Origin of the sequence: Corynebacterium vitaeruminis, from assembly GCF_001054325.1 — a bacterium.
Classification (GTDB): Bacteria; Actinomycetota; Actinomycetes; order Mycobacteriales; family Mycobacteriaceae; genus Corynebacterium; species Corynebacterium vitaeruminis_A.
Genome location: NZ_JVVM01000017.1, coordinates 1 through 43,129 on the forward strand (window position 1 = coordinate 1; position 43,129 = coordinate 43,129).

40 protein-coding genes and 2 tRNA genes are annotated in these 43,129 nt (G+C 58.7%); 20 read left to right on the top strand and 22 right to left on the bottom strand.

The genetic code is table 11. The annotated features are described in order from the left end of the window. Nucleotides 1–948 precede the first annotated feature (948 nt). Entirely contained in the window at nt 949–1,476 is a 528-nt protein-coding gene (locus tag ADA16_RS10925; protein ID WP_342626529.1) for a replication initiation protein, read from the bottom strand. Between the two features lie 393 nt (nt 1,477–1,869). Between ADA16_RS10925 and ADA16_RS04020 the strand changes: the two genes are divergently transcribed. Continuing rightward, nucleotides 1,870–2,145 (top strand): hypothetical protein, encoded by a 276-nt coding sequence (locus ADA16_RS04020; RefSeq protein ID WP_048759400.1) that lies wholly within the window; start codon nt 1,870–1,872, stop codon nt 2,143–2,145. Between the two features lie 401 nt (nt 2,146–2,546). Then, nucleotides 2,547–2,948, top strand: coding sequence for a hypothetical protein (locus ADA16_RS04030; protein ID WP_048733056.1), 402 nt, complete (start codon nt 2,547–2,549; stop codon nt 2,946–2,948). Nucleotides 2,949–3,209: 261 nt separating this feature from the next. On the opposite strand, the gene ADA16_RS11330 is transcribed toward ADA16_RS04030, so the two are convergent. Further along, a complete protein-coding gene (locus ADA16_RS11330; protein WP_239659332.1) occupies nt 3,210–3,590 on the bottom strand; it encodes a primase C-terminal domain-containing protein in 381 nt (126 codons plus the stop codon). Between the two features lie 49 nt (nt 3,591–3,639). On the opposite strand from ADA16_RS11330, the gene ADA16_RS04035 reads away from it, so the two are divergent. Beyond that, entirely contained in the window at nt 3,640–4,374 is a 735-nt protein-coding gene (locus ADA16_RS04035) for a hypothetical protein (RefSeq protein ID WP_187271209.1), read from the top strand. 2 nt (nt 4,375–4,376) lie between these two features. On the opposite strand, the gene ADA16_RS04040 is transcribed toward ADA16_RS04035, so the two are convergent. The 7 genes from ADA16_RS04040 to ADA16_RS04070 form a co-directional block, all read right to left on the bottom strand. Next, the gene (locus tag ADA16_RS04040; protein ID WP_048759403.1) at nt 4,377–5,072 is read right to left on the bottom strand and encodes a VOC family protein; all 696 of its coding nucleotides are present in this window, start codon (nt 5,070–5,072) and stop codon (nt 4,377–4,379) included. Nucleotides 5,073–5,192: 120 nt separating this feature from the next. After that, the gene (locus tag ADA16_RS04045) at nt 5,193–5,768 is read right to left on the bottom strand and encodes an NADPH-dependent FMN reductase (protein WP_016421405.1); all 576 of its coding nucleotides are present in this window, start codon (nt 5,766–5,768) and stop codon (nt 5,193–5,195) included. Between the two features lie 42 nt (nt 5,769–5,810). After that, complete coding sequence (gene nrdF, locus ADA16_RS04050; protein ID WP_080969595.1) at nt 5,811–6,815, bottom strand: class 1b ribonucleoside-diphosphate reductase subunit beta; 1,005 nt, start codon at nt 6,813–6,815, stop codon at nt 5,811–5,813. Then, nucleotides 6,812–7,276, bottom strand: a complete 465-nt coding sequence (gene nrdI / locus ADA16_RS04055) for a class Ib ribonucleoside-diphosphate reductase assembly flavoprotein NrdI (RefSeq protein WP_048732089.1) — start codon at nt 7,274–7,276, stop codon at nt 6,812–6,814. The genes nrdF and nrdI overlap by 4 nt, the downstream gene beginning before the upstream one ends. Before the next feature lie 380 nt (nt 7,277–7,656). Continuing rightward, nucleotides 7,657–8,619, bottom strand: a complete 963-nt coding sequence (locus ADA16_RS04060) for a MaoC/PaaZ C-terminal domain-containing protein (protein ID WP_048759404.1) — start codon at nt 8,617–8,619, stop codon at nt 7,657–7,659. Between the two features lie 53 nt (nt 8,620–8,672). Continuing rightward, nucleotides 8,673–10,031, bottom strand: a complete 1,359-nt coding sequence (locus ADA16_RS04065; RefSeq protein ID WP_048759406.1) for a 3-oxoacyl-ACP reductase — start codon at nt 10,029–10,031, stop codon at nt 8,673–8,675. A 47-nt stretch (nt 10,032–10,078) separates the two neighbouring features. Further along, a complete protein-coding gene (locus ADA16_RS04070) occupies nt 10,079–11,401 on the bottom strand; it encodes an acetyl-CoA C-acetyltransferase (protein ID WP_048759408.1) in 1,323 nt (440 codons plus the stop codon). A gap of 296 nt (nt 11,402–11,697) precedes the next feature. Between ADA16_RS04070 and ADA16_RS04075 the strand changes: the two genes are divergently transcribed. The 5 genes from ADA16_RS04075 to ADA16_RS04095 all read left to right on the top strand — a co-directional run bounded on the left by ADA16_RS04075 (nt 11,698) and on the right by ADA16_RS04095 (nt 16,948). Next, nucleotides 11,698–12,591: a phosphoribosylaminoimidazolesuccinocarboxamide synthase gene (locus tag ADA16_RS04075; protein ID WP_016421399.1), complete on the top strand. Its 894-nt coding sequence runs from the start codon at nt 11,698–11,700 to the stop codon at nt 12,589–12,591. Between the two features lie 5 nt (nt 12,592–12,596). After that, a complete protein-coding gene (locus tag ADA16_RS04080) occupies nt 12,597–14,792 on the top strand; it encodes a S9 family peptidase (RefSeq protein ID WP_414629645.1) in 2,196 nt (731 codons plus the stop codon). A 4-nt stretch (nt 14,793–14,796) separates the two neighbouring features. Then, nucleotides 14,797–15,468, top strand: coding sequence for a 5,6-dimethylbenzimidazole synthase (gene bluB / locus ADA16_RS04085; RefSeq protein WP_048759410.1), 672 nt, complete (start codon nt 14,797–14,799; stop codon nt 15,466–15,468). Nucleotides 15,469–15,600: 132 nt separating this feature from the next. Continuing rightward, complete coding sequence (locus ADA16_RS04090) at nt 15,601–16,410, top strand: polysaccharide deacetylase family protein (protein WP_239659333.1); 810 nt, start codon at nt 15,601–15,603, stop codon at nt 16,408–16,410. Nucleotides 16,411–16,456: 46 nt separating this feature from the next. Beyond that, nucleotides 16,457–16,948: a glutathione peroxidase gene (locus tag ADA16_RS04095; RefSeq protein ID WP_048759412.1), complete on the top strand. Its 492-nt coding sequence runs from the start codon at nt 16,457–16,459 to the stop codon at nt 16,946–16,948. A gap of 21 nt (nt 16,949–16,969) precedes the next feature. Here the strand turns inward: ADA16_RS04095 and ADA16_RS04100 are convergent, their stop codons facing one another. After that, nucleotides 16,970–17,947, bottom strand: a complete 978-nt coding sequence (locus ADA16_RS04100) for a hypothetical protein (protein ID WP_048759414.1) — start codon at nt 17,945–17,947, stop codon at nt 16,970–16,972. 142 nt (nt 17,948–18,089) lie between these two features. On the opposite strand from ADA16_RS04100, the gene ADA16_RS04105 reads away from it, so the two are divergent. Then, complete coding sequence (locus tag ADA16_RS04105) at nt 18,090–18,797, top strand: hypothetical protein (RefSeq protein WP_048759478.1); 708 nt, start codon at nt 18,090–18,092, stop codon at nt 18,795–18,797. Here ADA16_RS04105 and ADA16_RS04110 read toward each other — a convergent pair. Next, on the bottom strand, nt 18,794–19,801 hold the full coding sequence (locus ADA16_RS04110) for an acyl-CoA thioesterase (protein WP_048759417.1): 1,008 nt from the start codon (nt 19,799–19,801) through the stop codon (nt 18,794–18,796). The genes ADA16_RS04105 and ADA16_RS04110 overlap by 4 nt on opposite strands. A 29-nt stretch (nt 19,802–19,830) precedes the next feature. Between ADA16_RS04110 and ADA16_RS04115 the strand changes: the two genes are divergently transcribed. The 3 genes from ADA16_RS04115 to purM all read left to right on the top strand — a co-directional run bounded on the left by ADA16_RS04115 (nt 19,831) and on the right by purM (nt 23,126). Next, a complete protein-coding gene (locus ADA16_RS04115; protein ID WP_048759420.1) occupies nt 19,831–20,271 on the top strand; it encodes a sterol carrier family protein in 441 nt (146 codons plus the stop codon). 50 nt (nt 20,272–20,321) lie between these two features. Then, on the top strand, nt 20,322–21,890 hold the full coding sequence (gene purF, locus ADA16_RS04120; RefSeq protein WP_048759424.1) for an amidophosphoribosyltransferase: 1,569 nt from the start codon (nt 20,322–20,324) through the stop codon (nt 21,888–21,890). Between the two features lie 171 nt (nt 21,891–22,061). Then, complete coding sequence (gene purM, locus ADA16_RS04125; protein WP_048759429.1) at nt 22,062–23,126, top strand: phosphoribosylformylglycinamidine cyclo-ligase; 1,065 nt, start codon at nt 22,062–22,064, stop codon at nt 23,124–23,126. A gap of 345 nt (nt 23,127–23,471) precedes the next feature. Here purM and ADA16_RS04130 read toward each other — a convergent pair whose 3' ends face one another. Continuing rightward, nucleotides 23,472–23,654: a DUF3073 domain-containing protein gene (locus ADA16_RS04130; protein ID WP_005511943.1), complete on the bottom strand. Its 183-nt coding sequence runs from the start codon at nt 23,652–23,654 to the stop codon at nt 23,472–23,474. Nucleotides 23,655–23,914: 260 nt separating this feature from the next. Further along, complete coding sequence (locus ADA16_RS04135) at nt 23,915–25,096, bottom strand: YgfZ/GcvT domain-containing protein (RefSeq protein ID WP_239659335.1); 1,182 nt, start codon at nt 25,094–25,096, stop codon at nt 23,915–23,917. A gap of 53 nt (nt 25,097–25,149) precedes the next feature. Here ADA16_RS04135 and ADA16_RS04140 point away from each other — a divergent pair, with 53 nt between their 5' ends. Then, entirely contained in the window at nt 25,150–26,037 is an 888-nt protein-coding gene (locus tag ADA16_RS04140) for an aminodeoxychorismate lyase (RefSeq protein ID WP_048759433.1), read from the top strand. A 34-nt stretch (nt 26,038–26,071) separates the two neighbouring features. Here ADA16_RS04140 and ADA16_RS04145 read toward each other — a convergent pair whose 3' ends face one another. Both ADA16_RS04145 and ADA16_RS04150 read right to left on the bottom strand, forming a co-directional pair. Continuing rightward, the gene (locus tag ADA16_RS04145; RefSeq protein WP_048759435.1) at nt 26,072–26,752 is read right to left on the bottom strand and encodes an FABP family protein; all 681 of its coding nucleotides are present in this window, start codon (nt 26,750–26,752) and stop codon (nt 26,072–26,074) included. A gap of 105 nt (nt 26,753–26,857) precedes the next feature. Further along, nucleotides 26,858–27,715: a DUF2993 domain-containing protein gene (locus ADA16_RS04150; RefSeq protein ID WP_048759436.1), complete on the bottom strand. Its 858-nt coding sequence runs from the start codon at nt 27,713–27,715 to the stop codon at nt 26,858–26,860. Between the two features lie 80 nt (nt 27,716–27,795). Here ADA16_RS04150 and mshD point away from each other — a divergent pair, with 80 nt between their 5' ends. From mshD to pstB, 5 genes are all read left to right on the top strand, one after another. Beyond that, nucleotides 27,796–28,704, top strand: a complete 909-nt coding sequence (gene mshD, locus ADA16_RS04155) for a mycothiol synthase (protein WP_048759437.1) — start codon at nt 27,796–27,798, stop codon at nt 28,702–28,704. 344 nt (nt 28,705–29,048) lie between these two features. Next, the gene (gene pstS / locus ADA16_RS04160; RefSeq protein WP_048759438.1) at nt 29,049–30,146 is read left to right on the top strand and encodes a phosphate ABC transporter substrate-binding protein PstS; all 1,098 of its coding nucleotides are present in this window, start codon (nt 29,049–29,051) and stop codon (nt 30,144–30,146) included. Between the two features lie 237 nt (nt 30,147–30,383). After that, a complete protein-coding gene (gene pstC, locus ADA16_RS04165; protein ID WP_048759439.1) occupies nt 30,384–31,427 on the top strand; it encodes a phosphate ABC transporter permease subunit PstC in 1,044 nt (347 codons plus the stop codon). A gap of 77 nt (nt 31,428–31,504) precedes the next feature. Then, entirely contained in the window at nt 31,505–32,398 is an 894-nt protein-coding gene (gene pstA / locus ADA16_RS04170; RefSeq protein ID WP_048759480.1) for a phosphate ABC transporter permease PstA, read from the top strand. Between the two features lie 48 nt (nt 32,399–32,446). Further along, on the top strand, nt 32,447–33,223 hold the full coding sequence (gene pstB, locus ADA16_RS04175; protein WP_048759447.1) for a phosphate ABC transporter ATP-binding protein PstB: 777 nt from the start codon (nt 32,447–32,449) through the stop codon (nt 33,221–33,223). 394 nt (nt 33,224–33,617) lie between these two features. Here pstB and phoU read toward each other — a convergent pair whose 3' ends face one another. The 6 genes from phoU to ADA16_RS04205 all read right to left on the bottom strand — a co-directional run bounded on the left by phoU (nt 33,618) and on the right by ADA16_RS04205 (nt 41,735). Next, nucleotides 33,618–34,346 carry a phosphate signaling complex protein PhoU gene (phoU, locus tag ADA16_RS04180; protein ID WP_048759450.1) on the bottom strand — a complete coding sequence of 243 codons (729 nt, stop codon included), beginning with the start codon at nt 34,344–34,346 and terminating at the stop codon, nt 33,618–33,620. Between the two features lie 110 nt (nt 34,347–34,456). After that, nucleotides 34,457–35,614, bottom strand: coding sequence for a tRNA dihydrouridine synthase DusB (gene dusB / locus ADA16_RS04185; protein WP_048759481.1), 1,158 nt, complete (start codon nt 35,612–35,614; stop codon nt 34,457–34,459). A 131-nt stretch (nt 35,615–35,745) separates the two neighbouring features. Beyond that, entirely contained in the window at nt 35,746–37,533 is a 1,788-nt protein-coding gene (gene cydC, locus ADA16_RS04190) for a thiol reductant ABC exporter subunit CydC (RefSeq protein ID WP_048759451.1), read from the bottom strand. Then, entirely contained in the window at nt 37,530–39,080 is a 1,551-nt protein-coding gene (locus ADA16_RS04195; RefSeq protein WP_082150648.1) for an ABC transporter ATP-binding protein/permease, read from the bottom strand. Before ADA16_RS04195 ends, cydC begins: the two co-directional genes overlap by 4 nt. 32 nt (nt 39,081–39,112) lie before the next feature. Further along, nucleotides 39,113–40,126, bottom strand: coding sequence for a cytochrome d ubiquinol oxidase subunit II (cydB, locus tag ADA16_RS04200; protein ID WP_048759453.1), 1,014 nt, complete (start codon nt 40,124–40,126; stop codon nt 39,113–39,115). A gap of 19 nt (nt 40,127–40,145) precedes the next feature. Further along, nucleotides 40,146–41,735, bottom strand: coding sequence for a cytochrome ubiquinol oxidase subunit I (locus ADA16_RS04205; RefSeq protein WP_048759455.1), 1,590 nt, complete (start codon nt 41,733–41,735; stop codon nt 40,146–40,148). A gap of 202 nt (nt 41,736–41,937) precedes the next feature. On the opposite strand from ADA16_RS04205, the gene ADA16_RS04210 reads away from it, so the two are divergent. Then, a tRNA-Lys gene (locus ADA16_RS04210) sits at nt 41,938–42,010 on the top strand. Between the two features lie 248 nt (nt 42,011–42,258). On the opposite strand, the gene ADA16_RS04215 is transcribed toward ADA16_RS04210, so the two are convergent. Beyond that, entirely contained in the window at nt 42,259–42,789 is a 531-nt protein-coding gene (locus tag ADA16_RS04215; protein ID WP_048759459.1) for an NUDIX hydrolase, read from the bottom strand. Nucleotides 42,790–42,989: 200 nt separating this feature from the next. Between ADA16_RS04215 and ADA16_RS04220 the strand changes: the two genes are divergently transcribed. Beyond that, a tRNA-Glu gene (locus ADA16_RS04220) sits at nt 42,990–43,065 on the top strand. Nucleotides 43,066–43,129: the final 64 nt, after the last annotated feature.

A 43,129-nucleotide genomic window follows, 5' to 3' on the forward strand; every position in this document is an offset into this window, starting at 1 on the left:
GGCCTGAAAGTGTCATAGACTCGCACAGTTTCACATTTGCAGCCCGTATTCACGTGTGGAGTCCGTAATTTTTGGTGTCTGCCCAGTCATTATCTTGAGAATCAGACACACTTTTTGTCTGTCGATCCAGAGGTGCTGGAAGAACGTGTGCGCTAGCTCGGAGTGCGCCACGAGTGGCGCTGCTTGTGTGAGCCCTAGAAAGCCACCGCACTTCTAATAAGTTTCCATTGCGCGGATGCTTTTGTCGGGTAACGTTCTTTTCACGCTGGAAGAAAAGGAACCGACCACATGATCAGAACAAGACAACTCTCGGCGGTCGTGCCCACTATTTCCATGTTGCTGGTGCTCGTAGGCTCTTTTGCGGGAATCAAAGCAGGGCGTGCACAGGCGCAATAGGCTGCGAGTACCTAGATGCCCAGGACTCCGATTCGCTGGCTGAGTCCATGAAGACGCTGGCGACCCGCACCGCACGCACCGCGAAGTCCAGCGCGCAAGAGATACAGGGCGGCGACGCTCCTACGAGCGCTCCCCAGGTGCCTGCCGACGTGGAAACGTTCTCGACCAAGCTGCGGGAAAAGACTCCTGAGTCCGAGCGCAGCATCAGTAATCAGGAAGGCGACGGTGCTGAGTACTTCTCCGTCCCGGTCGCTGAGGGAGAGCGGCTTGCAATTAGTGCGGCCACGGTGCCGGGAGCGTCGTCAGGCGCGACTTTGATGGACCTAGATGTCCGCAACTTCTCGCTCACTATGCATTTGGAGGACAGCAGTTGCTTCCTTGCCAATGATTTCGGCAATGGCATCATCGACTCCAATGGCCCCCTTTTCGCATCGATAACAACCAAGCAGTCCGGAGGAGCGGAGGGGGACTGTAAGTCGGGCAATATGGTGTTCTCCGTGGCCCGAAAAGGAGGCCCCTTCGAAGGTCAGGACATTCCTGCAGAAGTGACCATCAAGCGTTTCGCCAACGAAAACCTGACTGATGTGCCGGAGGCGTTCCCGTCCGACAAGGAGAGGTGGTTGGTGACCCAGTGGCTTGTCCAGCAGGTGTGCTCGGGGTTTTGGTCATCAGCCCGGAGTAGGCGGTGTCGCCGTCGACGCTGCGGCGTAGTCCTTCGGTGACTGCGGCAGCGTAGGCCAGTGGTGCGCGGTGGGCGTACTCGGTGCGTGCGAATGGGGCTTCTAGCGCCCATACGGCGTGTGCGTGGCCGTTGGTGGGGTTTTCGACGACTGCGTTGGATCGCCACTGTTCGCGATCCCACATGGCGCGGATGAGTGCGTCGTCGTGGTCGATGTCGACGACAAGCAGGTTGGAAATCGCATCGGGGTTGGCTTCGATGAATCGTTTCCCGAGTGCTTTTTGCCTGCTGGTGCGGTAGATTCCGTCGCGCAGATTATCCGACGCTAGCGGCCATAGTGGCAGCCATAGCTGCTCGAATTTGCCGTCTGGCCGGTCGGTGGGAGCTGTCATGGTGCTCATCCTTGCACAGGGGTGTTTTGTGCTCGGGGGATTTCTCCCCAGCGTGTTCAAAGTACGTCGCGAACCAAGTCAGATATTTCCGGGGTTCCAGGGGGGATCCCCTGGAGAGCTTTTCTCACTGCACGAGCGAAGCGAGTTCCTCCCCCTGGGCGCCCCGAGAGGCCCCCAACGCGCACTACGCACCCCGACTTCATCGACCACTAAACCGGCCCCTCGGCAAGGCGGTCCCACCACCGCGGCAGTCCCTAAAAAGTCGCAGATGCTCATCTGCAAGAGGTGTGTCGACCCTGGCGGGTCACTTTCGTTACTTGGCAGGGTCGGGACTGGGTGCGTGTGTGGCGCGGGCGGCGTGCAGGATGGGGCTATTGACCGGTTTTTGGGAGGTTTGGGCGTGTGAGTGGTTCGTACATCGGGCGGTTGCGTGAAATTGGCTCAGAAATCGCCTCAGACGCGACGCTGAGCGCGTCACAGCGCGAGTTGGCACTCCAAGGCGTGGAGGATGCTTTGAACGCTCTACGGGGCGCTGATCGCGATCAAGGCTCGGTGCAGTCGCATCCTCGTCGTGTGCTTGGGGCTGAGGCTGTCGCTGACAGCGCGGGAGTTGTTTTTGGTGTGCGCCCGCGCAGGAAGCGCGGTGCGCCGCGGCCAGAGCGCAAGCGCGACGGTTAAGCCGTTGGCTCGCGCGATGTCGCCGGCGAGGTAACACATGGAACGAAGCGCCGGATTCTTTCGATGAAAGCGGAACGTAGGTTGAGCGCTAGATTGCTCGGCAGTGCTTGAGCTTGAATCCTTTTCCTTTCATCCTCCCCAGTTTATTATTTGCATCTCGCTGAGCGGCGCCCCTGTCCTTGCCTTTGCCAAAGATGTATTGCCCAGTTGCTTCATTCCGAATATTTACGACAGCGCACTTCAGCGTGACGCCTTTTCCTCGTGGGGGCTTTTTCTTCGCTAGGAAGACTTCCGATGCTGGCTTCGGTGCATACGCACTAGCACTCGGCGCAACAGAGAACGCTGCCCCCGTTAAAGCTAGGCTTACTATCCCGACTACTAATGAACGGAGTGACTTTCGCATGACCAATCCTTCTTCCTTGTCAAATGGTGAGCTGCAAGGCTTTTACGAAGACCTTTACGTTTATTGCTCTGAAAAAGACTCTTACCAGGTTGCCGAGCGTTTCAAGAAGGAACTCAAAGTTTCTTTTCCCGAAATTGACGATCTTCCTGATTTCACAGTTGATGAGTGCGATGAAGACGAGTATCAGCTTGCTGAAGAATTAGACCCTGGTAGTAATCAGGAAAATTTTCGTCCGTACATGATTACTCAGCATTTCTTCCTGGAAGTCTTAAACCTAAGTGACAAGATAATTGACCCTATTAGTGATGCTGTTTTCGAAGCCGTTCAACGAGCTACAGAAGATGTCCCATACTTCAGTTTCATGGGTTTTCTCAAGGAGAATCACTCTGATGATGAGTAGAAGAACGTAGCATCTGGCTTTACTCTGATACGTAGCGGTGGACTGTTCCCACGGAGTACCCAGTTTGTTTTGCTATCGCCCTGATGCTTAGCCCACGAGCACGTAACTCTCGGACGCGGCGACGCTTCTCGTTAGCGCGTGCGAGGTAGTCTTCGCGCGATTCACTAGTCCATCGTTGAGCGGTTCTAACAGACGCGCCCATTTTCTCGGCAAGAGCGCGAGCTGTTTTTCCGTTACGCGGATAGCGAGCATAAACCTCACTTATAGGGCACTTCTCCAGTTCTCTTGAGTAGCTTTACGCCTAACCGCTCCGCTTTTGCGGCCTCGTGCGCTTTGGATGGTGCTGAAGGTTGCTTCGTAGACGGCGGGGCCGTCTGCCCACATGCGGGATTTGGTGGTGATCCATCGGTGGATGGAGCGGGCGATTTGGTCGACTTCGCGTGTAGACAGTGGTTCGCTGAAGAGTTGTTGGTTCATGGCTTGTGCGGTGGTTTGGATTGCGCGGCCGAGTCCGTCGGGGTTGCCGAAGTGGTGGCGGATTTCGCGGTATGCCCAGGTGCGTGCTGATTCGAATAGGGCGCAGTTGCGCCCTAGTCCGACGGGGTTTTTGCGGCGGGTGCGCTTCCACGATGGTGGCGGCATGAAGCCGGTTTCGGTTAGCCAGAAGTTCAGCTCGTCGAGTGTGTAGAGCTTGAACCCTCCGCCCGCGACACCGGAAGCAGATCAGGCTAAGAAGGTCACCCCAGGTTCGTGGTTCGATGACGCCACGGAACTTACTGTCGACAACATCAGCAGCGTCACGGCCGACATTGTTCCTGGTGAGACGCACGTGTACAAGATCAAGTCCGAGTATGGGCAGCAGCTCCGCGGCGCCGTCAAACTCATTGACGCCCCAGAAGCGGACAAGCTTGCACAGATCTCCGGCCTGGATATCAAGACGCTGAATTCGGCACGCCAACTCGCCGGTAGCGAGGAAACCCGTCCTGTAAATGAACACCAGATCGGCGAAGAGACAACATTTGGTAACTCGGCCCGGATTAACTACCGCAATCGGATCGGCGAAGATAGTGAAAAGTCGGGCGATTACGAGGCTGAAAGAGCGTGGCTGGATGGTGACCAGTACATCGTTGTCTTCTTCAACAACAGTTGGGGCGCCGGTAAATCCCACGATGTCGCGGATGTTCAAAATGTCCCGGTGACTTATCAGCTAACCACGGAGTTGGTCGGCGAGAAGATTCCGGGCCCAGCTTTTGAACAGGTCGCGCACAAGTCGCCAAGTAGCGAAACCCCGACTAGTAGCCAGCAGAATCCGAAGACCACCGAAGAAAACGAGGATGACGGCTCCTCGAAGATGATGTGGTTCTCTATGGGGGCGGTGCTTCTGGTCTTGGTCGTCGGCGCGACAATCGCGTTGACCCGTAAGTAACTCTAGAGCGTCCAGTACACGCCGAATCGGTCAGGCTTGACGACGGCTTCCGTGCCCTCGGCAACCTCAGCGCCTGTAAGGCCAAGCGCTTGGCAGGCGCTTTCGATCTCTTCGGCAGAATCGCTGGAGAGACGCATCGCCACACCGTCGCCGAAGGTGAAATTGTGCATGCCCGGCGAGTCGAGCGTCATGAAATTCTCTGACCCGAAAAGTTGGTTGTATACCTCGGTGGCGGCGGCAGCCTGTGGTTCCTCGCCTGTCCACATGAAGTAGGGAATAACGGCGGGATTCGCTGTCTTTGCGGCAGCGTCCGTGCTTGCAGCCCCGCTGGTTAAGGAATTAATCATCAGTTGCCAGTTGACCCCATTGCCGTCTACCAACCAGCCAAAGAGCGGCGAGAAATCGTAGCTGGTCAGGGGCATGAGTGCAGCACCACCGCTGATGGTTTCATCACCCGCCATCAGATGCTCCCACAGTCTGCGCAGCTGGTTTTCCTGACCAGGGGCAAATCGCACCAAAAAAGACACAGCGGGGGTTAATCGGCGGTTCCCGTCCTCAATGAGCTCGAAGTCCATCCCACCGATGGTGAGCGTGGTGGAGTTGGGCTTGATGTTGGAGTGAAAACCTTCGGCGTAAAACCGCGCAGCGGCGCGAGGGTCGTCGTTAAGCGCGATCACGGCCGAAATAGAAACAGTCATGAAAATGAGCCTAACGACGAGCGCTTAACCGCGCAGAGAACGCAGCGTTTGATCCTAGTCAGTGAAGAATCCTCATACGGTGATATCCCCAGTAACGCTGCGCTGATTAGGGGATTTCAGTTAGTGGCGTGGGCTCTGCTCGCGAACTAGGTCTGCAAATCTGTTGATGTAGTCGCGAACAAAGTCCTCAGTGCTTGACGACGTGAATTCTCCTTGTTCGTCAATGAGTGTTGGCGATTGTCCCAGGAAGACCTCTGGCTGACCGAGCATCGGCATGTCGAAGTACGACAGCGCGAGTCGCAAGTTCTTCTGAGAGCTATAACCTCCCATACGGCCGACGGAGTGGCTGATAATTCCCGCGGGCAGGTTCTTCCATGCCACATCACCGTTGGGCTTAGATCCGATGTCAACGGCATTCTTCAGAGCTGCAGGAATTGTGCGGTTGTTTTCTGGGGTGACAAATAGGATGCCATCGCTGGCTTTAATGGTTTCCCGGAAACTGGTGTATTCCGCGGGAGTCGCAATATCGGACACTGCGGGGTCGTCGTAGTCGAAGTTGTAGAGAGGGAGGTCACGAATCTCGACGATGTCGACTTTGAAGTCATCGGGGAAGTACGTGGCTGCCTTGAGTGCAATCTTTCGTGCATAGGAGGCTCGACGCAAGCTTCCTACCAGGATAGAAATCTGTGCAGTCATGCGAATGTTCCTTTCTTAGGATGTATGGGGAAAGACGCGGGTTTAGAAATCCCAGTCTTCGTCTGCGGTGTCTTCGGCTTTTCCGATGACATATGCGGAGCCGGAACCGGAGAAAAAGTCGTGGTTTTCATCTGATCCCGGGGTGAGGGCGGCGAGAATCTCGGGTTTGAAAGCGGTCTCATCATGGTTAAACCGCTGCGGATATCCCAAGTTCATAAGCGCTTTGTTGGCGTTGTATCGAATGAAGTTGGCAACGTCGTCGTAAAGCCCGAGTGGCTCGTATAGAGCTTCGGAGTACCTCAGTTCGAGCTGGTATAGCTCGTCGAGAAGCTCGAAGACGAAAGCCTTCATCTGCGTTTGCGTGGTGGCGTCGTAGGTTTCTACGCCGCGCTGGAATTTGTAGCCGGAGTAATAGCCGTGCACAGCTTTGTCACGCAGGATCAGGCGCACCATGTCGGCGGTGTTGGTCAGGATGCCTCGTGATGCGAAGTGCAGCGGGAGGTAGAAACCGGCGTAAAGCGAGAAAGACGAAAGAAGCGTTGCTGCCGCCTTTCGCTTGAGTGGAACGGCACCGTAATAGTGTTTGAGCACAGCTTTTGAACGTGCCTGCAGGATGTCATTGCCGACTGCCCATTGGTAGGCAGCGTCGATGTCAGGGGTATTGGACAGCGTTGAAAAAACTGAAGAATAGGACTTTGCATGCACTGCTTGCATGAAAGCGATGTTGGTATAGACCGCCTCTTCATGTTCAGTGCGGGCATCTTGAATTTGGGAAATCTCTCCGACAGACGCCTGCACTGTGTCGAGCATGGTCAGTCCTGTGAAGACCTTCATAGTCAGCTCGCGTTCTAGATCGGTGAGACGCCGCCAGTCTGCAAGATCATTGGACAGCGGAACTTTCTCAGGCAGCCAAAAATTTGCTGTTAGGCGATTCCACACTTCGAGATCTTTGTCATCTTGCACTCGGTTCCAGTTGATTGGCCGAAGGCGTGCAGATGGGTCCTTCCGAAAAGACGGTGGCGTAGTTGAATAGCTGTAGATGTTCAAGAAGTAGCGCTCCTCCAGAATTTTTCCAGGCCCTCTCGGACGTTCTCCACATCGTGGTCTGTCCCCAGTAGCTCGTAGTGGTATAGCTCCGGGACCTGGCATTTTGCAGAAATGATGGCTCCGGCTATGCAATAGTCGGTGCCGAAATTCGTGTTTCCCGAGGTGATGACACCGCGGATGAAACTCCTATTGGTTTCGTCGTTGAGAAAAGCGATGACTTGCTTGGGTACTGCGCGGCGACGACATCCGCCGCCATAAGTCGGTGTAATCAGGACAAATGGTCTGCAGACGCGAATCATTCCGTCTTTTCGCGGATGTAACGGGATGCGTGCTGCGGGTTGAGCAAGCTTTTGGACGAACCGGTGAGTGTTTTCAGAGGCACTGGAGAAGTACACGATTCTGGGTGACTCCTCCAGTGGGAGTTCCGTGAAAGTCAGCGGCGTCTTCGAGGATGAAGACACTCAATTACCTCCTGTGTTCAATGGGTTGAACAATAACATAGAGGAGTGAACGTGGTGTCAACAAGGTGCTGCTTACGTAAGACTGAACGTGCTTAGTAATGCAATTGAGAAGTAAAGCCGCGGCTCTGTATTAACGGCAGAAAAATCCAGCAGTTGATTTTCAAGGCGAGAAAGATAGCGGGGCTGGCAGCGGGGGTGTCTCCCCAACGAGGGGAGGGAGATTCCAGAGGCCTCTCAGCGGAGCCAAACAGGGCAAACAAAAAGGCCGCGCTTTGGAATGAACCAGTCAACGAGATGACTGGGTTTCCAAAGTGCGGCCTTTTCTACAGCGCTTAGCATCAATGCGTTATGGAATAACTACAGATGCATAGCGAAATCCACTACTTCAGTGGGCGAACACTTCCGGTGAAGTGCGGACGCTTCTTCTTGCGGTCCCATGCGACGATGTTGACTGCGCGGCCAATGTTGGAGCTGCCATCAGTCAGGTCGTGTGCGGCACCCGCGCCGTCACCGGTGTGGGTGAGGGCGACATTGATCGTGGTCGGCAGAACGACTGGTGCCCCGAAGGAAATCTGGAACTCGTATGGCTGACCCGGCAGAACCTGCGCCTCAGCCAGCGCGCGGGAGGCGGTGTACATGCCGTGTGCAATTGCTGCCGGCATACCCAGGGCCTTGGCGGAGACAGAGGTGATGTGAATCGGATTCCAGTCGCCAGAAACTTTGGCCCACTGGCGGCCAGTGTTGCCAGCTAGCTTCCACTGAGCAGTGGGGAAGGGAACCTTAAACTGCTCGCGCTTGATGGTCTCGGCGCCGGACTTGATGGCCTCGCGCTGTGCCTGGACCTCTTCGAAGCCCTCGGCATCCTTCAGGCGAACGCCCTTGGCCAGGTACACCGACTGCTCCTCGACCAAGGTAGCGCCGGATGTGGACGACGTAACGGTCGACTCCAGAACAACCTCAGTGCCCGAGCGGTGAGCGCGGAACGCGGCAACCTTCACCGAGATATCAACCTTGCCACCGAGTGTGACAGGCGAGATTTCGCGGTAGGTGTTCTCGGTGTGGACCAGGCCCATCATCGGCAGCGGGAAGTCATCCGCAGCCATCAGTTCCATCTGAATGGGCATAATCAGGGCGTGGATGTGGCCGAAGAAAGCCTGCTCAGACTTCGGGGCGCCAACGACGTCGCGGAAGTCTTGGTCGCGGTCAGCGTCGACAGTGACACCCTTGACCACGAGTTCATTGACCTTGATCTCGGTGGAGTTCGGGCGCTTCTTCGCCGAACCGGCAGCTGCCTTGGCGTAGAGCGGAACCAGATTGGGAATGGCATCCAGGGTCTTAGCCATAAGTTTTCCTCTTTCCTCCTTATCGGGAGCCTATGCGGAAGTCGCGACTTCGCTTAGGCGCCGACGATGTTCTGACCACAGACGCGCAGGACGTGGCCGTTGACGCCAAGAGCGCGGTCGGAGACCAGGAAGGCGATTGCCTGGGCGACGTCGCCCGGCTGGCCACCCTGCTGCAGCGAGTTCACGCGGCGAGCAACCTGGCGGTTGACGAACGGAATAGCAGCGGTCATGTCGGTCTCGATGAAGCCCGGAGCAACAGCGTTGATGTTGCCGCCGCGCTTAGCGAACTCCTCAGCGTAAGCCTCGACCATTGCGATAACACCGGCCTTGGAGGTGGCGTAGTTGGTCTGACCGCGGTTACCTGCGATACCGGAGGTAGATGCCATGGTGGCAATACGCGGAGCCTTCTCGAAGGCCTTATGGTTCAGCAGCTGCTCGTTCATCTTCAGCTGGGCCTCGATGTTGACGGCGATGACGGAGCCCCACTTGGCGTCGTCCATGTTGGCGAACATCTTGTCGCGGGTGATACCTGCGTTGTGGATGACGATGTCCAGGCGACCGTAGCGGGCCACAGCGGCATCGGCGATGGCGTTGCCGGCGTCGTCAGCGGTGATGTCCTGCTGTAGAGCCAGGCCACCGAGCTCGTTGGCAACCTTGGACAGAGCCTCGCCAGCCTGCGGGACGTCGATGACGATGACCTCTGCACCGTCAGCCTTGAGCTGGCGAGCGATAGCGGCACCGATACCGCGGGCGGAACCGGTGACAGCGGCAACCTTGCCAGCGAGCGGCTTGTCCCAGTCGGCCGGAATCTCACCGGCGTCAGAGGAGACGCGGAGGAACTGGCCGTCGACGAAGGCCGAGCGGCCGGAGAGGAAGAACTGCAGGGAGGAAATCACGGATGGAGCGGTGACCGAGACACCCGGGGCGACGAGGATGCCGTTAGCGGTGGAACCGCCGCGAACCTCGTGGCCGAGGGAGCGAATCAGGCCCTCAATACCACCGGCGACAGCATTTTCAGCAATCTCAGCCGGAGTTGCGTTGTGGTGAGCATCCTTGGCGCGGGAGATGGTGACAATGCGACCACCCTTGTCCAGCTTGCGCATGTGCTTTGCAGCAGCGAGCACCGGGCCTTGCAGTTCTGCTGGCCGCTTAGCCTCGGTGACGACGATGACGATGGCGCCAACCTTGTCGTCAGCGGCGTTGTCGCGACGAACCTGCAGGCCCCACTCAGTCAGCTGAGCTGCAACTGCGTCTGCATCTGCACCCTCGCCGGTGACGAGCACCTTGTCGTTGTTCAGCAGCGGGCCGCCCGGCTTGTGGCGGCGCAGGAACGGTGGCTGCGGCAGGCCAGCGGCCTTAGCCAGTCCAGTGAGCGGACCACCGTTGACGAGTTCCTGGTACTTATCGGTCATGGAAAATTCTCCTTGAAAGTAAAAGTGTCTTTATCGGTGGTGCGCTATTAGACGCGAGCCTCGAGAACTGCGACAACACCCTGGCCGCCTGCAGCACAAACAGAGATCAGGCCGCGAGTGGTCTTGCCGGTCTCGTCTGCCTTCTCGCGCAGCATCTTGGCGAGAGCTGCCACAATGCGACCGCCGGTAGCGGCGAACGGGTGGCCGGCTGCCAGAGAAGAGCCCTTGACGTTGAGCTTCTCGCGCGGAATGGAGCCCAGCGGGCCTTCCAGTCCGAGCTTGGTGCGGCAGAACTCCTCGTCCTCCCATGCCTTCATGGTGGACAGGACGGTGCCGGCGAAAGCCTCGTGGATCTCGAAGAAGTCGAAGTCGTCGAAGGTCCAGCCGTTGCGGGCCAGCAGGCGCGGGGTGGCGTAAGCCGGAGCCATCAGTAGACCCTCGTCGCCGTGGACAAAGTCAACTGCGGCTGCCTCGGAATCGACGACGTCGGCAAGCACCGGCAGACCGCGCTCAGCGGCCCACTCCGGGGTGGAGACGAGGACGGCGGAGGCGCCGTCGGTAAGCGGAGTGGAGTTACCGGCGGTCATGGTCGGCTCTGCTTCGAGGCCACGGCCGAAGACTGGCTTGAGCTTGGCCAGCTTCTCCGGGGTGGAGTCCGGGCGCATGTTGGTGTCACGGGAAACACCCTTGTACGGGGTGACGAGGTCAGTGAAGAAGCCCTCGTCGTAAGCGTTTGCCATGTTTTGGTGGGAAGCGGCGGCGAGCTCATCCTGCTCAGCTCGGGTAACGCCCCACTTGGCGGTGGTGATGGCCTGGTGCTCACCCATGGACAGGCCAGTGCGGGGCTCGCCGGTCGACGGAGTGTCCGGAGCCAGGTCGGACGGACGGGCCTTCAGGAAGGCCTTTGCCATGTCCAGAGTGGACTTCTGGCGGCTGGCCTCCAGCAGGATCTTGCGCAGACGGTCGTTGACAGCAATCGGAGCGTCGGAGGTGGTGTCCACACCGCCGGCGATAGCGGAGTCAATCTGGCCCAGCTTAATCATGTTGGAGACAGAGTTGAGGGCCTCCATGCCGGTGGCACATGCCATCTGGATGTCGAAGGCCGGGGTGTCCGGAGCCAGCGCGGAGCCGAGGACACACTCACGGGTGAGGTTAAAGTCACGGGAGTGCTTCAGCACGGCGCCGGCGGAGACTGCACCGAGGCGTTCGCCGCCGATGCCGAAGCGGGCGACGAGGCCGTCGATTGCAGCGGTCAGCATGTCCTGGTTCGACTCATTAGCGTATTCCTTATTAGAACGAGCGAACGGAATGCGGTTACCGCCGACGACGACTGCGCGGCGCAGAGAGTTATTGTTGGCCTGAGCTGCCATGTGATTGTTCCCTTCAAAATCCTTGAAGTGTGACGTGAATTACTAAATTTAGACAATACTGGTATCGGTGTTTTCTGTCACGTTTTTAGAAATATTTTTGCCCAGTCATCTACCGAGTGGGGGAGGGTAGGGGTAAACGCTGTCATTTATCTGTGAAAAGTTCGGCAGACAGCACTCCGAAATCGCAAAATTTTTCCCGCTTGACGACGGTAATTGCGTCAATCCCCACTAGTTGGGGTGGCGGCCGGAGGTATCAATAGAGTGCAAAGGCGTATAGGGGTTTAGACTTTATCGCCATGCGACCTGAACTTTCCTCGTATAACCATCTTTCCGCGGGCAAGGTCCGGGAAATCTACGAGATTGACCCTGAGACTCTACTGCTTGTGGTCAGTGACCGTATTTCTGCCTTCGACCACATTCTGGAGACCCCGATTCCTGACAAGGGTCGAGTGCTCACCGCGATGAGCGTGTTCTTCTTCGACGAGATTGACTTTCCGAACCATATGGCTGGCCCGGCTGACGATGAGCGCATTCCGGAAGAGTGCCTCGGCCGTGCGCTGGTGTGCAAGAAGCTGGACATGCTGCCGTTCGAGTGTGTTGCACGTGGCTACCTGACCGGCTCGGGTCTCGTCGAGTACAAGGAAAACGGCACTGTCTGTGGCATTGAGCTGCCTGAAGGGCTCGTCGAGGGCTCCAAGCTGCCAGAGCCAATCTTCACCCCGGCCACCAAGGCGGAGCTGGGCGAGCACGACGAAAATGTCTCCTTCGACGCCGTTGTGGAGTCCCTGGGCCAGAAGCGTGCCGAAGAATTGCGCGATGCCACCCTGCGTATCTACACCCAGGCGGCTGAACTTGCTGCAGAGCGCGGCATCATCCTGGCTGACACCAAGTTCGAGTTCGGCCTCGACTCCGACGGCAACCTGGTGCTGGCCGACGAGGTTCTCACCCCGGACTCCTCCCGCTACTGGCCAGCCGACTCCTACCAGGAGGGTTCGGTTAACCCGAGCTTCGACAAGCAGTACGTCCGAAACTGGCTGACCTGCTCCAAGTCCGGCTGGAAGAAGGACGAGGGCACTCCGCCGCCGGCGCTGCCGGGTAGTGTTGTGGAAGCAACTCGCGAGCGGTACGTCGAGGCCTACGAACGACTGTCGGGCCGCCGCTTCTCGGACTGGATTGGAGAACCTGCGTGAGCGAAGTGACCTTGGACTCGGCATCCGTCGGCAAGCCTGCAAAAAAGGATTTGCCCGCACCCCGTGCACAGCGGAAGCCGGTGACTCGGTCCTTCCACGGAAGGGACTTCACCGATAACTTCGAGTGGCTCCGCGATAAGGAAAACCCCGAGGTTATCGAATACCTAGAGGCTGAAAATGCCTACACCGAGGCCTTTACCTCCGACCTCGATGGCACCGCAGACACGATTTTTAAGGAAATCAAGTCGCGCGTGCAGGAGACCGACATGTCGGTCCCAACTCGCCTGAATGGCTGGTGGTACTACTCGCGTACCCAGGAGGGCAAGTCCTACGGGATGAGCTGTCGTGTGCGCGCGGAGGCCGGTGACGGTCTTGATGCATGGATTCCGCCGACCATCGCCGACGACGCCCCGGCACCAGGAGAACAGGTCATCCTGGATGCCAACGAGCTTGCCGAAGGGCATGATTTCTTCGCCCTTGGTGCAGCAAGCATCTCCGCGGACGGCAATCTGCTGGCTTACTCCACCGACGTCACAGGCGACGAGCGCTACACGCTGCGCGTAAAGGATTTGCACACGGGCGAACTGCTTGACGACGAAATTGCGGGCATTTCCGCAGGTGCTACCTGGGTCGGCTCGGAGTGGATTTTCTATCAGAAGGTCGACGAAGCGTGGCGTCCGGACTCCGTCTGGCGTCACCGCGTGGGCACCTCCACGGAGGACGATGTCTGTGTCTTCCATGAGCCCGATGAAGCCTACTGGGTCGGGGTCGGCACGGTACGCAGCGAAAAGTACCTGATTATTGAGGCCTCCTCGAAGATCACCTCCGAGGTTTGGTACCTGGAAGTCAGCGACCCGACCGGAGAGTTCACCTGTGTGCGCCCGCGTGAGACTGGTGTTGAGTACGACGTCGACCACGCGGTCGTTGGCGGCCAGGATATGTGGCTGATTACGCACAATATGACCGGCTCGAACTTTGCACTGGCCATGGTGCCGGTAGGGTCTTTTGACAGCCTTACCGATTTGACCGAGCTGGTTCCTCACCGCGATGACGTCCGCGTTGAGGGCGTCGACTGCTTCGCTGGGCACATTGCGTTTGGCTACCGTCGCGGCGGTATTGGTCGCGTGGCCCTGGCAGTGTTAGCACAGGATGAGGCTGATGCTGCTGCGCCAGTGCCAGCGTCCGCTGTGAACTTCGTCGAGCTCGAGTTCGACGAAGAGCTCTACTCCGCAGGTACCACCGGCAACGCTGAGTGGGATACTCCGGTGTTGCGCTACGCTTACGGCTCCTTCACCACGCCGTCACAGCTCTGGCAGATTGATATTGACTCTGGCAAGCGGGTTTTGCTCAAGGAACAGAAGATTCGCGGAGAGTTTAATCGCGGTGATTACGTCGCTAAGCGTGAATGGGTGAGTGCGAGCGACGGCGCCCAGATTCCGGTGTCAATTATCCACCGCGCTGACCTCGACTTGGACGCGCCGAACCCGACGCTGCTCTATGGCTACGGTTCCTATGAATCGTCGATGGATCCGGGCTTTTCCATCGCACGCCTTTCGTTGTTGGATCGCGGCATGATTTTTGTTACCGCGCATGTTCGCGGTGGCGGTGAGATGGGTCGCGGCTGGTGGGAGAACGGTCGCGCAACCACGAAGAAGAACACATTCACTGACTTTGTCGCTGTTGCCGACTACCTGCTGGATTCCGGCTGGACCACGCGCGAGCAGCTGGTGGCGCTCGGCGGTTCGGCAGGAGGCATGCTGATGGGCGTGGTCGCGAACATCGCCGGTGATAGGTTCGCAGGCATCCAGGCAGTGGTGCCGTTCGTCGATTGCCTGACATCCATGCTCATGCCGGAGCTGCCGTTGACCGTGGTGGAGTGGGATGAGTGGGGCGATCCGTACCACAATCCGGAGGTCTATGATTACATGGCTTCCTACGCGCCGTACGAGAACATCTCGGCCGATGCGAAGTACCCAAAGATTCTCGCGGTTACCAGCCTAAATGACGCCCGCGTGCTCTATGTGGAACCGGCAAAGTGGATTGCCAAGCTGCGCGAGGTTGTCGGTGGCGAGCCGGGTCAGTTCTTGCTCAAGACGGAGATGTCCGCTGGCCACGGTGGTGTTTCCGGACGCTATGAGCGTTGGCGTCAGACTGCCTTCGAGTACGCCTGGATTGTCCACATCGCTGGTGCGGTGAAGTAACGGCATGGATATTCGCACGCTGCTGTCCGCGCAAGGCATCGACACCGATTCGCTTTCCGACGATCAGTTGGCCGTCTACCACACCCTTTTTCGGCGGCGGGATGTTCGCCGCGAATTCGCCGGAGAAGTGGTGGACAAGGCGCGGTTGATGCGCGTGCTGGCGGCCGCTCATACCGCACCTTCGGTGGGGCTGTCCCAACCATGGGACTTTCACATCGTCCAGGATCCGGATCGCCTGCAGCAGTTCGCCGACCACGTTGCCGGACGCCGCGCTGAATTTGCAGCCAAGCTGGAAGGGGAGCGGCGCGAGACCTTCAATCCAATTCAGATTGAAGGAATTGTGGACTCAGGCACAGGCATCGTCGTCACCTATGACCCGACCCGCGGCGGCAAGAACATTCTCGGGCGCGACACAGTCGATGACACGGGTCTTATGTCAGTCGCTCTGGCTATTCAGAATCTGTGGCTGGCTGCCACAGCAGAGGGGCTCGGTGTCGGTTGGGTCAGCTTCTACCACGAGGACTTCCTAGCCGACTTTGTCGGCGTGGAGGCTCCAGTGCGGCCGGTAGCCTGGTTGTGCATTGGGCCGGTTACGCACCTGGCTGCGGAGCGGGATCTGGAGAAGTTCGGCTGGCGCAAGGGGCTGGTGCTCGATGAGGTTGTGCACTGGGGATAAGCCGTGCAGCAGACGCACAATTACGCTCACGCTGTTCCCTATATGCCCCTTACCTGAAAGGCTTTTGAGTATTCGCCTAGCTTTGTTCTCGGTGTTACCAAGAATTTACATACACCTGTTTTTGTTGAATCCATGGCAGGCAGTGGGGTGCAGGAACAGATTCGGACGACTGACCAGGTTGTCCGCCCGGCGGGCAAAGAGCTCGTAGCTGTTGACGGCGGTGTGGTTGGTTCGCCACTTTTGGTGTCGGTATCGGGATTGCGTGATGGCACGTTGCTCGATGTCGCTCGTTTCGTGGCAGCGATGGAGCAGCGCGGTATTACACCGTCTTTGCTGGTAGCTCCTCATGCTGGCAAGAACTGGTCTCTTCGGGAAGCTCCGGCGGTGCTGGATTGGCTCCGCCGTCGTAGTGATGACGGCATCGAGATTGTTCTCGCTGGGTTCGACCAGTCAGTTCGAGGCCGGGGCGCGGAATTTGCGTCGTTAAGCGAGCACGAAGCGCGTTTGCGTCTGACCGCGGCGACGCGCCAGATGCGTGCGATGGGTTTTGAGACGGATGTGTTTGCGCCGCCGAAGTGGACCATGTCGCCAGAGACCATGAACGTGCTCCCAGAGCTGGGCTTCCGTGTTGCAGCGGATCGAAATGGTGTCCGTGACCTGGCTACCGGCGCGGTCGATCCGACTCGCGTGCTGGCCATCGGTGAGGGGTTCGGCGGCGCGGGCTGGTGGCGCCGTGCAGTGCGTTCCTCGGTGCAGCGCTCGCTGGAGAAGGGGCGTGCGGTGCGCATCTCGGTCAATGCTTCGAAGCTGCGCGAGCACAAGCTGCGTCAGGACGTCGTTGACATCATCGATCAGGCTGTCGATGGGGGCGCGCAGCCGGTCAACCACTCTGCGGTGCCACTGGGGCGCGATCTCTTTGAAGGGATGGAGCAGGTCGGTTAACTGCTGCCACTGACGGTTATCGCGGGACTGCCCTAGTGTGGGGTTTATGAGCAATCTCTTTGACATCCCAGTAACGACCATCGACGGCAATGAAGCAACGATGAACGACTGGGCAGGCCACGTCCTGCTTATCGTCAACACTGCCTCTGAGTGCGGTTTCACGGATCAGTACGACGATTTACAAGGTCTTTTTGACGAATTCGCTCCCCGCGGGTTCTTTGTCCTCGGCTTCCCCTGTAACCAGTTCGGTGGGCAAGAACCCGGCAGCGCAGAGGAAATCAAGCAGTTCTGCCAACGCGAATTCGGCGTCACGTTCCCGCTTTTCCAAAAGACGGAGGTCAACGGCGACAACGCTCACCCACTGTACAAGCTGCTGAAGGAAACCCCGGACGCCGACGGTGAGGCCGGGGACGTTAAGTGGAACTTTGAGAAGTTTGTCGTCTCGCCCGAAGGCGAGGTCATCGGCCGTTTTCGCTCTAAGGTTTCGCCTGACGACGACTCGCTGCACAACCTCATCGAGGAAAATCTGCCTATTTAGCGGCTTCCAGCGGCGAGCTGACTATTTAGTGGCCTCCAGTGGTGCGTGTTCGAAGTAGCCCGTGGCACCGTAACCCACGATTCCACCTCGGTTGCGCAGCGTCATGCTGGCTAGACCGACCTTGCCGAGCTCATCGCCACCGATGGTGACCCAATCACCTTTAACTGCGACAACCATGTTGGCGTGCATCCCAAGGCCTGCGGGGTAGCGGTAGAAGATGATGTCACCCACCTGGGGAGAGAAGTCCGTGTCGGTGACGAAAGCATCATGCGCTTTGTAGGCATCCATGAGCTGTTCGACATCCGTGACCAGCCAAGGATTCGCGGTGGAGGTGGTCTTGTCGGTGCCATTGGTATCGGCGGTGCGGTTGGTAGTCGAATCCTCAGGCACGTCAAAGACAGGAACACCCGCGGATGCGAGCAGGAATGACAAGAATGGAGCAGTCCAGGACCCGGAGCAGTCGACCGTGTTACCGAATGCGTCGAGGTTTGGATCTCGGTTCGAGGTCTGGTTTGCAGCCGTACTCGCAGAACCCGGCCTGGTGGCAGCAGCGGCAGCAACGGCATCTTCATCAGCGGTTGGGTCAGCGTTAGAATCCGGGTGGTCGCCAACCTTGGGAATCACGCTGCGGATGTCGTCTTCGGTAGCTCCGCAAGCCAGACCGAAGTAGACATCGGGGGAGGGCTGCTCATCATACTGGTAGCGGGCTACGTCCTTCAGCGCCTGCTGATAATAGGGTCGGTCGGCCTCGGTGCTGGGGAACGTGCCACCTCGCCAGGCCAGAACATTAATGGGGCCGAAGAGAGTAAACCACCCGGCGAAGAGAAAAATAGCTGTCAGCACCAAGATAGAAGCAGGCGGGATAGCAGCACGAACACGTTGTAGGGTGCTCGGTGAGGTTGCGGTCTCCTGTCCGTCGTTAAGCGGTGCTGAGGAAGATTCAGCCCCTGCTTCGTGAGGAGGTTGCGCAGGCTCTGGCGCGGGTGAGTCGGTGGTCATATCTTCATAGGATAGTAGGAGGCCTCGAGCGCGTCCTTGGCGAGTACGGATGGAGTGATACTTACGCCACCGAGAGCGACTCGGCCCGAAGGCAAGCCAGTACTTACCGATGGTGAACTCACCGGCGGTTAGACTGTGGTGCATGACTTCACCCGACATGCGTAACGAGGCCGAGCGTGACCCCCGTGAGGATCTACCGAGCTTCCTGCGTGAGCCGGACAAGATAGACAAGATTCTCTATGCATCGCTGATGCTGATTGCAGTGTATGGCTTTGCAATCATTCCGTTTCGCGCGGTTTTGCTGCTCAAGTACACGTTTTTGCACACGTGGCTGACAGGCTCGAATCTGTCGGTGCTGATTCTGGCGTCGGAAAACGAAGACCGGCCGCTCTTCCTCTTCGCTGTCGTGGTGATTGCGGCGCTGTCGACCATCAAGTTCATGCCGTTCTTCTACTGGATGGGCAAGAAGTGGGGGCCGGAATTCATCACGATGAGCTTTGGCGGCCACCCACCGCGATGGTTTAAGAAGATGGAGAACTTCATCTATGAGCGCATCGGGCTGAGCGTGCTGGCATCCTTTGTGCCGTTCTCGCCGATTCCGGCCACGATTGTGGTGGCTATTGGCGGTATCGCGAAGGTGCGCGGCTGGGTAGTGGGTGTGTACCTCTTCCTCTGCGCCGCAATGCTTAAGTGTTTCTACCTGTACTTGGGCCTGAAGTTTGGCCCAAGCATCCAGGGCTCCCTGCAGACTATTGACAGGTACGTCACCTACATCACCTTCGCACTAATCGGCTGGATGTTCCTGTCCATTTGGTGGAAGAACAAGAAGTCGGGTGGCCAGGCAGCTTAGTCCTCTTCACGCTCAATCAGCGGCAGCGGGCTGTACTTGTCGCGCAGCGCCTTCAGCGACAGATCGTGAGCGTATAGACGCTTGTCCTCATCCGTGGTCGGCTGGAAGTGCGGTACCGGCTGCGGGTTGAAGTCGTCGTCAATTGCGACATACGTCATGGTCGAATGCAGCGCCTTGCGCAGTCCGCCAACACCCTTGCGCGGCTCACAGCAGTAGACCTGCACCGACAGGTGCATCGAGGTCGTACCGGTGCGCAGGATGCGCGCACGCACCTCAACTAGATCACCAATGTGAATCGGATTGTAGAAGCGAATGCCACCGGCGTACACGGAAATAGTCTGGCGTCCCGCCCAGTTCGTGGTAACTGCCGTGGCGGCCTCATCAATCCACTCCATGGCGGTACCACCGTGGACGTTGCCGCCCCAGTTGACATCGGTTGGCTTCGCCAGGAAACGGGTGGTCAGCTCGGGTGCAGAGGAGTCTGCGGAATAGGTCTGTGCGCGCATGCTGGCTTCGATGTCCCGGCGGAGCTCGAAACGAGAAAGAGCGGCCTTTTCAACGCGCTCTTCTTCCTCTGTCTGCGGAACCCACTTAGGAACCGGAGTCGACTTACCGTTTTCATCCATGGCCACGAAAATCACCAGGCAGTCAGCTGCGCGGGTGAACTTGCCCTCGCGTGGATCCGCCGAGAGCACCTCGTTGACAATGTGCATAGAGCTGCGACCGGTATGCGCAATCTTAGAGCGCACCTCCACGATGTGGCCGCTCGGAATTGGGCGAGTGAAGTGAATGTGACCGAAGTACGCAGTCACACAGTAACGTCCCGACCAGCCGGTCGCGCAGGCGTAAGCGGCCTTGTCAATCCACTGCAGCACGCGGCCACCATGGACAGAATTGGTGCCGGCCATGATGACGTCGGTCGGCGAGGCCATAAAACGGAGCACTAGAGAAGGCGATGCCGGGGCATGCACCTGTTCAGCTTTATCAGTCGACTGCGTATTCATATATGGAAGCATAACTCTAGGATGAGGTTATGGTAGCCAAAATCTCGCCTTTCGACGTTCGCAGTGCCCTTTCCTCCGCCGCACCCTGGGCGGCGCAGCGGCTTCTCGACCGCGGACTGCTCTGCGACCAGAGGGCAGCCTCCTTCATCGAGCAGGATGGGGCGCGGGGGCCGTCGTTAAGCCGTGCGAGCCTGGCCAAAGCGGTGAGACTGTCGGTGCGGATGCTCGCCCAAGAGGCGCCGGGGCATAGCGTCGAGGTGCGCGTGCCGCCATTCGTCGCAGTTCAGTGCATCGAGGGGCCCCGACACACACGCGGTACGCCGCCCAATGTCGTGGAGATGTCGCCGGAGATTTGGCTGGGACTCGCCTGCGGAATGATCACGTTGGAGCAGGTGCAGACGCACATCGATTTGTCGGGCACGCGTGCGGCAGAGATTGGTGCGCACTTGCCGGTGGCGCGCATTTCTTAAAACCCGTGGGGGGATGCTGAATTGGTACACAGGCGGGTGGGGCTATTAGTGTGAATGACGTGGCCGATACCAACATTTCAGGTGCACCAAAGACAAAACTTTTGCCGATTTCGCCTTACGACGATCTGGGGGAGACATCCCCGCGCGAAGAATGTGGCGTCTTTGGCGTTTGGGCACCTGGCGAAGACGTGTCCAAACTCACCTACTATGGCTTGTTTGCCCTGCAGCATCGCGGCCAAGAGGCCGCCGGTATCGCAGTCGGCGATGGCGATCAAATTCTCGTATTCAAGGACCTGGGGCTTGTTTCCCAGGTTTTTGATGAGCAGACGCTCGATGCCCTGAAGGGGCACGTAGCCGTGGGACACACGCGCTACACCACCGCTGGCGCTCCTGCATGGGAGAATGCGCAGCCCATGTTCCAGATGGCTTCCGACGGTACGGATATCGCCCTGGGGCATAACGGCAACCTGACCAACCACCTCACTTTGTTCCACGAGGCGGTGGATAAGGGGCTGATGCGCGATCAGGGAGAGCTGCCTAGCGACTCCGCAATTATGACCGCACTGCTTGCCGACGAAACCGGCAAGGTTGATCACCCAGAAGACCACGGCTGTAGCACGAACGTGGAAGCGGCTGCGCTGACGCTCCTGCCGCGCCTGAAGGGGGCCTTCTGCCTTACTTTCACCGATGGCGAAACGCTGTACGCTGCGCGTGACCCACACGGTGTGCGTCCGTTGTGCTTGGGCCGCCTGTCCGGTGGCTGGGTAGTTGCGTCTGAGACCTGTGCGCTGGATATCGTCGGCGCATCATTCGTCCGCGAGATCGAGCCGGGCGAGATGGTGGCCATTGATGCCTCCGGTGTCCGTTCGCAGCGTTTCGCCGAAACTACCCACGCAGGATGCATTTTCGAGTACGTCTACCTGGCGCGCCCGGACTCCAACATTCGTGGTCGCTCTGTCAACGCCGTGCGCCTTGAGCTAGGTCGCCAGTTGGCGCGTGAGTTCCCGGCTGACGGTGACTTAGTAATGCCGGTGCCGGAATCCGGAACCCCGGCGGCGGTTGGCTATGCCCAGGAATCGGGCATTCCGTTTGGCCAGGGTCTGACCAAGAACGGGTACGTGGGGCGTACCTTTATTCAGCCTTCGCAGACGATTCGTCAGCTCGGCATCCGCCTGAAGCTGAATCCGTTGAAGGAAGTTATAGCCGGCAAGCGCTTGGTCGTGGTCGATGATTCCATCGTCCGCGGCAACACCCAGCGTGCGCTAATCCGCATGCTGCGTGAGGCCGGTGCGAAGGAAGTACACGTGCGCATTGCCGCACCGCCGGTGAAGTGGCCGTGTTTCTACGGCATCGACTTTGCCTCCCCGGGGGAGCTGTTGGCCAACGGTGTGGATGAAAACGACATCGTTGCCGGTATCGCAACTGCAATCGGTGCCGACAGTCTGGGCTTTGTCTCTATCGATGGCATGGTTGCCGCTTCCGAGCAGGCAAAGAGCGAAGTGTGCTGTGCCTGCTTCGATGGCAGATACCCGCTGGGTTTGCCGGAGGGCAATCCGAATGCGGCTGCTGTGGAAAGAATGCAAGCAGCGCAGGCTGCTAAGGCCGCAACGAGCAATTAGTCTCGAAACCTCCTTAGAATGAACTACGAGAACTGAACTGAGAACGAAGCGTAGCGGTTGCTGTGGGTTGCAGACTGCATACCGCAGCCGTTGCTTTGTTCCTGGTCCGCCAATACTCCCGGATACGGCCGTGATGCCGCCGGGGGAGAAAGTTTAAAGCGAGAGCCTCTAATGACCGAGAACGTTTCTGGTGCTTCCTACGCTGCCGCCGGTGTCGACATCGAAGCCGGCGACCGCGCCGTTGAACTATTCGCCCCGATTGCAAAGAAGGCCACTCGCCCAGAGGTCCGTGGTGGACTCGGCGGTTTTGCAGGCCTGTTTGCGCTGGGAAACTACGAAAAGCCGCTGCTAGCCGCGTCCTCTGATGGTGTGGGTACTAAGTTGGCTGTGGCACAGGCCGTCGGCAAGCATGACACCATCGGCTTGGACCTAGTTGCCATGGTCGTCGATGACTTGGTTGTGTGCGGTGCAGAGCCGCTGTTCCTACAGGACTACATTGCCATCGGCAAGGTCGTGCCGGAGCACGTCGCCGAAATTGTTTCCGGCATCGCCGAGGGCTGCGTCCAGGCTGGCTGCGCCCTCCTCGGTGGTGAGACCGCAGAGCACCCGGGTGTGATGGATCCGGACGAGTACGATGTCTCTGCCACCGGCGTTGGTGTCGTAGAAGAGGACAAGCTGCTTGGTCCGGACCGTGTGCGTGAGGGCGATGTCATCATTGCCATGGAGTCCTCTGGGCTTCACTCCAACGGCTATTCGCTGGCGCGCCACGTTCTCCTGGAAAAGGCTGGCTTGGAGCTCGACGGCTACGTCGAGGACTTCGGCCGCACCCTCGGTGAAGAGCTGCTGGAGCCGACCAAGATTTATGCCAAGGATTGCCTGGCCCTCATGAACGAGGCCGAGGTCCGCACCTTCTGCCACGTCACCGGTGGTGGACTGGCGGGCAACATGGCTCGCATCATGCCGGAGGGCCTGACCGCTGAGATGAGTCGTGCAACCTGGACCCCGGGTCCGATTTTCAAGACCATTGCTGAGCTCGGCAACGTCTCCCGTGAGGAGATGGAGAAGACCTTCAACATGGGCGTTGGCATGGTTGCGATTGTCTCCGCAGAGGACCGCGACCGTGCACTGGCTCTGTTGACTGCTCGCCACATCAACGCTTGGGAGTTGGGTACCGTCCGCAAGAGCGAAGAGGGCGAGGACCGCGCTGTCCTGCGCGGCAGCCACCCACGCTTCTAGGTGTTTGCCTGTAGTCGGTCGGGCCTGGGGTTGGTCGGGACTGGATTTGGACTACAAAACTGACAACCCAGAAATAACGTGGGGCTGCAAATGTGAAACTGTGTGAGTTTATGACACTTTCCGGCCATTTTTCGGGTCATTTTTGTCATAAACGCAGTCAGTAACTCGCATTGGTCCGCCTGGCCCCACCGCCGCCGCACATAAACCACACATAAATGCGGTCACTAAGCCTCCACCTCTGGCCAGCTAAGCAAAAACAAGCACCCACCAACAGAATCGTTGGCGGGTGCTTGTTTTATTGAAATAGAAACGCTTTGCGGAAAATACGACAGCAGTTAGCTTACGCTAGCTGTCGCGACCAGCGCCTGAGGCCCATTCCTCCCAGTCAGAGTAATAGTCGTCTCGATCGGACTCGTTCGACTTGCCGACGAGTTCCCGCTGCAGACGTTCCAAGTCCATTTCTGGTGAATCGTACTTGAGCTGACGGGCAACCTTCGCCTGCTTTGCTTTCGCACGGCCGCGACCCATGGCCTGACCCCCTTGTGTAATCCGTGGGACGGCACGGGGATACGGCCGACCCACTTATGTCTTATTGCGTTAATTCCTGTAAGACACCATAGCTGATTTTTAGACCAAGGGGTTACGCGGGGAGGCCCATGGTGGGTTGTGTCCTCGCGTTCTGATGGCTCAATATATGCTTCGACCTGGGGAAATAGCCTTTCTGAAAAAGAATGGAAAAAGTTATTTTTTCACCACTCTGTCTGGTGGCTTTACCTATTTTCCGTTACCTATTTCCCGCGGAGGCGGTTGATGGCCACGCGGCCCGGCGGCAGCTGTTCGACACGGTCGATGGAGGAGGGGTCGACGGACACGGCGCAGTCGCCCACAACAAGTCCGTCACGCTCCTGGGCTGAGCGCTTCAGCAGAGCCAAAGCGATCGGGCCGTAGTCGGCATGCTGCACGACGGTGCCCACACGTCCTACTGCGCGCTTGCCCATCATCACCGAATCACCGGTTTCCGGCAGGGTAGCTGAGCCATCGAGCTGTAGCATCACCAAAACTCGTGGGGAACGACCAACATTATGGACGCGCGATACCGTTTCTTGGCCGCGGTAGCAACCCTTTTCCAGATGCACGGCAGCGGTGTCGAATTCAGAGGCAATCCAACGTGGAGCCTCGTGAGGAATCATCTTCTCATCTATGTCGAGCCCCAACTCTGGGCGCAGGGAAACTACCCGCTCGGCTTCCCAGCCCATCAGCCCCACTGGAGCAGCGCCGGCAGTGACCAGTGCGTCCCAGGCTCCGACCAAATCCTGTCGGCGCACGAGCACATCCACACGCCCGCCTCGTGGCCACGGCAGGTGCCGGACGTAGGAATGTCCCACTGTCGTGGCCATACCTACCTGCGGAAATGCGAGGCCGGCGGCTACCAGGACCTCAGGGGCTTTCGGCCCCATGACGGAAATTACCGCTCGCTCTACCTCTGCAATTTCCACCTTGGACCAGAACACCATCATGTTCAGGTACTTCAGCAGGGAGTCGAAGCCGGCAGGGGGCACGTCGATAAGCACGGACTCATCCAGAATAGTTAGCGTCATGTGGTGGAGAACGTGACCGTTAGCATCCAGGTTCAGTGCTTCAGTGACCGTGCCGGGGGCGGCATCATCGACCTTCTGGGAAAAAAGTGTGTTGAGGTAGGTCAGGCGATCCTCGCCAGTAATCTCAATAACGCGGTAGTAAGAGCGATCTACTACTCCGCAGTCCTCCTGCAGGTGACGTTGCTCTACCAGCGGTTGGCCGTAGTGCCATGCCACGCTGGCTTGCCCTGTGGTTTGCTCAGAGTTTGTCTCTGAGGTTCCCCCGGAGGCTTTCTCTGGGACGTTCTCCAAAGTTTCCGTCCGCCGAGCCGATTCGAGAGCAGCGGCGCCAGCCACGTGAGACATCAAAGGACTTACATACTCAACACTCACTCCCTTATGTTAACCAGAAATCCTTGAAATTAGCATGGATTAAGCTTGGAGGTATGACGGATTCGCTTTCTTCTCTAGTGCTTATCGACGTCTTCGCAGACGGTGGTCCGGTTGCTGTCGAAGCAGGACAGCCGTTCCTCTATGCGGATGATCTCGGGGCTATTCGCGGTGACGGGGTTTTTGAAACTCTACTGGTCAGAGGTGGTCGTACCTGTAATACAGACCGGCATGAGAAGCGGTTCGCATCCTCGGCACTGATGCTCGATTTGCCCACCCCGGACCTGGATCAGTGGCGGGCGGCGACCGATGTTGCGTTGCGGGAGCTGCGTGCTAGGTCAATTGAGGGGGATGCAACGTTGCGGTGGGTTTACTCGCGTGGTCGTGAGTCCACCGGAAAACCGACTGGCTACGTTTTGGCAAGCTCTGCCGAGAAGGTGGCGGAGAACCGCCTGAAGCCGGTGTCGGTCATGCTTGCAGAGCGCGGTTTCTCGCTCGACCTTGGCTCCCGTGCGCCGTGGGCTCTTATTGGTGCGAAGACCCTTTCCTACGCGGCGAATATGGCCGCTTTGCGCTATGCCAAGTCCAAGGGTTTTGACGATGTTATCTTCACCTCCGCAGAGGGTAACCTCTTGGAAGGGCCGACATCGACCATCATTGTTCAGCGTGGCAAGGAATTGCTGACTCCCAACCCCGGTGAAGGAGTGCTGCCGGGCACGACTCAGGCGGCGCTATTTGAAACAGCGGCCAATTGCGGGTGGAAAGTCACACCGACGATCCTGGTGCCAGGGGATTTATTCACCGCCGATGCGGTATGGCTGGTGTCGTCGGTGCGTATCGCGGTCGTGGTTAAGTCCATCGACGGCGAGCCCATCCGCCAGCCGGACGCAGCCGCGGAAAAGGAGTTCCGCGATCTGTGCGACGAGGCGCTGGCGACGCAATAGGGTTACACAGCGCCCGTCGTAAAGCGGGGAGAACCTAGCCGGCGTAGCGCTTGAGCTGCGCGGACATGCGGGGGACGAACTCGTCATCCCGCAGGCGCTCGTCCACCCACCCGAGATCGTTGTTCGGCATCAGGCCATAGAGGCGCTTGCCCGGGCCGAGCGATGCCGGACCGGTTGCGGTGACCATTGTGGAGGCCGCTTGCAGTTCCCATGCGCGCTCGGAGACTGGTTTGCCGTAGTAAATCTCGGTGACGCCGGTGGAGTGGACGCAGATGAACTCAATCTCGTCTTCGTCGTTGATCCGCCAGAATCCGGTTTCGCGCTGGTCAGGTCCGGTTGGCTTGCCGTCTTCATCCAGCTTCCAGATGCGCGACTCATACTTTAGGTAGTTCTCGCCATCGTGGCTGAAAATGAGCTGCTGGCCGAAGTTGTACTCGCCGTCGACGACAGTGTTCGCCTGCCCCTCACCGCGCCACACGCCGACGAGTGGCAGAAGTGCCAGCAGGCCGTCGTGGATGTTCGGGCCGAAGCGCAGATTTGCGGTCTCGTCGGGGATAGGGAGCCCCTCAAGCTCAGTGATGTTGCGCGTAGCGGTGCTCTTGGCCTGCTCAGCTGCGCGGTTGATGGCCTCGTTGCCGTCGAGGCGAGGTGCTGCCGCAGCCGCAGGCTCCTGTGCAGCGGCATCTGTCTGGTTGCTGCCATTGTTCTCGGTCATGCCCCATACTCTACCGCTGACTCTCGGGCGGCCATGTAAGGGCTGTTCGCGAACGGCGCTAATGCTGCAGCAACGATGCTTTCACGGCGATGCTTGACGACGGCCCTAGCGACGCACTCGACAGTTCTTCTCCGGTAGCTGCTCCACAGAATGAGCCGCTGCCTCCGCGTCTTGCCTAGACGTCGGTGGCATGAAGTTTGTCGCCGACACGGTGCACAGAATCTGTTCGCCCTCGATGGCGACAGAACCGCCAGACACGTATACACGAGTCGCTGGCATGCCCATCGGTATATCTGAATCCCGCAGTGTCAGGGCGAAGGTGTCCATAATGTGCTGCGTATCAGCCTTAGACAGCTCAGGTTTGCTGTGACTCTTGGCATCTGTCGGGGAAGAAGGTGCGGAGATAATCTCCAGCGGTGTGATGATTACGTCGCGACGGACAATGCGCAACTTGGCAGCAACCTGAGCCTTCGCCTGCCATCCAGGTGGTGTGGCTTCGAAGAGGGCCTCGGTCTCCCAGCCTCCGGTGGGGGAGGAGTCTTTCAAGCTCTGGATGCTCAAGTCTGTCAGCCCCAGCTTATTGCCCAGAGAGACCCCGTCGAGCGAGAGCTTGGTGAAGTACTGCTTCGTCGGGGACTCCGGAAAATCGCCGCTGAGTACAGCCGATGTTGGAATCTTGACGTTGGACGCACCGTACTCCAGAGACACCAGGCCGAAGTCGGGCACCTCTACGTCGCGGATGCGCGAAGTTACAGAGCTCCACTTACCCGTAATAAACGACGACAAGTACGCCTTGCCGCCAATGGCGACATATGGAGTCATCTCCAGCTGCGCAGTCTCTTGAATATGCTCGGAGAGTCTGTACTCCGCGTGGCTGGCGAAACCCATGTCGGTGGCAATCACCAGTGCGGCAACGGCGAGGATTGAGCCACCGATTTTCTTCTGTCGTCGGGAAATGGACACACTCTATTAGTACCCCATTGCTTTTGGCGCAGACGACATCGGCAAGTGTTGAATCCGCTGCTGTGTATAGGGTGGGGCGTATGAACGTAACCGAACTGCTTGACGTAGACGCTACCGCCGCCAGCACGCTGCTGCAGCGCGCCCACTCTGTTGACGGCGTGGAGGCGTTCGGCGAGGCTTTCGTCCGAGGGCTTGACGACGACTCCTTCGGGCATCGACACTTTGCGATTGTTGACAACGACCGTTACTTGGGCCTGGCAGCAGTTGCTCCGGATGCCATGGAAATGGTCGTTGACCCGGAATTTCGCAGGCGAGGAGTGGGAGCGAAGTTGCTTGCGCACATTGATGCCGAGGTGGGCGAGCGTCTGCCCATGTGGGCTCACGGTGATGTCGCCGGTGCCAGCCGCTTGGCAGAGCTGACGGGACGAAAGGTCGTCCGCGAGCTGTTGCAGATGGCCATTTCGGGTTCGGCGTTGGAGAAGGTCGCGGGGGACGTCGATAAGCGTGATGATGTTGAAGCACTGACCCTGACTGGGGCACGGGCAAAGTGGGGTGCGGCAGCGGTGGATCGGGCGTGGTTGGCCGTGAATAATGAGGCGTTTGACTGGCACCCGGAGCAGGGCGGATGGTCGCAGCCGCAACTCGATCGCGCAAGGGATACGCAGTGGTTCGATCCGGAGGGCGTGTTCTTTGCTGCGGATGTGGCCGGAGTGAGCGACAGTGCAGAGGAAATTTGCGGTTTCCACTGGACGAAGTGGCACGCCGAGGAGTCGGTACCGACAGGTGAGGTGTATGTGATTGGGCTGAGTTCGAAGGCGCGCGGGCGTGGTATCGGGCGATGGTTGACCAATGTTGGTCTTTCCCATCTCCGGAATCGGGGAGCGGAGAAGGTAATTCTCTACGTTGAAGGCGACAATGCACCGGCAGTGCGTACGTATCGTGCGGTCGGTTTTGAGGTAGCGCGCCGCGATGTGATGTACGGCGCGTAAGGGGGCATTTTTTGGGGGGATTGAAAAGCGTTGGGCAAGCGAGGCAATCGGGAGGGGCTTAGGCTGGTCTCAGGTTTTCGACAGTTTTTAGATGTCGGTCGCTCGTTGGTCCGGGCTTGAAAGGGGCACGCTTAGCCTAAATTCAGAATTCCATGGGCATGTTTCAGGGTTTCTTACAGGGGAAATGAGAAAAATTAAAGAATTACTTGCGTCGTTCACCAATTGTTAATGTCCCGAACAGGTTCCGGTTACTATCACCGGATAACTTCGGCTCAGTGGACCGGAGTGTGGCGGTTCCACGAGAACTGTTTCACTCAAACGTGTTAACTCCCGGAGGATTTACTGTGCTGAAGAAGAACCGTGCGGCATCCGTAATTGGCCTGGCCGCTGTTGCAAGCCTTACCTTGGCAGCTTGCTCTGAAGAGGGCGGAGAAGGCGCTTCTAACGTTGAGGGTCTGGCTGACGTCACCGGTGAGCTGCAGGGTGAGGGTGCTACCTCGCAGCAGCGCGCTATGGACCTGTTTGCCACCAAGTTCGAAGAGACTGGTTCGACCCTGTCATACAACGCATCTGGCTCGGGTTCCGGCCAGACTCAGTTCATCGCTGGCACTGTCGCTTTCGCTGGCTCCGACTCTCCGCTGAAGGAGAAGGACGGCAAGGACCAGATCGCGGAGGCTAAGAAGCGCTGCGAGGGCAACGAAGCGTGGCACCTGCCGATGGTTATCGGTCCGGTCGCAGTTGCTTACAACCTCGAGGGCGTCGATGTCGCTCTGACCCCGGCTCTGGTTGCCGAGATCTTCGACGGCAAGATCACCAAGTGGAATGACCCGAAGATTGCTGAGGCCAACGAAGGCGTCGATCTTCCGGAGAAGGACATCAAGGTTGTCTACCGCTCTGAGGAGTCCGGTACTACTGATAACTTCATGAAGTTCCTGAGCGCTGCTGCCCCGGAGCAGTGGAAGCACGAGGCTTCCAAGTCCTTCCCGACCGCTACGGGCCAGGGTGCCAACGGCTCGGCTGGTGTTGTTAACGAGGTCTCCAACATCGACGGTGCTATCACCTACGTCGAGGCTGGCTTCGCTGAGGACAAGAATCTGGGTATTGCCAAGATGGACTTTGGCCACGGCCCGGTTGAGCTGAACAACGACACCGTTGGTAAGGCTCTGGATTCCGTCACGTTCGAGACTGAGGGTCACAACATGGTTGTTGACACCGATGCTCTGTTCGCAATGGATGAAGAGGGCGCTTACCCGCTGGTTCTGACCACCTACGAGATTGTCTGCTCCGCTGGTTACGACGAGCAGACTCGTGACCTAGTTAAGAACTTCCTGAAGATTGTTCTGGAAGAGGGTCAGGGTCCGGAGCTCGAAGAGTTGGGCTACATCCCGGTTCAGGGTGAGTTCAAGGACAAGCTGTCCGCAGCTGTTGACGCTATCAAGTAATCCGTTGCGTGCAACGCGGGTGATTGCAGAGCAAGCTCTGTTGTTGCCTCAGTTGGCGCGAGGATAACTTCAGCCGGCCACGCAGGTTTGAGCTGTAGGCCGAAAAATCTGATGTAGACCGGTTGGCTATATAAATCGACACCTCAGTTGATTATGTACCGCTTGTAAAGGGTACTGAGGCCAATCGGTCTTCATGTGCGTTGAAGCACAAATCACTTCTACTTAGGAAATGAGATCATGAGTTCCTCGACTCCCATTGACGGGAAGCAGGAGGCTGTAGACAGCAGTCTGTTGCAGTCCTCAGCACCGCAGGTGGATTCCTCCGGCGACGAGAGCTCGGAAGAACAAGCCATTCAGACCGGCGTTGTTCGACCTGGTGACCGAATCTTCAAGATTTTGGCTGTGGGGTCTTCAGCATTGGTGACTGCTTCCATTATCGCAATTGCAGTGTTCCTGCTTTTGCGTGCAGTTCCGGCGCTTTCCCGTAACGAAGCGAACTTCTTCACCTACACCGAACGATGGGACCTGGCGGACACCTCCGCCATGTACTTCGGTATTCCGAACATGTTCCTGGTGACCGTCGCGGTTTCCATCCTGGCGCTGGTTCTGGCTATGCCGGTTGCGCTGGGTATCGCCATCTTCCTGACCGCTTATGCCCCAAAGAAGCTGGTCAAGCCGCTGGGTTACCTCGTGGACCTGCTGGCTGCAGTGCCGTCGATTGTTTACGGCCTGTGGGGCTTTATGGCCCTCGGTCCGGCCCTGGCCGGTCTTTACGGCTGGCTGGCTAATACATTGGGCTTCATCCCGATCTTTGCCGTGTACCCGAACTCGCCGGCTTTCGAAACCGGTCGAAATCTCTTTACCGGTGGCATTGTGCTGGCAATTATGATTCTGCCGGTTATCGCCGCTACCACCCGTGAGGTCTTCGTTCAGACCCCACGTGGACACATTGAGGCATCGCTGGCTCTCGGCGCTACCCGCTGGGAGATGGTCAAGCTGGCCATTCTCCCGTTCGGACGCTCCGGTTTTATCTCCGGCTCGATGCTGGGTCTGGGTCGTGCGCTCGGTGAGACTATGGCCCTGTACCTCGTGATCTCCCCGTCCTCGGCATTCCGCGGTTCGCTTTTCGACGGTGGTACCACCTTCGCGACTGCAATTGCTAACGCGGCACCGGAGTTCAATGACAACCTCAAGGCCGGCGCTTACATGTCCGCAGGTTTGGTGCTGTTCCTTTTGACCTTCGTGGTCAACTCCGCAGCTCGACTGATTGCGAAGAAGTAGCAAGGTCGTAGGAAAAGAAACGAGAAGTAACAATGACTAGTTCAACTACTGATTCTTCACCTCACGGCCCCGCCGATATGGTTCCCACCTCCGAGTCGGCATTCACTGAAATCAAGGGTTCCCGCAAGGTGACGGACAACGTTTCCACCGTCTTGATTTACCTCTGCATGGCTCTTGCCTTAATTCCACTGGTGTGGGTTCTGTTCGAGCTTGTCGTTCGAGGAACTCCATCGCTGCTGAGCGGTGAGTGGTGGTCCGCCTCCCAGCGCGGTGTCACCGTTGGTGCGGATGCTGGTGGTGTTGCTCACGCAATCGTAGGTACCTTGATCCAGGCCCTGGTCACGACCATCATGACCGTGCCGTTCGGTATCTTCGTCGCAATCTACTTGGTCGAATACGCAGGAAACTCCCGCCTGGGTAAGATCACCACCTTCATGGTCGACATTCTCTCCGGTGTGCCGTCGATTGTCGCTTCGCTGTTCATCTACTCGATGTGGGTGGTCATGTTCGGCATGAGCCGTTCGGGCTTCGCGGTGTCGCTGGCTTTGGTTCTGCTGATGCTGCCAATCGTCGTCCGCAACACGGAGGAAATGCTGCGCATCGTTCCTCACGAGCTGCGTGAGGCCTCCTACGCGCTGGGTGTTCCAAAGTGGAAGACCATTTTGAAGATTGTGCTTCCGACCGCGCTGTCGGGCATTGTCACCGGTGTCATGCTGGCCGTGGCCCGCGTGATGGGTGAGTCCGCGCCGATGCTGATCCTGGTTGCAACCTCGCGAATCATTACCTACAACCCGTTTGGCCAGTCGCAGTCCTCGCTACCACTGTTCATGCTGGACATGTACAAGGCCGGTAATACCGGTGCGGCATTCGACAAGATGTGGGGCGCAGCGCTCACGCTGGTTCTCATCATTGCCCTCATCAATATCCTGGCGCGCTTCGTATCCGCCAAGTTCTCTGTCAAGAGCAGTTAATTCTGGGCGCCTAACGTCCGCTATTTCAAGGAAGGTTTTTGAAAGACCATGGCTAAGCGCCTAGACCTTAACGATGTCAACATCTACTACGGTGACTTTCACGCCGTGCAGGAAGTCAACCTGCATGTCCCACCGCGTTCCGTCACCGCATTCATCGGCCCGTCCGGTTGTGGTAAGTCCACCGTGCTCCGTTCGCTGAACCGTATGCACGAGGTCATCCCAGGTGCCTACGTCACCGGTGAGGTGCTTCTCGACGGGGAAAACATCTATGGCCCGAAGATTGATCCGGTCTCTGTTCGTAACACCATCGGTATGGTGTTCCAGCGTCCGAACCCGTTCCCGACCATGTCCATCGAGGACAATGTCGTGGCTGGTCTGAAGCTGTCTGGTGTTAAGAACAAGGCTCATCTCCAGGAGGTGGCCGAGAAGTCCCTGCGTGGTGCCAACCTCTGGGATGAGGTCAAGGACCGCCTGGACAAGCCGGGCGGTGGCCTCTCCGGTGGTCAGCAGCAGCGTCTCTGCATCGCTCGCGCTATTGCAGTCGAGCCAGAAGTTCTGCTGATGGACGAGCCGTGTTCCGCGCTGGACCCGATTTCCACCCTGGCTATCGAGGACCTGATTCACGAGCTGAAGGAAGAATTCACCATCGTCATTGTGACCCACAACATGCAGCAGGCTGCTCGTGTGTCCGATCAGACCGCTTTCTTCTCCCTCGAGGCAACCGGTAAGCCGGGTCGCCTGGTCGAGGTTGGTCCGACCAAGAAGATCTTCGAGAACCCGGATAAGAAGGAAACCGAGGACTACATCTCCGGTCGTTTCGGCTAAATCGTGGCTTCGGTTAAAGAAAGGTGCGAATCTCGCACTGATCAAGCCAAATAAACAAAGAGGCAAAAGCCCAGCACTTCGCCATTGTCCAGGTGAGGTGCTGGGCTTTTTGTTGCGCGACTGCTAGAGCGCGTACGTGTTTTGCCAGGCGGTTGCTTAGTCGCGCGAGCGGTTTGTGGCGGGGCAAGCAGTTACTGACACAGTTTATGACACTATATTGCGAGTAAATGGCGTTCAAGTGCTATAAACTTAATCACTTTCTCGGGAGGGGACGGTGTTTGGTCCGGGTTGGCCTAAAAACCGGCTCCAGCTCGGCCCCAATGCGCCCCCAGCCCGCCTCAACCTTGGCCCCAACGTGGTCTCAACCCGACCCCATCCTTACAGCCCCAGCAACCTACATCCGCAGGTGACGCTCCAAGGCCTGCAGGCGTTGGTTAAAGCTGCGCTGGTCGCGCTCGTCCTCAAGCTTGTCCAAGTAGACATCTCGCTTGTAGCCGGTGGCCAAGTAAACGATCCGGGCAGCAACCTCGACCGCGTGATCCGCATAGCGCTCGTAGAAGCGGCTAAGCAGGGTGACATCCACCGTCTGCGCAGGGGTGTGTGGCCAATTATCGTCGTTGGTCAGCGTAAACAGGTGCTGGTGGATGTCGTCGATGCTGTCATCGGTCTTGTCCAGGGCCAATGCCTGGTCAACGTTGTAGTCGATGAGCACCTGACGGGTTTCGTGCGTCATCTGCTCAGATACAGTGGCCATCTCGCGGAAAAATCCCTCCACGGGCTCCGGCAGTGCCTTGTTCGGGTGGCGACGCCGGGCAACGTTGGCAATATGCACACTCAACGCGCCCATGCGGGAGATGTCCTCAACAATGTAGAGACCACTGACAATCTGCCGGAGGTCACCAGCTACAGGAGCTTCGCGTGCCAACAGCTCAAAGGCTCGCCGCTCCGCATCCTGGCGCAGGTCCTCGAGAGAATCAATCTGGGAAAGAACGGTTTCAGCCGAGACTAAATCAGCCTCAAAGAGGGCCTTGTTCGCAAGCTTGTGCATGGATCCAACTCGGTCACACATCACAATCAGGCTGTGGGCCAAGTTGTCCATTTGTTCTCGGTAGACAGTGCGCATGCGTTACATATTAGGCAATGTCCGGCAAGCTCGCGCGATAGTCGCTCAATAGTGGGGAGCCCCCAATTACCCTCGCCGATTTGCCCAAGGCAATTGTTCAAAATCGAGATTTAGCCACCGGAGTGCATAATTTCCGCGCCCTCGGGCACGGTGTCGTCCTCAGGATCGTCCAGCCAGCCCTCCGGCAAAACCACCTTTGCAGGGGAACCCTGTCGGCCACGGGCACCGTCAGCGTCCTCCGGGAGGATGTGGGCGCTGGGGCCGTCGTAAAGCGGTGCGAGAATATCGTCGAGCGTTGCCAGCGAATCGACGCGCGCGAGAGCCTTACGGACCTCACCGCCGGCGGGGTATCCGCGCAGGTACCAAGCGATGTGCTTGCGCAGGTCACGGCAGCCCTTGCGTTCGCCTTCATGCTCCACGAGCAGTTCCGCGTGACGACGGATAATCCCCGCGACCTCACCAAAAGTTGGTGCCGGTGGCACTTCTTCGCCACGCAGCTCGGCGGATAGCTGCGCGAACAGCCACGGGCGACCAAGGCAGCCGCGACCGACGACGACACCGTCGCAGCCGGTCTCGTCGAGCATTTTGCGGGCATCGGTGGAGGCGAAGATATCGCCGTTGCCAAGCACCGGGATATTGCTGAAGCCGGAGTCGACCATGTGCTCCTTCAGTCGCGCAATCTGCGACCAGTCTGCGTGACCGGAGTAGCGCTGCGCTGCCGTGCGGGCGTGCAGAGCCACAGCCTTGGCACCCATCTCGGCGGCAATGCGACCGGCGTCGAGGTGCGTGTGGTGTTCGTCGTCGATACCGACGCGGAATTTCACTGTCACCGGGATGTCGGTGCCCTCCGTGGCCTTAACCGCAGCAGCGACGATGTTGCCGAAGAGGCGGCGCTTATACGGCAGGGCCGAGCCGCCGCCCTTGCGAGTGACCTTTGGTACCGGGCAGCCGAAGTTCATATCGATGTGGTCGGCGAGGTCTTCGTCGACGATCATCTTCGCAGCTTCGTAGGTCCATTTTGGATCGGTGGTGTAGAGCTGCAGGCTGCGCGGGTTCTCGTCGGGCGCGAAGGTGGTCATGTGCATGGTCTTCTCGTTGCGTTCGACCAGCGCACGCGCGGTGACCATCTCGCAGACGTAGAGGCCGGAGACTGTGCCTGTGCGCTGCAGCTCCTGCTCGCGGCACAGGGTGCGGAATGCCACGTTGGTGATACCGGCCATCGGTGCGAGTACCACAGGGGAGGCGAGTTCAAAGGGGCCGATGTGCATGTGCGAGGACGTGGCATCGGCGGGCGTGGCGGCACTGAGTGGACTCGTGGAGGTATCTAACACGTACAGTATTGTGTCACGCTGAACTGCCGTTTTCGAATCTGTTTTGGCAGGCTGATTGGATCGGTCGGTTAGCGCTGCGTGCGCGGATGCCTGACGACGACCACCGTTCGGCGGCCCCTCCCGCCGGGGAGCTCGGTGGTGTTGCGGAGAAGCTCCAGGATGCGGTTCGAGTCCTCGTCGAGGTGCTCGGTGGGTTCGTCGAGAAGCAGAATCGGCGCTGTGCTGACCAGCGCGCGGGTGAGGATGAGCCTTCGTCGCTGACCACCCGAGAGACTGTCCGCGCCGCTGTCCAGAATCGTGTCCAGGCCGGCGGGTGCGGCGTTGACCCATTCGCGCAAGCCTACGGCATCCAGTACGGAGTAGATGACATCATCGCTGACCTGCGGGTTGCCAATGGAGATGTTGTCCCGCACCGTGGTGGCGAAAATGTGCTCGTCCTCGGCGATGAAGCGCACCAGGTCGCATGGGTGAATACTTTCGTGAGCCTTCCCGGCACTTGCTTCACTGCGCCACAGCTCACGGCCGTCTCCGTCGGCGACAACAACCGTGCCCGCAACTGGCGGCATCAGCCCGGCGATGGTTTTCAGCAACGTAGTTTTTCCGCTTCCCGACGGCGCCGTGATTTCCCGATATCCGCCAAAGGTGACCTCGAAGTTTTGCATCGGCAATTGAGCTGGCTGGGATGCTGCGGCATGCGCTGGCTGGGCAGCGGTCCCGTCCGTGATGTTCGAACTGTGGTCGTCGGGGTAGCCCACAATCAAGTCTTTTACCTGTAGCGTGGGCTGGAGTGTCAGCTGGCTTTGGGGCCGCATGGACGTGGGCGCTGGTGTGCCCTTTTCAGCCGGTGTATTCACCGCAGCAATATCTGCCTCAGCTGAGTCGCCTGTATTCGAGGCGAGCATCAGCAATGCTTCGCGCGATTGCGCCAGCGTCTGCGCCGCAGCTGGTAACGGGCCAACTGACTCAAAAGCAGCCAGCGGCACCAGAACCAGAACCGTCAGCCACTCGGGGGAGTGCACCAAACTGACCCCGGCGCCCCCAGAGCCCCCGGTGCCCGCGGCAGAGGCCGTCACCAACCACGAGGCGACGACCACGGTGAGGACAGCCGTCAGCACGCTGGCCGCGGTGCTCAGCGCTGAGGCACGGGCATTTGCCCGGCCAGTGGCGTCATCGATGGCCGCAACCTTCTTACTGGAGGCCGAGGCGGCAGAGACTGCCTCATCCAATTGACCGTGGATATGCAGACCCGCGGCGTCGGAAAGCAGCGTCTCGACGGCACCGGCATGCGCTTGCAGTGCGACCGTGCGACGCTTACTCGAGTGCGCAGTGGCACGATATGTCAGGTAGGGCGCAACCCCGCCTGCGAGAAACAGCCCCACTGCCAGGAGAACCGCAGTGGTGGGGGAGAGCAGCGCTACGAAGATAATGGCGATGAGCGAGGTCATAAACGCCACAAGCGCGGGCACGATTGAGCGCACGACGACATCGGCAAGCGCGTCAATATTCGTGCCCAGCGCCGTGACAATATCGGAACGCTCACGCAGCGCCAGCGTGCGATCGCCCACGAAATGCTCCCACAGTTTCACCCGGGAGCGCTCGGCGGTACGCAACGCTACATCATGGGAGACCAGCCGGTCGAGGTATCGGAACGCAGCTCGCGAAATACCCAGCGCGCGCACAGATGTAACCGCCAGAGTGATGTCCATCAGCGGCGGCTTCTGCCAGGAACGCGTAATCAGCCACGCCGACACCACGGTCAGGCTCAGTGCGGACAGCAGCGTGATGGTGCCCGCCAACACTGGCCACACCAGGTCGCGGGGGCTCACCAGTCGACGAAGCGCTTGCAGGATAGTCATCGCGACTGCACCTCCACCACGTCGTCGGCCGCCGCAATCAGTAGCGGATCATGGCTGGTGGCAATCACCGTGGCTCCGCGTCGGGCACGTGTGCGCAGGATTCTAATCACGGACTGTGCACTGTCGGCATCCAAGTGGGCCGTCGGTTCATCGAGGAGGACGAGGTCGCGGGTGTCGTCGGCAAGCTCGCGCCGAAGCGCCTCCCGCTGACGTTGCCCGAGCGAGCGCCGCGAATTATCGCCGACCGCCGCCGCGTCCAGGATGGGCCGCTGGGGCAGCCACGCGATGCGCTGCAGCAGGTCCTGACCGTGGAGCATGCGCTTGCCGTCGCGGATAGTTACGGAACCCTCCAGGTCCTCGTGCACAATTTCGGCGACCGCGAGTAGCGCTGTCGTCTTGCCCACGCCGTTCGGTCCTGCCAGCACGGTTACCGCGCCGGGCCGCGCGATGGCGCTTAGATTACTGGGCCGCACGCCGTCTCGCCCCGGTGCAGAAAGGTGCTCGAACACGACCGTGGGGGCACTGGGAGCACTGCTTGACGACGTCCCTTCGGTCGCCCCCTCCACAGCTTCAGAGGTGGTGTCTGTGGAGTTCGGAGTCTGGTTGGCGTCCTTGGCCAGCAGTTCCGTGACCTCGGTGGCAGCGACGACACCGTCCTGAGCTGCGTGGAACTTCTGACCAACCTGGCGCACGGGGCCATAGATTTCCGGGGCGATGATGAGCACTGCCAGGCCAGTGGCCAGTGTCATGTGGCCTCCCAGGAGCCGGAATCCGATGCCGACGGCGATGAGGGCAATTGACAGGGTCGTGAGGAATTCCAGAACCGACGCGGACAGGAAGGCGATGCGCAGGACCTCCATGGTGGACTTCCGGTGGCGGGTCGACAGACGCTTGATTTCCTCGCTGGGGGCATCGGCCATGGTGTGTGCTTTGAGAGTCGGCAGGCCTACGACGAGGTCGAGAATCTGGCCGCGCACTGTACCGATATCGGCCAGGCGGCGTTCTGTGCGCCCCTCAGTGAGGCGGCCCACCAGCCACATGAACAGCGGAATTAGGGGCAGCGTAACAACCGCGATGGCAAACGACGGGAGGTCCAACCACGCGACCGCGGCCAGGGCCATCGGGGTAGCCAGTGCTGCGGCCACCAGCGCGGGGAGGAATTCCGCCACGTAGACGGCCACGCCATCGAGCCCGACCGAAAGCAGCGCGCGCCAGTGTGCGGTGTCGACCGTGCGGGGGTCGCGCAGAGCTAGGGCTCGCAGCGCACGGCTGCGCAGGTCTGTTGCCACACGTGCGCCAGCTGATTGGCCGAAGCGCACCAGGGCGTAGGAGCAGGCCACCCGAACTAGCACGGACGCGGTTGCTACCAGCGCAAACACTGTCCAGTTCGGAGTCGCCTCGCCCAGAACCTGCGCTGTAATAGTGCCAATGGCCAGCCCCAACGCGATTGTGGCACCTGTGCTCGCGGCAGTCAGTGCACCCGCGAAAATGACCCAACGCCACGCTGGGGCTGACAGCTTGAAGAGTTTCGGATCGACAGGAGCCACTTTTTAGAAACTAACCTCCAACGGACAGACGGCTACGAGACCTTACGCTCAGCCATCAGTCGCTTGCGGAATACCCAGTATGTCCACGCCTGGTAGGCAATCACCAGTGGGGTAATCACCAGCGCGGTCCAGGTCATGATTTTCAGCGTGTAGGGGTTAGAGGCGGAATTCCAGATATCGAGGGAGACGCCGTCGGCAAGCGTCGTCGGCATCAGATACGGGTACATAGCGCCGAAGACAACGGTCGTGACGGCAATAACGGCGATGGCGGTGGCGGTGAAAGCGATGCCGTCGCGGTTGGCCACGGTTGCGGAGATGGAAATGACCAAACCTGCTACTGCGATGACCACAACAGCCCACAGCCAGGTCTTTCCATAGACCAGCTGTGTCCAGATGAGGAACGCGCCACCGAAAATCAGCGCCGACAGGGCGGGAATTCGAGCCGCATTGCCGACCTCGTCGCGTAGCTTGCCGGCGGTCTTCAGCCGCAGGAAAGTCACCGCGTGAAGCGCAAACACAGCCGCAAACGCGATGCCACCAACCAGGGCGTACGGGTTCAGCAACCCCAGCAGGGCACTAAAACCGGAGTCCAGGTTCTTGTCGGCGTTCAGCGGTACACCACGCACCAGGTTGGCCACGGCCACGCCCCACAGAATCGGCGGCAGCCAGGAGCCGAAGATAATCGCCCGGTCACACCAGGCGCGCCAGCCCTCATCGTTGACCTTGGAGCGCCATTCCAGCCCGACAATACGGACAATTAGCGCCACCAGGATCAGGAAGAGCGGCAGGTAGAAGCCGGAAAACATGGATGCATACCACTCTGGAAAAGCTGCGAAAAGCGCGCCACCTGCGGTAATTAGCCACACTTCGTTGCCGTCCCACACCGGCCCGATAGTGCCGAGCATCGCTTTGCGACGCGGTTCATCGCGGCCAATGAACGGCAACAGCATTCCGACGCCGAAGTCAAAGCCCTCGAGCAAGAAGTAGCCAGCGAAGAGGAACGCGATCAGGATAAACCACAAAACGGGAAGATCTAATCCGAACATGTCAGAGGTACATCCTTATCTACTTTGTGTCCTCAGTCGCGGAGACTTCGGAGTCGGGGCCGGCAGCGGACTGGGCATGGACCTTGTTGAATCGAACCGGGGACGAGACGATTGCGCCCAGATCGGTAGCGATTGGCGACGATGGACCAGCGTGCTCGGGGTCATTGCCGATGGCGTTGATTGCCTCAGCGGATTCGGTTGGCGGTCCGGCAATAACTGCGCGGCGAATCAACCAGAACCACACCACTGCCAAAATCAGGTAGAGCAGGGTAAAGCCCGCCAGAGTGATAATCACCGTCGCCGGTGCATGGTCGGACACACCCATATCGACGGTCATGCGCAGCAGTTCCGTGCGCGGATCTCCGATGTGATCCGGGTTGGGGTGCACAATCCAAGGCTGACGGCCCATTTCCGTAAAGATCCAGCCAGCGCTACTGGCCAGGAACGGGAACGGAATTGCAAGGATGCTGCAAGTAGCGAAAATGCGGGCTCGCTTGCCCGTCGGCACGCGCCCCTTGCGAGTAAACAGCCAGGCGAAAAACGCGATGGCCAGCGAACCGACCATCAGGCCAATCATGGCGCGGAAAGACCAATACGTGACGAACAAGTTCGGGGAATAAGTTCCCGGGCCGAAGAGCGCCTCAGCCTTTTCCTGCAGATCCTGCACGCCCTGGAGCGTGACGCCACTGAACTTTCCTTGCGCCAGGAACGGCAGCACCCACGGTACCTCGATAAGGTGCAGCACTGAATCACAATTGTTGTGCGTGCCGACGGTCAGAACCGAGAACATCGGATCCGTCTGCGTGTGGCACAGGGACTCGGCCGAAGCCATCTTCATCGGCTGCTGCTCGAACATGAGCTTGGCTTGGATATCGCCGGTGATAAACACGGCCAGTGAGCTGAGCACAGTAGTCCAGAGCCCGACCTTCATAGCCTTGCGGAACGTGCACTCGTGGACATTATCGCGCTGACCACCGCGGCGGCTCTGAACCAACCACCAGCCGCTGACGCCGACAACAAGCGTGCCGGCGGTGAGGAAAGAGCTGGCCACGGCATGCGGAAAAGCTGCCAAGGCGGTGGAGTTGGTCAACAGCGCGCCCAAGTCCGTTAACTCAGCGCGGCCGGTTTCTGGGTTGTAAACCGCACCTACAGGGTGCTGCATGAACGAATTGGCGACAATGATGAAGTACGCCGAGATATTCACCGCAATGGCAACAATCCAAATCGAGAGCGTGTGCATCCAGGTGGGGATACGACCCCAGCCGAAAATCCACAGGCCCAGGAAAGTGGATTCCAGGAAAAACGCGATGAGACCTTCCAGTGCCAGTGGACCGCCGAAGACATCACCAATCATGCGGGAGTACTCCGACCAGTTCATACCGAACTGGAATTCCTGGACGATGCCCGTGGCCACACCCATGGCGAAGTTAATGATGAAGATGGTGCCGAAAAACCGTGTCGCGCGGTACCAAACATCGTTTTTCGTCGTGGCCCACAGCGTCTGCATGAGTGCGACCAGCGGGGCAAGGCCAATCGTGAGCGGGACAAAAATGAAGTGGTAGACGGTGGTTATGCCAAATTGCCAACGAGATATATCGACGACATTCATGTTTCCTCGACTGAATAAGTAGACATAAAAGATGCGTGTACTCCGTTTGGGTTTACCGAAGTTTGCATCAAGTGTCCGCAGTATTCCTGCTTACTAGTTCAGTCGGATAGGAGAAACAAAAAGTTCCTGGGTGTGAACTAGTCGACTCTCGAGGGGCAATTATTAAAAACAAGCGCGCAATTGCTAGGCTATTTTCTTGCGCGGGCCTTTAGCTCAGTTGGTAGAGCTACGGACTTTTAATCCGCAGGTCGCGGGTTCGAGCCCCGCAGGGCCCACGAAAGCCCCTGGTAGGTGGACTTTCATAGTTCGACTACCGGGGGCTGTTCCCTTTTTGTTCCCTGTTCAGGGCGTTTTTCGCAGTAACTTGCCCGGGGTGTATTAGTCGCCCGAGTGCCCGGGGAAAGGGGCGCATATTGGGCACGCATTGGGGCACAAATTCAGCGAGATACGAGAAAAAAGCTCGAAAATCTCCGGAGGGCGGCGCGCTAAGCCAACGTTTTACGACGTCACCCGCTGCGGCATGCTACTTCTCTCGCTTGTGGTAGCCCATGCGCGGCTTAAAGCCCGCCGGGTGCTTGAGCTGCGCGACAGCATCGGCGACGATCAGGCGGAAGCGCGGCTTCATAGGTGGCATCTGTGAAATCTGGAACCATCCGACTTCGGTCGATTCGTCATCAGCGACATATGGGACATCATCGCCGACAACGCTGCAGCGCATGGCGACATCCACATATGAGGTGACATCGCCATTTGGGTACTCGACAGGGCCAACGGCACCAGTGCCGAGCAGTGCTTCGACCGTGACATCGAGTCCCGTTTCTTCCTTTACCTCGCGCACGGCAGCGTCGTGAGGCTGTTCGTTCGGGTCGATGATTCCGGTGACCGGAGTCCATTCGCCATTATCTGAGCGACGAACCAGCAAGACCTCGGGCAGGGCGTACATTGGTGCATTCGGCGGAACATCGCGAATGACGATAGCCGTGACGCCGGGGAGCCAGAGCGGAGCGTGGCCCACTTTTTCGCGGAGCTGAACAATGAAATCCGGAGTTGCCATAGTGATGAGCTTATCGGAGCGCTAGTAGTGCTCTCGGAAATAGTAAGAAATTCCAGTTCAGCCGTGGATTTTGGGAAAAGGGTACTTATCCTCTATAGTTCTTTACGTTGCCAAGAGCGCGCGCAAATGCAATGTGAATGTATTGCAGTTGCACGCAGATTTGCCACATGGTGGCACGCTCTCTTGCAGCGTCAAGTCGGGCTCCCATCGTCTAGAGGCCTAGGACTCCGCCCTTTCACGGCGGCAACACGGGTTCGAATCCCGTTGGGAGTACCACTAAAAAACACAATGGCCCTGTGGCGCAGTTGGTTAGCGCGCCGCCCTGTCACGGCGGAGGTCG

Coding starts and splice junctions, on each gene's coding strand:
- ADA16_RS10925 (WP_342626529.1), bottom strand. CDS start 1,476: ATGAGCACCATGACAGCTCCCACCGACCGGCCAGACGGCAAATTCGAG.
- ADA16_RS04030 (WP_048733056.1), top strand. CDS start 2,547: ATGACCAATCCTTCTTCCTTGTCAAATGGTGAGCTGCAAGGCTTTTAC.
- ADA16_RS11330 (WP_239659332.1), bottom strand. CDS start 3,590: ATGCCGCCACCATCGTGGAAGCGCACCCGCCGCAAAAACCCCGTCGGA.
- ADA16_RS04040 (WP_048759403.1), bottom strand. CDS start 5,072: ATGACTGTTTCTATTTCGGCCGTGATCGCGCTTAACGACGACCCTCGC.
- ADA16_RS04045 (WP_016421405.1), bottom strand. CDS start 5,768: ATGACTGCACAGATTTCTATCCTGGTAGGAAGCTTGCGTCGAGCCTCC.
- ADA16_RS04060 (WP_048759404.1), bottom strand. CDS start 8,619: ATGGCTAAGACCCTGGATGCCATTCCCAATCTGGTTCCGCTCTACGCC.
- ADA16_RS04065 (WP_048759406.1), bottom strand. CDS start 10,031: ATGACCGATAAGTACCAGGAACTCGTCAACGGTGGTCCGCTCACTGGA.
- ADA16_RS04070 (WP_048759408.1), bottom strand. CDS start 11,401: ATGGCAGCTCAGGCCAACAATAACTCTCTGCGCCGCGCAGTCGTCGTC.
- ADA16_RS04075 (WP_016421399.1), top strand. CDS start 11,698: ATGCGACCTGAACTTTCCTCGTATAACCATCTTTCCGCGGGCAAGGTC.
- bluB (WP_048759410.1), top strand. CDS start 14,797: ATGGATATTCGCACGCTGCTGTCCGCGCAAGGCATCGACACCGATTCG.
- ADA16_RS04090 (WP_239659333.1), top strand. CDS start 15,601: ATGGCAGGCAGTGGGGTGCAGGAACAGATTCGGACGACTGACCAGGTT.
- ADA16_RS04095 (WP_048759412.1), top strand. CDS start 16,457: ATGAGCAATCTCTTTGACATCCCAGTAACGACCATCGACGGCAATGAA.
- ADA16_RS04100 (WP_048759414.1), bottom strand. CDS start 17,947: ATGACCACCGACTCACCCGCGCCAGAGCCTGCGCAACCTCCTCACGAA.
- ADA16_RS04105 (WP_048759478.1), top strand. CDS start 18,090: ATGACTTCACCCGACATGCGTAACGAGGCCGAGCGTGACCCCCGTGAG.
- ADA16_RS04110 (WP_048759417.1), bottom strand. CDS start 19,801: ATGAATACGCAGTCGACTGATAAAGCTGAACAGGTGCATGCCCCGGCA.
- ADA16_RS04115 (WP_048759420.1), top strand. CDS start 19,831: ATGGTAGCCAAAATCTCGCCTTTCGACGTTCGCAGTGCCCTTTCCTCC.
- purM (WP_048759429.1), top strand. CDS start 22,062: ATGACCGAGAACGTTTCTGGTGCTTCCTACGCTGCCGCCGGTGTCGAC.
- ADA16_RS04130 (WP_005511943.1), bottom strand. CDS start 23,654: ATGGGTCGCGGCCGTGCGAAAGCAAAGCAGGCGAAGGTTGCCCGTCAG.
- ADA16_RS04140 (WP_048759433.1), top strand. CDS start 25,150: ATGACGGATTCGCTTTCTTCTCTAGTGCTTATCGACGTCTTCGCAGAC.
- ADA16_RS04145 (WP_048759435.1), bottom strand. CDS start 26,752: ATGACCGAGAACAATGGCAGCAACCAGACAGATGCCGCTGCACAGGAG.
- mshD (WP_048759437.1), top strand. CDS start 27,796: ATGAACGTAACCGAACTGCTTGACGTAGACGCTACCGCCGCCAGCACG.
- pstC (WP_048759439.1), top strand. CDS start 30,384: ATGAGTTCCTCGACTCCCATTGACGGGAAGCAGGAGGCTGTAGACAGC.
- pstA (WP_048759480.1), top strand. CDS start 31,505: ATGGTTCCCACCTCCGAGTCGGCATTCACTGAAATCAAGGGTTCCCGC.
- pstB (WP_048759447.1), top strand. CDS start 32,447: ATGGCTAAGCGCCTAGACCTTAACGATGTCAACATCTACTACGGTGAC.
- phoU (WP_048759450.1), bottom strand. CDS start 34,346: ATGCGCACTGTCTACCGAGAACAAATGGACAACTTGGCCCACAGCCTG.
- dusB (WP_048759481.1), bottom strand. CDS start 35,614: ATGCACATCGGCCCCTTTGAACTCGCCTCCCCTGTGGTACTCGCACCG.
- cydC (WP_048759451.1), bottom strand. CDS start 37,533: ATGACTATCCTGCAAGCGCTTCGTCGACTGGTGAGCCCCCGCGACCTG.
- cydB (WP_048759453.1), bottom strand. CDS start 40,126: ATGTTCGGATTAGATCTTCCCGTTTTGTGGTTTATCCTGATCGCGTTC.
- ADA16_RS04205 (WP_048759455.1), bottom strand. CDS start 41,735: ATGAATGTCGTCGATATATCTCGTTGGCAATTTGGCATAACCACCGTC.
- ADA16_RS04215 (WP_048759459.1), bottom strand. CDS start 42,789: ATGGCAACTCCGGATTTCATTGTTCAGCTCCGCGAAAAAGTGGGCCAC.